The organism is Leptospira brenneri (assembly GCF_002812125.1).
In the GTDB taxonomy this organism is placed as follows: Bacteria; Spirochaetota; Leptospiria; order Leptospirales; family Leptospiraceae; genus Leptospira_A; species Leptospira_A brenneri.
On record NZ_NPDQ01000006.1, the window covers coordinates 230,687 to 288,357 of the forward strand.

Here is a 57,671-nt window from a genome sequence, read left to right on the forward strand (position 1 = left end):
TTTCCCCCTTGAACGATATGAGCGCGTGTTTGGTTGTTGCGAAGGATTTCTAATTCTTTGGCTTCATCTTTTCCACCAAATAAAAATACATTACATTCAGGAAATTCATCGAGTAAAACTTCCACAAGACGTTTGCATTTTTCAAAACTCCATTCTTTCAAAGCATGACCAGCAAAAGGAGCAAACCCAAACCACTGTCCTTCCTTTTTATCGATCCCAACTGATTTAAAAAAATCCCTAGCATATATTTTTGATTCCCCATCAACATTCAACCATGGGCCTTTTCTAACTGGGGCATCGTATCCAGCTTTGCGGAATACATTTAGGTAACGTTCTACCGTATGCGGGAGTTGGTTTAGTTTTTTATGATAACGTCTTGTTTGTTTTTGTTTTTCGCGTCGACCTTTGATGATTTTGGAATAAGGAACACCTTGGCTACGAAACAAAAAGGCAATGAAGCGAGAACGAACCGATCCATGTAAGTCGATGACATGGCCGAATGGTCCTAGTTTGGCGATGTCGCGATACATCCTAAAAAGACCTAAAATTCCTTTATACTTTTTAAGATTGATTCCTAATACATTGAGATTGGGGATATTGTAGAAAAACGGGGCAAAGTTTCCTCTTGTAACGACTGTCAGCTGAATGTTTGAATATTTAGCTGCAATGGCAATGAGGGCAGGTGTCATAAGAGCCACATCCCCCATCGCTGAAAATCGAAGTACTAAAAGGTTTGTCATTTTTGATTCTTATACAAAGACGGATTTAAATTTTGGTCATTGTACATCTTCATTTGACGATAAACTTTCACTCGTTTGATCCCTTGAGAATAATCGGAAAAAAGTTCGTCTAAACATTTTTTGAGATCTTCTCTTTGGTCGAGGAGGATATCTAACTTAGCTTGGCATTTTGCGATATGTTCTTTTGTGGCCGATGAATCTTTTCTGGAAACTTGTTCTTCCATGTGATAGATTTTGAGTTCTAAGATACTCATTCGATCCAGAAGCCAAGCAGGAGATTCTGAGTTTAGTTTTGCATCGGGTTTAGGAGTGATTTCGCGAAACATTTCGATGGCAAAGTCATCGAGTTTTTCCACCATATCTGTTCTATCTTGGTTGAGTTTATCGATTTTTCGTTTGAGAGCGACAACATCTTCCAAAGCAATGTCTGGTCTACGAATTTCATCTTCAATATGCCATTGGATGGTATCGATGTGATTTTTTTGGTAGAGAGTGGATTCAAGGCTCCCTTCCGGGTAAGGGTTGGGATGCGGGGCTTCTTTTTTATGCCAATCCAGAACGGATTCCTGGAAAATAGAGACGGCTTTTATGGCTTCCAATGCTTTCATATCGTAATGCAATTCATGATTTAATATGGTTTTTGGGGTTCAATCCAAATATTTCCCAGGTTTTTCGCTTTCTTTTGCCATCCATTACCGGCATTTGAACTGACATGTGCTTAGTTGTAATCGCTTACAGGGTTCATCCTGAATACCCACTAATCATTGTATCCAATCGAGATGAATTCTTTGAAAGACCAACAGAGTCCTTACATCTATGGAACTCAAGACCCGAAATTCTGGCGGGAAAGGATTTAAAAGCGGGTGGGACTTGGCTCGGAGTGAGTTCCTTAGGAAAGGTTGCCTTTCTCACCAACGTACGAAACCTACGGAAACCACCTCACCCCCATCCTAAATCACGGGGAAATCTCGTATTAGATTTTTTAAAATCATCAAAAGAAATGAGTTCAGACTTGTATCGGGAAGAAGTTTTAAAAACAGCTCACGAATTCGATGGATTCAATTTATTTGTTTTTGATGGCAGGGAAGCAAACTATGTAGGAGGGGATCCTCTGCAAGTTTTGAGACTGGAGCCAGGTTTTCATTCTGTGAGTAATGCCAGTTGGAATACCGTCTGGCCCAAAACAGCTAAGTTAAAATCTGGCGTTGAACAGGTGTTTGGCTCTTTTCCTGGAGACAAAAATTGGCAAAAGGAAGCGACCACTGAATTTTTTCGTTTATTATCAGATTCTGAACTAGTAAAAGAAGATTCACTCCTTCCCGATACAGGGATTGGCCTGGAACGAGAGAAGTATTTATCTTCTGTTCGGATTCGTGTTCCTGGGTATGGAACTCGGGCCTCTACAGTTTTATTTTATGGAAGGGAAGAAGTGGAAGTGATTGAACGTACCTTCTCCGATCCGCTTTCTAATGAATATTCGGAACGGAGAGAGGTTTTAAAGTTTAACGAATCTTAGTCTTCTAATCGAAAATTTGTCATTGGGAAAGCTGAGGTGATTTCTTTCACTCCTGCTTTCACTTTGGATTCCCAACTAACATCACCAAAGTGTTCTAAATAATCACAGATTAGATTTCCCACTGCTTCGATTTCTTTTTCTTTGAGTCCTCTTGTTGTAAGAGCCGGTGTTCCGAGTCGAATCCCAGAAGCCACTGCAGGTGGATTTTTATCAAATGGGATGGCATTTTTGTTTACTGTCACACCGATATGATCCAGTCCATTTGCAGCATCATTCCCAGTGAGTCCTTTCACGGAAACATCCAATAGAACTATATGATTGTCTGTTCCACCAGAGATCACACGGAAACCACGTTTTTGGAAAGTTTCCGAAAGGACTTTCGCATTTTTTACAACTTGTTTGATATACGTTTTGAAATCTGGTTGAAGTGCTTCACCAAAGGCCACAGCTTTTGCTGCGATCACATGCATGAGTGGACCACCTTGGATTCCTGGAAACACTCTTGAGTTTAAAATCTTTTCGTTTTCTGCAGAGGAAAGAATCAGTCCCCCTCTTGGTCCACGTAAAGTTTTATGAGTGGTGGTTGTGACAAAATCACATACTCCGATAGGACTTGGATGTTCACCAGCAACCACAAGACCAGAGATATGTGCAATATCGGCCATAATTTTTGCGCCAATTCCATCGGCAATTTCTCGGAACTTATTAAAATCAATGGTTCTTGGGTAAGCAGAAGCACCCACAACAATTAGTTTTGGTTTGTGTTCTTTGGCAAGTTTTGCTACTTCATCGTAATTAATAGTTTCTGTTTTTTCATCCACACCATAAGGAATTGGTTTGAAATACTTCCCGCTGATATTGACCGCACTACCATGTGTTAGGTGTCCACCATGTGCTAAATTCATCCCAAGAAAACTATCTCCTGGCTCAAGAGTTGCCAGAAATACTGCCATATTCGCCTGCGCACCGCTATGTGGTTGAACGTTTGCGTATTCGGCTCCAAACAATTTTTTTGCTCGGTCAATCGCAAGTTGTTCTACCTTGTCTGCATTTTCGCAACCGTTGTAATAACGTTTCCCAGGGTATCCTTCTGCATATTTATTAGTGAGAGTGGAGTGATAAGCTTCCAATACCGGGCGCGAAACAAAGTTTTCGCTAGCAATCATCTCTAGGGAATGTTCTTGGCGTTCGTCTTCTTTTTTTAATGCGGCGTATACTTCTGGATCTTGTTTTTCTAAATGACTCATGTGGGAATTTCTCTATGAAGTGTGTATTCTGGATTTTGGTATTTCTTCTTGCGAATAGATTCAGATTCTTGGAGCACGTGTTTCCGAAAAGTAGAAAAGTCGGGGCCAAAGAAGGAAATTTTTGAAAAATCATCAGGGCTTTCCTCACCCAAATAGGAAAAAACTTCCCGCAGAAGATCCTCCGCCCAAATACTTTCAGAGAAAAAATTAGGTAAGGATGTGAGGAAGTCCTTATGGGTTCTTTCTTTGCGATAATCCGGTTCTTCCGGTGGGTGGTGAAGGACCTCTGCCACTCTTTCGATTAAGGTTTCTTCTAAAATCAAAGTCCCATGTTGGACAATGCAGCCTCGTTTTCTAAATTGAGCATTCCCTGAAATTTTTTTAAAAATCCCATCTTTCTCTAAAACCAAATCGGATTTTCCTTTGGGAGTAGAGCGGATGTTTTGTTTTTCTAAGGATTTAGCAACAATGCCGAGGAGAATCTCGTAAGAGTCTTTGACAGGAAAAAGTTCCTTTCTTTCTTCCAAATTGAAATAGAGGGAATAATTAATATTTCCTGTTAGGGAGTGGAAAACGGTTCCTCCACCAGAGGCTCGTCTTGCAATATAACAAAAATTAGGTTTTGGTTTTTTCTGAAAACCTTCGTTGCGAGCTACGGTTTCGTATCTTGTCACCACTTCTTCTTTGATGTTTCGAAATGGGTTTTCTGAAAGTCCAAGGATGATCGAATCAGGATTTTTCCAAAGACGAACCCCTGCAGTTATCCCTTCGGAGACAAGTTTTACGGCGATTGCCTCTTCGGTCGCCAAATTATAGTAAGGTGACCTTGGAGGGATTTGTGGGAAATAAAATACTTTGGGACTCACTCGTTAAAGTATTTTTGAGAGGCTTCGTTCAAAAATTTTTTTTCGCTGCGAGAGAGTGAATCCATTCCATTTTTGGAGATCTTTTCCAAAAGTTCGTCCACTTTGGTTTTTGCATTTTCTCTTTTTGCCATTTCTTCTTGGTACCGCATGAATCTACGTTTTTGAAGGTATCGCGACAACGACCAAGTGGGAAGGGAACCCACTTTCTTTTTCCAGCCAGTGTAAACTTTCATTAAGAATAAACCGCCGATGGCTCCTCCTAAATGAGCAAAATGTGCCACTCGTTCTCCTTGGGCAAAAAGAACCATGAGCATTACAATCATCACAAAATATTTGGCACGCATCGGAAAGATCAGAAAAACTAAAAGTTCACGGTTGGGCCAGGTCATCGCGTAGGCGACGAGTAATCCGTAGATACTGGCACTGGCTCCTACCACGAGTCCCTGAGGAATGCCAGAAAAATGAGCAATTACCGTCCCTACCCCACCTAGAAAGGTAGTGAATAAATAGAATTTTAAAAAAGCACGTTCGCCCCAAATTTCAGCAAGTTCTGAACCAAACATCCAAAGGCTCAGCATATTGAATAGGATGTGGAGAAAACTTCCGTGAAGGAAGGCGTAACTGAGTAGTTGCCATACCCAACCATTCCAAACCAGGCCTGGAGTAAGGCCGAAATAAAGTTCCAGAATGGGAGAATGGAAAGCCAGTTTCGTTGCCATCTGCAGGAGGAACAAAATTCCATTGAGTATGATGAGAGTGCGTACAACGGGAACCATGGGGGGTCCAAATCGGAGTTCATATCCTGGGTAACGAGAGGCCATAAATTCAAGGTCGCAAATCTTGAGTGACAAGGAAAGTCGATTTCCTAGCATCGAGGAAGTGATTGTGCAACTCTACGGAGTCCGCGGCTCCATAGCGAGCCCCCTCCGCAACCAAGACTACCGCAAAAAAATTATCGATATTCTGGACCTCTATAGGCAAACGGGGGCTGGTGTATCGGCGGATGAATTTTGGCAAGACCTTCCTTATCATTTGAAATTTGTCACAGGATCAGACACAACTTGCGTTTCTGTCACCGATGATGAGGGTGAAGTTTACGTTTTGGACATGGGAACAGGCCTTCGGAATTTGGGGGATGAACTTGTTTCGGAATATCTGTCCGCTAAGCTAAAAAAGACAGTCTCTTTCTTTATCACTCATACCCACTGGGATCATATCCAGGGACTACCTTTTTTTAAACCGATTTATTTTCCCGACTTCCTTCTTAATTTTTATTCTCCGTATTCGGATCTGGAATCACGTCTTGAAAGACAACAAGAACCAGAATACTTTCCAGTCCCTTTGAGCGGGACCGGTTCTGCCAAAGAATTCAAACTTTTTTTTCCAGGGGATGTTCTTGAATTTCCTTCTGGAATGAAGGTAGAGTGTTACCCTTTGAAACACCCTGGTGGGTCTTTCGCGTATAAATTCACAAATCGTGCAGGTAAAATTTTTATTTTTGCAACGGACGCTGAATTTACGGGGGCCGATATGGACCTCATCCAAGAGAGCCATCCTTTTTTTGCCGATGCCGATTTGCTGATCCTAGACACCCAATATACGTTAGACGAATCATTTTCAAAGTTTGATTGGGGGCATACTGCTTACACTATGTCAGTGAACTGTGCTTCCTCTTGGAGAGTCAAAAATTTGGTTCTCACCCATCATGAGCCAAGTTACTCGGATGAAAAAATTTATGAAATTTATAACGATGCCAAACTCCACAAAGAACAGTTAGGCGAAAAAAAATTAAAAATTCATTTAGCAAGGGAAGGATTACGCTTCCATTTATAATTGTATGAACAAAGAAAAAACACTTCGAATCACTATTACTACTTTCTTTAGCATTGCACTCCTTGGGGGTTTCTTTTTTGGTTACATCCTTTCAGAGGTAAATAAAGGAAAGGAATTACAAAAGTTAGCATCTTACCAGCCGACAACTCCTACTAAACTATATGATTCGAATGGAGTTTTGTTTGCAGAACTTTACAGACACAAACAAGAATTACTAAAATACAGTGACATTCCTCCTCATGTGATCCATGCTTTTCTTTCCGTTGAGGATGATAACTTTTTCAATCACTTCGGGATTGATTTTTTAGCGATTGTTCGAGCGGCGATTAAAAACGTTTTTGCCGGACGGATTGTCCAAGGTGGATCTACGCTCACCCAGCAGTTGGCAAAAACGATTTTACAACAAAGGAAAAAAACCTTTGGTCGTAAATTCTTAGAAGCGTTATTAACCTTACAAATTGAACAAGAATACACCAAAGAAGAAATTTTAGAAATCTACTTTAATTTAATTTATTTGGGTCATGGAACTACAGGACTTTCTTCTGCGGCCAATGTTTACTTTCAAAAAGATGTAAGAGATTTAAGCATCGCAGAAGCGGCAATGCTTGCAAGACTTCCCAAAGCCCCCGTTACGTATTCACCATTCAAAAACCCGAAAGAAGCAAAACAGGCCCATATGGTGGTTCTAGGCCTTATGGCAAAAAATGGATTTATCCCTAAAGACCAAGTCCAAAAAATCCATGACGATTTTTGGGAAAGGTATTGGCCAGTTGTCATCACCCAATCCCCATCTCGTTCCACTTGGGGTGCCAAACTCAATCGAGCTCCGTATTTTACGGAGTGGGTTCGCCAAATCTTAGAAAAAGAACTTGGCGAAGAATCCTTGTATACTGGCGGGTTAAGAGTTTATACAACGATTGATGTAAGAAAACAAGAAATTGCTGAAGAAGAACTTAGAAAAGGACTGATTGAACAAGACAAATACGCTTTTGGAGCGAACTTTCGTTATGTGGGAAGGGCTGACCGTGGTCTAGTTTCTTTATACAATCTACTTGGTTCGATTTTTCCAGTAGGAGTTCCTTACGTAACTAGTTTGGATGACAGACAAGTATTTCGTCTTCATTTAGAAAAGGAAATGGCACCAGCTTTGGAGTTGTTAACTGATTTTACTCCTTCCGAAAATGAAAGTTCGGCAGTGAAAGAGTTCCAAAGATCCTCTCTTGTGTTTTCTTCCAACTTACACGTGGAAGGTGCCATTGTCACCATCGACCACCAAACAGGATATATCCAAACAATGGTTGGTGGATCTAGATTTTCTCCCAAAAATCAGTTCAATAGAGCTATGCAAGCAAGACGCCAAACTGGTTCTGCTTTCAAACCCTTTGTCTATGCTGCGGCCATCCAAAATAGGGCGGTTGGTTCCGGAACTGGGATTATGGATGCACCTCTTACAACAATCACCGAAGAAGGGGAAGGGTATTCTCCACAAGATATCTCAGGTGATTTTAGAGGGATGGTTCCACTTTCTCGTGCACTTTCTTTGTCTTTGAATATCGTATCGGTTCAGGTACTGATGAGAACGGGAACGGACGCTGTGATTGATTTTGCTTCTAAAGTGACAAAAGCTAATAAAGCTAGGTTCCCAACAGGCCCCGCTCTTGCTCTAGGTGTTGCAGAACTAACTCCTTATGAGATGGCTCTCGGTTACTCGATTTTGGCAAATAAGGGGAAAGATGTCATTCCGTTTAGTGTTCGTTATGTGCTAAATCAAAGTGGGACTGTTGTTTATAATAAGGAAAAGGAAGTCCAAGAAACCCTTGCCGAAGAGGCAAAAAATGGCACAATCCAAATCATTCCTGAAGCTACTGCATATATCATTAAACAAATGTTAATTGGCGTTGCCATGGGTGGAACACCAACACAAGCCCTTCGTGCTTCTGATAAAGGAAATTATAAGGGAGAATCTGGCGGAAAAACAGGATCCACTTCTTCTTATACAAATGTTTGGTATGCCGGATTTGATCCAAAATATACTTCCATTGTTTGGATGGGATTTGATAAATCTTCTTTGTCTTTAGGAAAAGGGGTCACTGCAGCAGGAGTTGCAGCACCGATTTGGGGAAAAATTTATTCGCGTTGGTACAATGAAGGCCCTTATCCCGTATTTTATCCCAATGGAAAAGCAGAAGAGATTCCTGCCGATGTGGTTAAGGGTGCCACTTGCGCATTTAACGGACTGAGTCCTGGACCTAATTGTCCTTTGACAGGGAATTTATTTCTAAAGCCGATTACCATCGCCGGTAGAACTCTGGCAGTTCCGGGAGGAAGGCAGTGTGACGGAGATCGCGATCACTATCGATCCATGGACCTAACGGATTTTCTCCAAAGAGAACTCGAAATCTCTGATGAGGAATTGAAGTAAGTTTTCTCTCAGTAACTCACCCACTAATGTAAGGTGCTCGCCAAAGTAAGTGGGTTATCTTTTTCCTTCGGTTTACTTAAGTAAGTAGCACACTAAAGTAAGTGAGAATCCTTTTCCTTTGGCTTACCTAAGTAAGTAGGGCACTAAAGAAAGGGACTCACCAAGGTAAGTTGGTTACCTTTTTCACCCGCTTGTAAAAGAAACTCACTCACCCCAATTTCACCATTTCTCCTAAAACCTAGACCCCTGGCCAGACCGGCCCTTCGTTTCTTTTTCTTTTTAGGCAATTTATTTCTTCTTCAACATTCTGCGTACTTTTTGGGCAGATTCCGTTTGTGCTTTTGTCCAAAAGGGCTCTCACTTGCCATTTCCCTGCCATTTTGTCTATTTTCGCTCTGGCACGATAGTTGCATCATTATGAGTGAACCGTTGGTTCGGAGGGAATATGAAAAAGGCAATTCTAACCATTCTAGTTTTGGCACTCACTGCTTCCATTTCTGCTGGAGAGTCTTCTTTAATGAATGAAGACCTTGATTCCCTGATCAACCAATACGACAAAGAAACTCTGACTGCTATTTCCAATGAACTTGTGAAACTCGCGAGTGAAGAGGAAGGAATGGGCGAATTTGATTTAGCTTCTGGACATTATTCCCGAGCGATCAAAATCAGAGAGGCGATTGGGATGAGCGAACATAAAAGTTTTGCATCCATTCAGTATCTTGCTAGTCTCGCACATTCAAAAGCTGGTAATTTTTGTGAAGCATCTCTTCACGCTAAAAAGGCGAGTGAAGGATTCCGCCAACACGGAGTGACTAAGTTCGAACAAAAAGCGACTGTTGAACAAAAAGAATACGCACGTGCTTGTGCGGTTGTCGCTTTTAGATAAACAATATGTAATGATTCTTTCTAGAGATGGTTACCCTTTTTTGATTCTTCTTCGAATCAATCCAACTTCACGTGGTTGTACACGTGGGGTTGGAATTCTTTTTTTCCGTATTTCAATTTAGCAATTTCAAACAAATTAGACTTTGTGTAGGGAAGGTCCGACTCCCAAGCAATTCCAAAGTCAGACTCTTTATAACCTGATTCATATTGTAAGGGAAAAAGAGATTTCCCATCATAAAAATATAACAATCTGTGATTTGCCGAACGATCTTTTGGTGAAGGTGTATTGGAACATGGGAATGCTTTTTTCCAGTCTTTATTGATTGTAGGATCAATGATTGCCTTTCCTTTCGATTGGCAATTAAATTCAGTAATCGAATCAGTTTTGAATAAAACCCAGTCCGTTGATTTTTCAAAACTTCCTTTTCCTTCTTTCCATTGGAATTCCGAATGATCTTCATAGACCTTCCACTCAGACCAAGTTTTTGTGAATTTAGAATTGGGTTGTAAATGGATGACTTCTTTCCAATAAAGATGATAGTCTTTGGATCCATAAGCAGATTTTTTTTCTGTTGGTCTTAGATAAAATCCAAGGGTAATTTTTTGGTCTCTCGGGAAATCGGAAGGAAGTGATCTGATCCAATCGATCTTCGGTGCACAGTTGGTATTGAGGAAGAGTAGAAAACCGGAAAGAATCAAAAGGATTCTTCCCGATCTTTCAAACGGTCTACTTTCCTGAAGTGAGGATTTAAAATTGGAAGTAGATAAAATCTTGTCCACCATCTCCAAAAATTCCGAGTAGAAGTAAGATGACTACTGCCAGGAAAGGAAGGAGGATATTTTGGTAAGGTTTGAGTTTTTCATACACAAAGTTTGAGTATTGGAACCAGTTGAACATTAGGCCAAGAGCAATAAAGGTAGGAAGTTCATCCACGCGACTTAAAGTTTCGCCGGTATTACGGAAGGTCAAAACACCTTTAAAAATTTCATAGGCTACATTCATCGATTCGTCTCCCCGTGCGGCAGCTCGGAAAAAAACGCCCGAAAAACAGAATATTACGAAAACAACTATGGTTCGTATGATCCCCACAAAAGGAAGGGTATCTGGAAGGAATTTTTTCTTTCCCCGGCCTAAATACAATGACCTTTCAATCCAAATCAAAGCACCTAAGTAAGCTCCCCAAAATACAAAGGCCCAGTTAGCGCCATGCCATAAACCACCAAGGCACATGGTAATGAATGAGTTTAAGTTGGAGCGAAAGATCGATCCTTTACTTCCACCAAGTGGGATATAAATATAATCCCTTAACCAAGAAGAAAGTGTGATATGCCATCTAGACCAAAGCTCTCGAAAGGATTGGGAAAAAAACGGTCCTTGGAAGTTTTCTGGAATTTCATAACCGAGGAGATTTGCTGAACCTCTAGCCATATCAGTGTATCCCGAAAAGTCACAATACACTTGTACGGCGAAGGCGAGAACACTAAAAAATATCGAAAAACTATCAAACTTGGCCGGATCCATAAAGATCGGAGAGATGATGGGAGAAATGTTTTCTGCAATGATTACCTTTTTAAAGAGACCACCAATGATGAGAAAAAGACCTTTTTTCATTCGGTCTGAATCGATGGTAGGGTGATCGAGTTGTGGAAGGAAATCTTGCGAACGCATGATTGGTCCCGCAATGAGTTGCGGGAAGAAAAGAATGAATAGAAAATAGTCCACTGCGGACATTCTTTTTTCTATAATTCCTCTATGAATATCCACTTGTACTGCAATGATTTGGAACGTATAAAAACTAATCGCTAAAGGTAAAAATATACTCCAAGACCCGGCTATTTCTTTAAAGGCTGGATAACCAGTGAGTGAAAATAGTGAACCCGTTACGAAGTAAAAGTATTTAAAGAAACCTAAGTTGATTAAGTTTAAAACAACAATGGCAAATAACAGATGGTTATGTGCTTCGCCTTTGTCTTTTTTTCGAAAAATCCATTCACTAAACCCATAGTTGACAAGGATAACTAAAAGGAAGTGAAACAAAAAAGGAAAACTGAAATATGCATAAAAAATTAAGGAAGAAATGACAAGTAATGGTTTTCTTCCTTTTTGTGGGATATTCCAGTAAATTAAATATGTAAAAGCAAAAAGAATTAAATAAGGAATCGAATTAAATAACATTGATTAGTTTGCCTTGAAATTATAGATCCCAAAGATAATGAAATTTAGAACTGGTTCCTGTTCCTAAAATTTTATCAGCAATTCCTAAAGAAAAAGGGTTTTTGGTGGTATCTGTTGCTTGATAGATATTCTCCACACGACCCTTTCCTCTTTGGTAAGTAATGACACGTGGATTTCCGTTACGATTGCCTTGAAATTTTGGATGTTGCATCAATTGATAAACAAAGTCATCGAAGTATCCGATAAAATCAATCATCCCTTCTTTTTTAGCTTGTTCCGCAGTGAAGATCCTTCCGTCGCAAATTTCTTTCAGTCGGCTTTCGCTTACGTTGGTTCTTCCTTTTTTGACAACTTCAAAGAAACGACCATACAAACTATCGATGATAGATTGGAGGATTTTTCTTTGTTCTGGGGTCATTTCAGTGATCGGAGAACCTAAAGCTTTGTTCGGACCAGAAGTAAAAGATTGGTCTTTTACACCGATTTTGTCTAGACCCTCTTTGACATTGAACCCAGACATGATGACTCCCACGGACCCAGTAACAGTTGTTGGGTGAGCACCAATGGCATCAGTCGCCATAGAGATGTAGTAGGCACCACTGGCAGCTGTATCCATAAATCCTGCAAATACAGGAATGGATTTTCTTGTTTTAAACTTTAAAACTTCTTGGTAAATGATATCACTCGCGGTAACGGTTCCACCAGGGGAATTGATTTTTAAAATCACACCCTTCACATCTGGATCTCTTTCTGCATACTTTAGAGATTCTTTGATCCGTGCGACCATGGACTCAGTAGGTGGTCCAAAAAAAGATTCTTTGGAATCGTCAGAAATCATTCCCTCAATGGAGATGATGACGATTTTTTCTTGATCCCTACCGGCGATCAGTTTCTCTTCGAAATCAGCCTTGCCACTTTGCGGTAACAAGTTCATACTGTTCCCAATGACACAAGATTCGGTAAAAAGAACCGAAAGCAGAACGACAAAAACGAAAAGAAAAGGCTTTCTTGAAGGCATACAAACCTTTCTAAGATGGCAAACTATGGCTTCAATCATTTTTGGGAGATAAATCTTGTACCAACTAAAAACAAAACAGTCCAGTTTTGAGACCCACCCAACAGGTGGCGGGCAATGGCTTGGTTTGCATCTCCTATCCCCGGTGGACGGAAAACCTGTTTCCGTGGTTTCGGGGCACAGGGCTCCTGACCCGTTTTTTGCTTCTGGCTCGTTTTTGATGTTTCCATGGGTGAATCGTTTGGAGCCGAATCCCTGGGCCCGAGAGCCATTTTACCCGAGTACCCACTGGCTCACAGATGGGAATGGAATCCCCTTACATGGGCTTTACCACAACCTTCCTAGGCACTTAGTAAAAGAAGAAATGAGTGATCATGAATCCTATGCCGAATTTGAAATGGAAATTCCCACAAATTGGAAGGGCAGTTTACTTTCTAAAATTCAAGTAAAAGAATGTTATCATCTTTTCCCTTCGGAGTTGAAGGTCATCTACAGATTAAAGAATGAATCTGATACAGACTTTCCTTTTGCACTAGGAATCCATCCGTACTTTCGTTGGAATGTGGATGAATCGATAGATGATTTATTTTTATTTGGTTCTGGATTTTATAAAGTGAAACTTGGAGACTACTTACTTCCAGAAAAAATTCAGAATGATGTGATTGTACTAAATTCAGAAGAAACACTTGTTGGAAAATATTTTGATGATCTTTATGCATCTATCGATGGAAAGGATTCTTATATCGGTATTTTTTCGATGAATAAAAAAGAAAAATTAATCATTCAAGGTGGTGATTTTTATCAAGTATATACACCACAAGATCGAAGGTCTATAGCGATTGAACCTATGACAGGCACTGGGAATTTTTTACATTTTCCTGGTGGTAATCCTAAAACTATAAGTGCAAAGACAGAAAAAGACATAGAATTTTCAATTCGACTGGATCGTTTTTAAAAATTTACAACTCTTTATCGAACAAACTGTCTAATGTAAGAGAGGTTAGACCAACAATGTCAGATGCACTAGTGAATACATGTAAACAAATCAGTAAAAATCTATTGGAGATCAAGTATTTCGCTGAAAAGAAAAACACTAGCAGAACCTCTGTTTACCGAGCTTTACAAGATAAAAAAATTAATGAAGTTGTTATTGGTAAAAACTCACGTTTTATCATTTTGGATGATTCTGCGAAGAAGTGGAAACCTGGTAGACAGTCCTAAATTCTAGTTCATTTGCTGAAAGATTTGGTTCTATCCATAGAGAATGGATGCCTGGATCTATTACATTCCAAATCTCATCAGGTACTTGATTTCGTAATGAATTTGGTAGGGTGAAGTTGAATCCTAAATAAGGTAATAGATATTCATCACTCTTAGTTTCTAGCAAATACCCAAGAAAACTATAATATACCTTCCCTAAGCTTTTGTCTTCGTGTTTGTCTCTTGTTTTGATGTACATTTCAGCAAACTTAGGGAAAGGAGCTTTGAATTCTTTTTTTGTGAATTGGTAGTTGATCGTTTTGAGATAACCGATGCGAAAATAGAGTTTGATTTCCCCATCATAAGTAAGAATATGCGAATTTGGTAATAATTTTGGATCTAGATCCAAATTCATGCTGATCTTTATAAATCCTAAATTCAACCAAACGATAGAAACAGGAGTTCTCCATAAACGATTCCAAAGTTTAAAAAAGAAGTTGGTATTCTTTTTTTTATTTTTAGAATCAATCTGATCCAGTAGAATTTCCGTTAGTTGGTGTTTTTTGTTTTGGTAATACCAGTTTGGCAAAAGAAATGCCACAAGTCCTTGCCAAAACGGAAGAGACAGTTTCAAATCAAGAATCAAACTAGATTTACCAAGAGGTAAAGGTGTCGATTTCCATTCCATCACGACCGCTGGACGAAAAAAAGAAAATCTTTGATCTTCCCATTCTAAACAGATTTGTTTCAACTCTGTCTCTGGCATAGGGAGATGCTCTAAAGAAATAGAGATGGGAAGTGTTTTTGGGAATTTCCGCATTTTTTATTCCAATCGGTCGATCTAAGATAACAAGATGACTGATTTAGCATTTGAGAACCAAAATTTTTTATGGGGAAATGAAGCAGGCCCCGTTCGTATCCTTTCCGAATACCTCCATCCAAAAACAGAATTCCAATCTCATGGAATCACAGACACCATTGTCGTATTTGGATCTGCAAGAATTCCTTCTCCAGAATCTCCAAAATCAAACCCACCAACACCTTTAGATGATTTGAGTTCTTATTATGCAGAGGCCACAACTTTTGCGAAATTGATTTCTGAGTGGGCAAAAACTTTAAAATCAGAACGCCCTGGCCGTAATCTCAATATATGCACTGGTGGGGGACCTGGAATTATGGAAGCGGGGAACCGCGGGGCAAGAGAAGCAGGAGCCAAGTCTGTGGCCCTCAACATTGTCCTCCCTCATGAACAACATGTGAATCCTTATGTGGATCCAGAACTTGCTTTCGAGTTTCATTATTTTTTTATGAGAAAACTTTGGTTTATGAAGGCTTGCCGCGGGATGATTGCCTTTCCCGGTGGATTTGGTACCTTTGATGAACTTTTCGAAACTCTGACTCTCGTCCAAACGGGAAAAAAATCTAAAATTCCGATTCTACTGTATGGGAAAGCGTTTTGGACTGAGGTCATCAATTTCAAAAAATTGGCAGAAATGCGACTGATTTCTGAGGGGGATTTAGATTTGTTTGGATTTGCGGACAGTCCTGAAGAAGCCCTTCGATTCTTTCAGGAAAAGATTCGTTTCGAATTGACCCAATCTACGGGTACAAAAACATAGCGAAACAAGGTAATAATTATGGCTAGAACATGTGTAGTAACCGGAAAAGGAACGACGGCAGGGAATAATGTTTCCCATTCTCATAAAAAGAACCGCCGTATCTGGAAGGTGAATGTGATCACAAAGAAAATCTTTTTGGAAGACGAGAACCGTTGGGTTCGCGTAAAGATTTCTACACGTGCTTTGCGAACTCTTCGTAAAAAAGGTTTGAAAGTGGCAATCAAAGACCACGGTGGCGATCTTGCTGCTATCACTCCTAAAAAATACGTAGGAATCACTCCAAAAGCACAACCAGCAGCTTAAATTTTTTTAAGTTCGCTTGTGGATTGAAACAATCCAAAAAAACACCCAAAGTCACCGAAGTCTACCGTCTCTTAGAGGCGGAGTTCGGTGTCGTAGAAACCCCCCTTCATTTTTCTAAACCCTACGAGCTTGCGATCGCTGTCATTTTAAGTGCACAGTGTACGGATGAACGAGTGAACACTGTCACACCTGAACTCTTTCGCACCTTTCCCACTCTCGAATCCTTTGCCAAAGCACCTCTTGCGGCCATAGAGAAAAAAATCTTCTCCACTGGGTTTTATAAAAATAAAGCCAAAAGCATCCAAGGTTTTGCTCGTATGGTTCTAGATCAGTTTGGTGGTGAGATTCCCAAAACGATGGAAGAGGCAATTAAACTTCCAGGGTTTGGAAGAAAAACCGCCAATGTTGTCCTTGCTGAAATTTATGGAGTGGTGGAAGGGTTTGTCGTCGACACTCATGTCAAACGACTCACCAAGCGTTTGGGTTTCACGAATAAAACTGATCCCGTACAAATTGAACGGGAAATGATGAAGATCACTCCTAAGGAGATTTGCCGAAACCTATCTCTGTACCTAATATTTCTCGGTCGTAAGAACTGCCAAGCCCGCCGGACATTTTGTTCGACTTGTCCTCTCGCTTCCCTATGTCCTTCGTTTTCGGAGTAGGTTTTTCTAATCCTTCTTCTGTTTCCGATTCTTTTCTTTGTTTCCAAGAACGATTACGATCTGTTAAGTTGATCGATTCTAATTTATAATCCAATCGAATTAGATTTCTTTTGCGGAAGAATAAGTTCAATGTTCCAAGCCTTCCATAATCTTTGGGGCATTCGATTTGATGGACATTGGAAAGATAACGAAATCGGCTTTGCGGTTTTCCTTCTACAAGGAGGAAGAGAGGAAGTTCTGGATGGTTTTGCCATGGAAGGAGGGGGATTTTGGTTTCATCATCGGCACTCACATAAACAATCCAACCATCATAGTCTTCTATATTTTTGACATCGATGAGTTCTTGGATGGAACCTAAACCTAGTTTCACGGGGCCATGGTTCATTTCTCTTGGTTTTCCGAGTGTGAATCCATCAAAAGGAAATTCTAATGGTTTGTCTTTCGGGGTAAAAGGATACAACATGTATCCTTTCCCTCGTTTTAAATCCAAATCCATCTTTTCTCGTTCTACAAATCCAAGAAGGGAACTTAAGCCTCCGCGGCCTTCCTCATCCATCCTTGTGAAGAGTTCTTTGTCACAATGGAAAAAAATACGAAGGGGGCGGTCTTCTAAACTGGGATGGGCTCCTGCCGTAGAGATGAGGAGAAAAATCCCGAATGTAATGCAAGATGAGAGGAATCTACCAAGAAAAGAAAGACGGATATTCATAAATTAAGACCTTGGTTCTAAGAACGGAAGAAATCGAATCAGAATGAACCAAAAAACCTTCCGTCTGTCTAATCTAAGGGTAGAAAGGATGCCATGAACTTCTTTAAAAACCTAATTCTCTACGCTAAAATGGTCAAATTTTCTCACACACTCTTTGCTCTCCCTTTTGCAGGGATTAGTTTCATCCTAGCTTACCTTGAATCCACCTTGGATACGGGAGACCTCCTTAGGATTGGGGCCCTTGTCCTTGTTTGTATGGTGAGTGCTCGAAGTGCTGCCATGGGATTCAACCGGTATGTAGATTCGGAAATTGATGAAAAGAACCCAAGAACACAAAATAGAGAGATCCCTTCTGGAAAAATCTCCAAACTTTCGGCTCTTCTTTTTATAGGACTTTCTTCCTTCATTTTTATCTTTGCCAGTTTCTTTGTTAATAAACTTGCTTTTCTGTTATCTTTCCCGGCTCTTTTTGTTTTATTTCTTTATTCACTGACCAAACGGTTTACTCTGTTTTGTCATTTGGTTTTGGGATTTGCCATTTCTCTTGCTCCCCTTGGTGCTTGGATTGCCATCACAGAAACTGTAAATTTGGTTCCCATTCTTTTTTCATTGGGTTTACTTTTTCATATTTCCGCCTTTGATGTGTTATATGCCATTCAAGATATGGACTTTGATGCGAAAGAAAACTTACATAGCATTCCTTCTCGTCTCGGTGAAACGAAGTCTCGGATGATTGCTGTGATTTTACATATTTTCTCTTTTGTATTTTTTATTTTTGCAGGGATTAGTGCAGGGCTTGGGGTGATGTATTTTCTCATCCTTTCTGTGATTGGAATTTTGGTTTTGTATGAACATAAAATTTCTTACGAGTACAAATCCAAAGATTTGCCGATGGTTTTTTACCAAATCAATTCTTGGATCAGTGTGGTTTTATTCCTTGCGATTCTTTTTGATAAGTGGAACGAATTTTTATTAAAAGTTTCTTCTGGAATTAGTTTTCGATGAAACTCGTTGTGGGTCTTGCGGGAGCTAGCGGCAGTATTTATGCAGCCAGGTTCCTTCGTGCTCTCTATGAATTAGAGGGCGAGACTTTTATTACAGCAAGTCCCGCTTCTTTACGTATTTTTTCCGAAGAGTACGAAACAAAGGTGGAGTCGGCAGAAGACATTTTATCTTTTGTAGAAACCAAATGGAAAACAAAACCCAAACACAAGTTTCATATACGTAATTTTTTTGATATTGGGTCTGACATTGCCAGTGGTTCCAACACTTGGGACGCGATGGTAGTGATTCCTTGTAGTATGAAAACTGTCGCTTCGATGTCAGCGGGTCTTACTGAAAACTTGATTGAAAGAGCGGCCGATGTCACTCTCAAAGAGAGAAGAAGACTTATCATTGTTCCCAGGGAAACACCTTACAATAGAATTCATTTAAAAAATCTTTTGGCACTAGATGAAGCGGGAGCGATCATCCTTCCCGCATCCCCAGGGTTTTACCAAATGCCAAAAACCTTAGACGATCTTGGAGATTTTATTGCTGGAAGGATCCTGAATCTAATAGGTGTGAACCAAACACTTTTTCCTAAGTGGTTGGGGTAAAATTCCGAAAGTAAGCAGTTGGTTTTCCATTTTCACCTAAGCATACGTAGGTGATGTCACTTTCAATGACAGCAGACATTTTTCCCGTTTGCGGATTGTTCGTGATGGCCAAAGTCCTCGATGTGACGGAAGATTTTCCGTATTTTACGATTTTTCCATAGATTTGAATGATGTCGCCAGCCCGGGCGGGGGAGCGAAATACCACATTGTCCATACTCATGGTGACAATATTGGTATAACGAATTTTATTCATCACATACATTGCCATCCCTTCGTCGATCCAGGAGAGCATTTTCCCCCCAAAAAGATTGTTATGGTAGTTCAAATCGTCTGGTTGCACCAGGTGTTGGGTGACCAGTTCCATATCTCGGAGTTTGTTCTGAATTGTATCGACCATAAATACCAAAAAATATGTTTTCGATTTATTCGATACCAAAAACCCTAGAGAAAAGATTTCCAACCTATGCACTCTTATTCTCACAAAAACATTCTAGACACCCTCCAATTTTCCAAAGAGGACTTAAACTTCCTCATTGAAAAAACCAAACGAATGAATGCTCTTCATGAATCAGGGAAGGCATTCGGGATTTTGAACGGAAAACTTCTCGCTTCTTTGTTTTTTGAAGCGAGTACGAGGACCAGGCTCTCTTTTGAGGCTGCCATGGAGAGATTGGGGGGTAGGCTCATCTCCACAGTAGGATTTCAGTTCTCTTCCATTTCCAAGGGAGAAACTCTTTATGATACCATGAAGATGATCGAGGCTTATGTGGACATCGCCGTCATTCGCCATCCCGTGGAAGGGTCTTCAAGGATTGCGGCAGGGGCTGTGAACATACCTGTCATCAATGCAGGGGACGGTGCCGGCCAACATCCCACCCAAGCACTTCTCGATTTATACACGATCTTTTCTGAAAAAGGAAAGATCGATGGTCTGAACATCGCTTTTATTGGTGATTTAAAATACGGAAGAACCATCCATTCACTCATCAATCTTCTGAGACATTACCCGGTGCATTTGTATCTCATCAGTCCCGATGAATTAAGACTTCCTGAAAAATACAAAAAGAATTTGGAAGGGTATCCTATGACCTGGGAAGAAACGGCCGACATCAAAGCTTTCTGGGATGCAGATGTTGCTTACGTAACAAGGATTCAAGAAGAAAGATTTCCTGATCATAGGGAATACGAAAAACTAAAAGATATTTATAAAGTAAATAAGGAGCTTGTATTAGCTTCTAAAAAAGATACTACCATCCTCCATCCACTCCCTCGCGTGAATGAGCTTTCTACAGATGTAGATGATCTTCCAAATGCAGCATACTTCCGTCAGGCGAAGTATGGAGTGGTGGTGAGAATGGCTTTACTTTGCCTGAGTCTCGGAGTGGACTTTGACTAAAAAGATTTGGACTTTAGCAGAGGCAAGGGAAGTCCTTCCTTTGGTGCGAGAGATCACAAAAGAATATTATTTAAGAGCCAGCGTTCTTGCTGATGATGTGAGAAACAAACTTCTCCCAGAAAATGTTTTGGAAGCGAAAGAAGAAGAGATTGGTGAAATTGTAAATCATTGGACAAATGAAATTTTGGCCATGCAAATTGATGTCAAAGGTTTGTGGCTCGTTGATTTTGATCATGGCAGCGGGTTCTATTGTTGGACTTGGGGCGAAGAAGATGTGTTATACGAACACGGTTATCATGAAGGATTTAGATCGAGAAAACTCATAGAGGAAAATAAAGAAGAAAATGACTCAGATAAATGAAAACTATTTAAAATTGAAAGCAGGATATTTGTTTCCTGAAATCGGAAGAAGGGTCAAAGTATATTCCGAAGCCAACCAAGCTGCTAAAATCATTCGTCTTGGAATTGGGGATGTTACTTTGCCTTTGGCACCAACGATTGTGAACGCTATGGTGGACGCGGCCAAAGAAATGGGAGTTTCCCAAGGCTTCCATGGATACGGTCCAGAACAAGGGTATTCGTTTCTCATTCAAAAGATCATTGCACATGACTACACGGCACGTGGAGTCCAAATTGCTGAGGATGAAGTTTTTGTTTCTGACGGTTCAAAATGTGACTGCGGAAACATCCAAGAGATCTTTTCTTTAGATAGTAAAATTGCCGTAGTGGATCCCGTATATCCCGTGTATGTTGATACAAACGTGATGGCGGGTCGCACGGGAGAAGTAGGGTCTGACGGCCGATATGCGAATATCATTTATATGCCTGCTACCGAAGAAAATAATTTCGAACCTGATTTTCCAAAAGAAAAACCAGATATCATTTATCTTTGTTATCCAAACAATCCAACAGGGATGGTCGCAACAAAAGCTCGTCTTACGGAGTGGGTGAACTTTGCTAAAAAAATTGGCAGTATCATTTTGTATGATTCCGCTTATGAGTCTTTCATCCAGGATCCTGAAATTCCTAAGTCCATTTATGAAATTCCGGGTGCCAAAGAAGTGGCGATGGAGTTTCGATCTTTCTCTAAAACAGCAGGATTTACAGGAACACGTTGTGCTTACCTTGTGATCCCGAAAGACTTAAAAGGAAAAACAAAAGCAGGGGAAGAAATTAGTTTTAATTCTCTTTGGAACCGCCGCCATACAACCAAGTTCAATGGAGTGTCGTATGTGACACAAAAAGGAGCGGAGGCAGTGTTCTCTCCCCAAGGCCAAGTGGAGATCAAAGAACAAATTTCCTACTATATGCAAAATGCGAAGCTCATCAGAGAAGGACTCGCAAAAGCCGGATACACCGTATTTGGTGGGACGAATGCTCCTTACATTTGGTTAAAAACTCCAAAAGGTCTGAAATCTTGGGAATTTTTTGACGAACTTCTAAACAAAGCCCAAGTGGTAGGAACCCCTGGATCCGGATTTGGACCGGCGGGAGAGGGTTATTTTCGACTTTCTGCCTTTGGAAAGCGAGAAGACGTGATTTCTGCCCTAGAACGAATCCAAAAAATGTAAAATTTAGTCCTGGTTTTTCCTGTAGCTCCGATATATAAAACAAGGTAGAGCTATGGGAAAATGGAAATTCATCCTCTTTTTTGCAATGGTTGTGGGTCATATCTCACATATCAGTGCAGTATCTCCAGAACAAACGAATCTGGGTATTTTGATCTTTGAGAACAAAGAAAACTTAAATTTTATCAATGTGGCCCTTAGTAATTTGGCCCCTTCTCAAGAAGAAACTCCTTCTGCCCAACCGGGAACTGCGGCACCTGCTGAAGATCCTTCCAAAAAGAATTTGGATTTTGATTATTTCAAACTTCTAAAAGCAGCGAACCAATCTGATTTTAGTGGAAACATGTGGTATCTACAAAGTAACTACGTGTATGGATTTCGCCAACTTCGCCAAGCACAAGGGGAACTGAAAAATATTTTTGAAATCGTGCTTCAAAAATATATCGAAGATGCCAGAGCACTTCTAGAAGCTGCGGCTCCTACCATCATTCGTTCTAATGATAATAACGCCAAAGCGTTGTTACGTTTAGGTTTTCGTGATCTTCGTTCTTCTGAAGATCTTTATACTACCGGTCTTAATTCCAGCCCACACCAATACCGATACAAACTCACTCTTTACAAAGAAGGGATTTTGACACTTCGTCGTGCGAAACGTTTTGCTATCCTCGCGATGATTTATAGCAAAACTCCAGATGAAGACAAACCGGAATACCAATATCGTTCGAACGAAGATTTGAAAGATGCTCGTAATGAAGAAAAACAACGTAACTACGAGAAAGTAAGAGATACACTTATCAACTTTGTGGAAAACAAACGTATGGAAAGAACGGTTGTCCCTCCCGGAAATCCTGATGCAAAACCATTGGATCTTATGGAACAACATGATGACAACTACGGATTCATCACTTCCAAAAAGTTAGATTTACTTTTAGAAGCGAATGCACAAATCAAAGAGACCGAAGGTGCAAGACGTGAGTCTGTTCCTCCAACTCCTAAGTTTGATGAAAACGGAAAAGCAATCTACCCAGAAGAAAAGAAAAAATAATATGAAATGGATTACCAGTGTTATCATCTTTGTGTTTGCTCTCGGGCTTGTGGCCAAAACCACAATGTCGTACAGAGAACGTAAAAAACAATTAGATGGAAAAATAACACTGGTTCTCGATATCAAAGAACAGTTGAAGTTGGAGCCAGAGATTGGCAAAACTTCCATTGAGAACATTCGCACACAAATCGAAGAAACCTATCGTGGTGGCAACCGCATAGAAATGGAAAAAGCTCTTTCGATTGCCGAAGGAGACCTTCTTGTTACCCAAAGAAAACTTTGTCTTCCGATGGAAGAATCCGCAAACCAGCTCTACCAAAAGGCTATGGGACAATGGATTCTCATCGATGGGGAAGACAAAGCCGGTACAAAATCTTTAGAATGGGAAATCAAAGAGAAAATCCAAAGATACCTTTTGATGGCAAAAAGTGAAAAGGATCATGCAAGGGAATATTTTTTATCTGGGAATTACCATCTTTCATTACACACATACAAACGTTCGCTAGTTTACAGTCTTATGTCTTTACGATCGCAAAAAGCAGAGATTCCAGAAGATTACCAAGCCGCTGATTCTGTTTGGGTCCAACCGATTTGGATGGGTCTTCATAAACAAAAGCAAACCACGATTCAAGAAAACTAAAAATTTCGATTTTCACTGATATCAAATCTCAAAAAATGACTGCTTAGTGAAGTTCGAATCACTCTATCGTCATTTTTTGCTGACAAGGGCCACCCACCTTCCCGTGATTTCGGAAGAGGGTGAGTTACTTGGCCTTCTTTCCAAAGACCGTGTACACCGCGAGTTGTCTGATTTGGGAAGAGAAAGGGAAGATCTCGACGAAATTCCCGTAGAAATTTTAGAAACAGAACTTCACGAAAATCTATTACTCTTTTTTAAAGAATCCACACAGATTCCGGTCATTGGTCTTGATGGTGAAAAAAAAGACAATTGGGACAAACCCAGGTTCCTTGCCGCATTCACTCGTTTAGACACGAGCCAAGTTCGTGACCCAAAACTGGAAGAAATCGAATCTAAACTCGAAAAGAAAAGAGAAAATGCAGATTCTGTGCAATGGTTTATGGAACTCATCCTTTCTCATTTTCCGGACGGGCTTCTCGCCACCGATGTGAATGGCGCTACAGTTTTTTATAACGAAACTTTTGAAAACGAAATTCTCACAAAACCATTGTTTCGTGATTCTTTACAACTAGCAGAAAAATACCTTCACAATCTCAATCGGGAAGTCCTCGCTGCTTATTTAAAAGAACATGATTTGAGTTTGGGAAAGGATGCGGACACGAATGTCCTTTATACGAATTTAACAGATCTAAGGCTAACTTTACGAATCATTACCTTAAAAAAAGAAAAAAAGGTTTTTGGGTTTTTGTATCATTTTTCGCCTTCTTCTTTCGCCAATCCTACGGGAAATGGAGATTCAGAATTTCCCAATTTAGGAGAAGCTTTCCGCTCCAAACTTCCCTTAGAGTCCGTTTTGGAAGAAATGGAAGCGCATTACATCCATAAGTCGCTAAAAAGAAACTCGAATAATATATCTCATACTGCCACGGAGCTAGGTGTCCCTAGAACTACCTTACAGAATCGCATTCGTTTTTTAAAACTCTCAGAACGTTTCCAAAATGAGGCAAAAACGAAAACGGTAATCCCAAGGAAACGTGCAGAAAAGGCCGAAGAGAAACAAAAAAAAGTCACTGAAAAAAGCAAAACCCTTCCCACAAAGAAGGCCAAAACCGTTAAGAAACCAGTGAAATCTTCAAAATTAGCGACGAAAGCGAAGAAACAGAGCCCAAAACCAAGACAAGCAAGTAAAAAGTCGAAAAAAAGACGTTGACGAAAACAATCAGAAAAACAACTTTTTCATTACCGTTTGAGAAAACACCTCCGCACTTCGCTGTTTCACTTGCATACTTAACTTGCACAAATGGTTTCCCGAATTTAATCAAATACTCTAACAAATCAATGTAGAACAATCTATGGCATCACGCAAACAAGAAGAAATCCAAGTTAATCCTCCCGAAGAACCAACTGAATATACCAACGGCATCATGGACCAAGAAGATGGTTCCGAACCCCCAAAACAATTTAAGAAAAAAAAGAACCGTTATGAAGGACCAGTTCCTCCTCCACTCGACCTAGTCGAACTTAAGAAAAAGAACATCAACGAACTTGCTGACCTTGCCAAAGGTTTGGGAGTGGAAAACACTCATGGTTTAAAGAAACAAAATTTGATGTTTGCCCTTCTCCAAGCACAAACAGAAAAAGATGGGCAAGTCCATGCCGCTGGGGTAATGGAAAGGCTTCCTGATGGTTATGGTTTCCTTCGTTCACCTGACTACAATTATGTGCCAGGTCCAGATGATATCTATGTTTCTCCTTCACAAATTAAATTATTTGGTCTTCGCACGGGAGACACGGTTACAGGTCTTATCCGACCACCAAAAGAAGCAGAAAGATTTTTTGCTATGTTACGTGTGGAATCAATCAATGGATTTCCTGTCGAAGTAGCTGGGAAAAGAAATTTATTTGATAACCTCACACCACTCTATCCAAACGAAAGAATCAATATGGAGTTTGATCCAAGCCATTTAGACACTCGTGTGATTGATCTTATGTGTCCGATTGGAAAAGGACAAAGGGCACTCATTGTTGCTCCTCCGAGAACTGGTAAAACAGTTTTGATGCAATCCATCGCCAACGCGATTACTAGAAACCACCCTGAGATTTTTCTCATCGTCCTACTCATTGATGAACGTCCAGAAGAAGTGACAGACATGGCTCGTCACGTAAAGGGAGAAGTGGTGAGTTCTACTTTTGATGAACCAGCACAGCGTCACGTCCAAGTGGCAGAGATGGTGATCGAAAAAGCAAAACGACTTGTGGAACATGGAAAAGATGTGGTCATCCTCCTTGATTCCATCACAAGGCTTGCCCGTGCTTATAACCAAGTGGTTCCGACCTCAGGAAAGATTCTTTCCGGTGGTGTGGACTCCAATGCCCTTCACAAACCAAAACGTTTTTTTGGAGCAGCAAGAAATATCGAAGAGGGTGGGTCACTCACCATCATCGCGACTGCCCTCATTGACACCGGTTCCCGAATGGACGAGGTGATTTTTGAGGAATTTAAGGGAACGGGAAATATGGAGATCCATTTGGACCGAAAACTCGCTGACAAACGAATTTTCCCGGCCATCGACATCAACCGCTCGGGAACAAGAAAAGAAGAACTCCTCCTACCGCAGGATACCCTCACTCGAGTCTTTATCCTCCGAAAAGTACTTTCTCCCATGAGTATCACCGAAAGTATGGAACTATTGATCGAAAAAATGCGTGGCGCGAAGACCAACGACCAATTCCTCGCCAGCATGAATACGAACTAGAGGGATCACCATGAAAACTGACATTCATCCAAAATACGTTTCTGCAAAAATCAAATGCGCTTGTGGTACTGTGATCGATACTAGATCTACTGCCGGGGATATCAGTGTGGAAATTTGTTCCAACTGCCACCCTTTCTTTACCGGAAAATCCAAACTAGTGGATACAACTGGTCGAGTAGACAAGTTCAAGAAAAAATACAAAATGAAGTAAGAGGCTTTGGCCTCACGTCCGTCTAAGTTATAAACGGGGAGAACACTCATGGCAGTAATGGACTTTGCTCGATATAAAGAAATCAACGACCAAAGGTTGAATTACCGTGAGATGGACGACGCCACTGTCGTCTCCTACTACCGCAACACAGGTTGCGGGGACGGATACCGTATTTATTTAAAGTTAAACGAAAACTCTGTTGTGGAAGACGCAAGTTACACCACAACAGGTTGTGGGTTTGGGATCGTGGCACTTGCCATGGCAACCGAATACGCAAAAGGCAAATCGTTATCTGACTTAAAAAACCTTACACCTGAAACTTTAGAAACTCTATTCGAATTTCCTGAAAGAAGAAAGAACTACCCTGAATCAGCAGTGGCTGCTCTCAAAAAAGCAGTCGAAGACTATGAGTCGGGACAAGGTGTTCCCAAAGAAAATCGAATTACAAAATCCCAAACCATGGAGCTTCTCCATAACCAAGGCCATCTACAGAACGCTAAGTTATCCAGCGTTATGTTGGAAAAAGAAAAGTTAGATGGAGTTGATTTTAGTGGGGCAGACCTTCACAATGCATTTTTACAAAACTCTAGTTTCGTGGGTGCTAACTTTCAGGGTGCTAACTTAAAGGCTTCGTTTTTTAACGGTGCCGATCTCAGAAATGCCAATTTCCGGGGTGCTGACTTACGTTTTGCAAAGCTCGCCTCTGCCAAAATTGAAGGTGCTGATTTTACCGATGCTATTTATGATATTGGAACCCGAGTGGATCATAGCCAGATGTATATCTTTGATGTTATGAAAAAAGCTGGTAAGGATCTTTATCTAAAAACAGGGGATGGGGAATGAAGCCAGGCGATAAGGCAAAACTCACAAAACAAACATTCCTACACAAAGGTATTTTCATTTTTACTGGTTCCACTGTGGAAATCAAAGAAGTTCAGTCCGACAAAGCCATAGTCGTTTATAATGATAAAGAAGGATACCCGCACGATTTAGAGATGAATCTGACGGATTTGGCCCCGCTTTCCTAAAGCCGATTTTCTTGACACAAATCCTAAGAATCGTAACGTATTGTTAATCCAACTATGTTGATTCTAAGCCACCGTCAGGAAAATCACCTGCTTTTATCGATCCAAAGAGATGTCCTGATGGAAAACTCGAGAGAATTTTACCAAGAATTCGAGAAGGCAATAGAAAGTCAGAATTTTGGAAAATTGACAATGGATTTCCATTCCGTAAAGTTTCTAGACTCAAGTGGGATTGGAGCCGTCATCAAAGCCTCATCTGCTTTGCACAATCGTGGTGTGGAAATCTTTGTGACCAATTTGAATAAAAATTTAAACTCAGTGTTTCGCCTTTCTGGACTCAACCATATCCTTTCCATTTTGACTTTAGATGAATACCTTTCTAAATTTCCAGAGTTTCAAAAAACTCTAGAGGCATAAGCGTAATGAAACTCTACCGAATTTTCTCTCTTCTCATTTTGTCTGTAACTTTAAGTTCCTGTGCCACAGGTGTTAAATCCAGATCTTTACTTTTTCGTAGTAATGAATTTGCGATTTATACGGTGAACCGAGACAAAATCAGTTTAAAATCTGAAAGTTCGGTTCCAAAAACTTTTGCACATCCGGTAGAACTCACTGAAGATAAAATTTTAGACTTACTTGGAAACATTCGGTTTCGAGAAGAAAGTTCTTATGGAGATGTAAACAAATTTGTATTTGAAGAAAAAGAAATCAAAGAATTTGCATTAGACCTTGTCGATGGTTTACAAAAATTAAAACCCAATCAAATGCTTCTTGTGATCTCAAAATACAATCCCGTTCGTTCCGTGGTTTCCCATTACTCGCGAACAGGTTTTTATATTTGGTCTTCCGATACATCGATAGAAGTTCTTTTTGGAGACCTCCAACAAGAAGTCACTTATGATGAACAAGGGAATTATTTTGACTGGTCCAATATCCCAGACATTCCTTTTGAACATTTTCCCAGGTCTACATACATTTTACAAGGTCCAGGTTTCTCTTTTAAAAAAGTATCAGGATTTCGCAATAAACATTGGTTAGTTTTTGATAAAGCTGATTTAGCAAAACTAAAGTTTGAAAAACGAAAAAAACACCTCCCAGAGGTGGCAAACTCTATTGACGCTGATTTAAAGCCGGAAAGAAAAATTACCAAGGATGAAGAAGAAGGGATTCTCAACGAGGAATAATTGATTCGTTGTTTAGTCTTCTTTTCTGATTACCAATCGTTCTGTTTGAATGCTTCCGTCGGTTCCTAGAAAAAAACGAGTTTTTCCCACCAGGGAATTGATTCCTAGTCGGTAATTTTTCCCCGCTCCAAAACTAAGATCCACTCCAGGAAATACCTCTCTTTCCACATCCACAAAGGCATCTGGATTTGGTTCATAAGATCCGAGAGCCGTTTCAAACTGTTTGGATTCCGTTTCTAAAACTTTGGTGAATTTTTCATTCGCATCCTTTAGTTTGGCGATGGTTTCTTTTTCTTCTTGGGTGAGTTCTTTTTTTTGGCTCTTTTCGACAAGTTTAGTGAGTGCAAGTTGTACTTTGTGAAGAGTGATTTCTTTGTCAGTGATTTCTTTTTTCATTCGGTTCAGTTCATCGAGTAACTCTGGGGGAGTTCCTATCGCGACTTTTGTTTTGGTTTCCACAACCGCGCCGAGTTTGGCACAGGTGAGAGAGTTACCAGCGATCACTGTTCCTCCGATCACCTCTCCCCGTCCTCCCATCACACGAATGAAATCCTTTGCAGAAATTTCCGAATGCATGACTGCTTCTTCAACAAAAATACTTCCATGAGCTGCAAGTTTTCCCTGCTCCACAAATTTAGCGTATATATTTCCTTCTGATTCTATATATCCTTCGCCACGGCCCATAAATCCGCCGGACAAAACAATATCTCCCTTGGCCTTGAGAAAGGCTTTCCCTACGGAATTACGAATGATGATACTCCCATTTGTGGTTAATGAAAATCCATCTCCGATTTTTTCTTCCACAATGATGGTTCCTGGAAAATCTATATTTCCTGTAGAATAATCGACTGCTTCCAGTTGGATCACTTCATCCACTTTGATTTCCCATGCTGCAGATAAAACTGGGCGGCCAGCAATTTTAGCGTACAGTTTGTCCTCTTTTAGCTCCACATTTGGTCCAAGATGCCAATCCACAGATTTTTCTTCTTGGTAGGGGATGATGGTCCCATTGACTGTTTTCCCAAATTCACCTTTTTTTGGTGGGATTCGTTCTGCTATGAGATCACCAGGTTTGACTGATTGGATGACACCAATATTTTTGTAATCAATCCTTCCATGTTCATCTTCTTCTAATTGTGGTTTGTTATCCGAACGAAAATGGATTTTGATTTGGCCATCTTTACCAGGTATGGGGGGATAACCTTTGGCAATTGTATAGGGAACAAAAAATGTTGGATTTTTGATTTGATTTTGAATGACAAGATCGATGATTCCTACAGAAATTCCGACCGATGCAATTTGTTCACGTAACTGGTATTCGGTGAGAAGATCTCCTCCATGTTTAGGTGGGTGGAGAACCATTTTGGCTTCCATATGATCTTCAGAGATAGTGATGTCCGCATAAGAACTGATCGGATCACCTTTGGACCAAGTTCCAATTTCAGCTGGTTTGTTCTCGGCGAGAGCTACAATTTTTTTAATTTGATCAAGGTTGTAACCTTCCACACCAAAGAGTTGCACTCTTGCGACAACATCTTTGTAATCGACTTTTTTACCTTTTGGTCCAGGTTTTGTGATTTTTAATACGGCTTTGCCGCCGGAGTTTTCGATTTGGAAATAACCATTTTCTGAGGCTTCTAAATCTTGGAGAATTCTATCTGTATACGAGTCTGGGCCTGGCATCTAATTGTATTCTAATAAATGAGAAACGACATCTTCCTCTCCATCAGTTTTTAGTTCTAACTTGGGAGTCATTCCGTCGATTGTATTAATTAGAGTCATCACTTCATTAAATTGACAAGAAATTATTCGTGGAAGATCAATATAAGCCGAACGAAAGTATAAATCCAGTGCGTTTACTAAATGAATGTATTCTATAAAATCGCCACGATCTGTATAAAGAATAGGGGTTTTTGCATAGTAACATTCCGCTAAAATTCCGTATCCGGGTTTTGTGCAAACATAATCAGCAGCCGCCACAAGATCAGGGTAATGTGATACTTCAGGAACTAAAATTCCTTCGGTTTGGATTCCTGGAACTCCATAAGCAACTAGTTTGGTTGAATTGGATAGATTTTCTGTCTGCAGTTTGGTTCCTTCTAAACCGTAAGCACCAAAAGATAAAAGGATATAAGTGGTATCGTCTCTAAATCCAAATTTTTGTCTGGCCTCTTGTTTGGAGAGTGTTGGTTTTCTTCCCACTAAACCAATCTGAGTTGATTCTAAGAATGGTGGCATGGGACAAAAAAAAGGTAAAATCAGAGCCTCGGTCGCAAAGGAATATTCAACTTCTAGTCTTTCACTTAAGTCCCCAAAATAAGAATCATCTTTTGCATAATTTTTATAAATAAAATCCCAAGTAAAGTTCCCAATAAATACACTCGGAATTCCTACTTCCAAAGCAATCGTAATAGGAAAGGAAGAACTATCCGTTACAATTAAATTTATTTTGTTTTTTTTACAGTATTCAGTTTCTTCTTTGAGGAGTTCTGTTTTCTTTTTTTCAAAGTCGATGAGTTCTGCTTTGGTTGTTTGTAAATCAATGGAGAGTGAGTTTTTTTGTGAAACTCCTACATCAAGTTTTAGATTTCTTAACTTTAGTTTGGGATGAGTGAAATCTAAAAACGAAATCCTTGTGCTGACTAAATGGATTTCTTCTATAAAATTTTCTTTGAGTAATCGTTGGATGATATTTCCCGAGCGACTGATATGGCCAAAACCATGGCCTGAGATATAAAAATAAAGTTTCATTTGTTTCTTTGCCGGATGGACTCATATAAAACAATTCCACAAGACATTGCTAAGTTGAGTGAATCTGCTTCTCCTAACATAGGTAAGTGGAGTGTATCATCGGAAAGGTTTTTTGCATCTGGACTTAGTCCATACTGCTCACTACCAAAAAGAAAAACGGACTTTTCTTTCATATTAATGGAAGAGTAAAGTGTTTTCCCTTCTGGCGTAACGGCATAACGTTTATACCCTTTGGATTGAAATTCTGTTAGGACTTCTTTTAAATCTCCAATGTATACAGGTAAGGTAAATATGGTTCCTGTACTGGCTCTCACTACATTCGGGTTAAAAAGATCAATCCTTGGATCGGTGACAATCACAAGTCCCACTCCCGCACCTTCTGCTGTTCTTAGGATGGTTCCAAGGTTTCCCGGTTTTTCTACCCCTTCGATGATCAGAATAGGGTTGGTATCGATCGATTTGATTTTTTCCCAAGGAACATTGGCATCGGGTGTTTCCGCCACTGCAATCAGACCATCTGGCCTATCGCGATAAGAAATTTTTTCGAAAATTTTACGAGGGAGTTCAAAAATAGGACAGTGAACAGACTGAATTAATTTTTCTTCATTTTCTCCTAAAAAACATTCAGGGGAAATGAATAAACTCGTAATGTTGACCGGTAAACAAGGGATAGGTGAATTAGGATTGTTCGTAACTGCTTTTTTGATTTCACGATACCCTTCGATGAAGAATTTTTTTTCTTCATCGCGGTTTCTTTTTTCTTTAAGTCCTGCTACCCATTTAACTTTTGGATTAGAAAAACTTGTGATGTATTGTCTTCTATTTGGCATGGATTTCTAAAGAATGGATTCGTTTATTTGGAGAAGAAAGTACAAAATCCAGCTGGGTATTTTTTCCCCGATTTTTCGGGAATGAATAACTCGGAGGTTTGGTAACTGCCTTTTGATTTGATTCGTGAGGATAAAATCCTTTCTAACGTTAGGGGGCTAAACCCTTGGCTATGACAACTGAGAATGACAAATTCTGGTTTGGAATCGGAAAGTTCCATCAATGCATCCATCAGCTCACTTAAATTTTCTTCAATCTTCCAAACCTCTCCCTTCGAACCACGTCCGAAACTAGGAGGATCTAAAATGAGACCCTGGTATTTTTTCCCTCGTTTGATTTCTCTACGGATGAATTTCATCACATCATCGACAATCCAACGAACTGGTTTAGAATCGAGTCCAGAAAGTTTTGCATTTTCGCGTGCCCAGTCTACCATTCCTTTCGATGCATCCACATGGCATACACTCATTCCTGCATCCAAACAGGCTAGTGTGGATCCTCCCGAGTAGGCAAATAGATTTAGAACTTCAAGGCCCTGTTTCTTTTTTCCTATTTCTCGGATTCGGTTCCAGTTAGTTTCTTGTTCGGGAAAAAGTCCAATATGACCAAAAGGAGTGAGTTTGATTTTGAAAGTTAAATTGGAAAATTCTATGGTAAAACTTTCTGGAACTTTTTTTTGAAAATTCCAGTGCCCAGAGCCGGAATCATTTTTGATGTACTGTGCATGTAGATCGTTCCAAATTTCAGGTGTTGCTTTTCCATACGCTGAGGTAGGGGAGGAACGAAGGAGTTTATACCCACCAACGATTTCTAATTTGGAGAGGTCACCTGAGTCCAAGAGTTCGTAACTTTTTGTCATACCAATTCCAGGAAAATAAAGGTTAGGTCGTCGTCCCATTCTTTTATTTCTAGTTTAGAAAAAGACTCCAAATCTTGAATGAGTTTTGTTTTGAATAGGTGGTTTGGCAGTTCCCTGTTTGTGCGTAAAAACTCAAGTAAGCCCGTTTCTCCATACATATTTCCTTCTGGATCAAAACATTCTAGAACCCCGTCACTTAGGATGAGGATTCTATCTTTTGGCTCTACGCGGTGAGTTGTCTCTTCAATTTGGATTTCTGGAAAGACACCAATGATTTTTCCTTTGGGATGGACTTTTAAAATTTCTCCACTGGCTCTTTGTAGATAAGCACTGGGGTGACCTGCCCGTCCAAACCTCCAGACTTTGGTAGATGTATTCAAATATAAATACGATGCCGTTACATACTGAGGATTACAGTTCCCATATAACACGCGATTCATGCCTTCCAATACTTGTTTGGGAGAAGAAATATTATCTTTTTGTGTGGTAAAAGCAACCTTTCCCATTGCTGAGATAAGTGAGGCCGGAATTCCATGCCCAGAAACATCACAGAGAACAATTCCTAGTTCATAAGGATTTGGTGAAAAGTATTCATAGAAATCACCACCAACATCCTTCATCGGTTGGATATAAATTTGGATTTGTAAGTTTTTTACATCCGGGATGGTTTTGGGAAGGGACTGCATCAGGATGTCCCTGGAAATTTTTCTTTCTTTTCTAAGGCTTGTGACTTGGGCAAGAGCTAAGTCTTTTTCTTGGCGGAGTAGTTGGATTCTGTCAGCCAATGCAAAAGCAAAGAGAGTAATGTCAGCAAGGGAAGCGATAGGAAATAACATTTCTTCTAGAAATGGATTTGTCGGAAGGATTCCGAATTTGAGTAATCCATAAACAATACAAGTAATTAGTAATAGAACAAAGGCCACTGCAAAATAATAAAAGGAACGAAGTCGTTTGAAAATTCCCCAAACTAAAACTCCGAGTAAACTGAAACAAATAAAAACAGATAACCAACTAACACCAATAGACGCTTCTGAAATTCCACCGAAGAGGGCGATTAATGCATTGAGTAAAGCGAATAGACCTAATACTTGATAAAACCTTGCGATTTTTGGAACTCGAACCTTTAGTTTTAGAAAATTAGATGTAAAGAGGACAAAGAAAAAAAGACAAACACTGAAAAAAACAGGAATTCCTACCCGTTTCCAAAAATAAGAATCGGGAACAAAAAAATATCCCCAGAATCCGAGTAAGGAAAGTTGTCCCAAACCAAAGAAAAGCACATAACCAATATAGTAAAAATAGTTCCGATCTCTGACAAAAAAGGCAATTGCGAGATTATATAAAATAATAATTCCTAAACTTCCAAAAAATAATCCATAAACCCATTGGTTGATATAATCTTCTCTCTGAAGGTTTCTTTGGTTGGTAAAAATAAATGAAAATTGTAATGAGATTTCCGATTTGATGGCAATGAGAATAGTTTCTTTTTCATGACCGATCCTAAAAACAAAATTTCGATGAGGGAATTCTCTTTGAAAGACAGGTTGGATATGGCCAGATTTGGAAACTACATAAGTATTTCCGTCATTTTTATGGAATAATTCCACGGAATCAATGTTATGTGCTTTGATGAGAAGGAGTGGGTATCTGGCTGGATCGGGAAGGTCTTTTGGTTCTAACTTTAACCAAACTGTACCTTCTAAAAATCCGAAATTAACAAAATCATCGGTGATCCTTTGGAAGGATCCTGTTTTTAGTATTGACTCTACGGGAACGGAAGAAGTCGGATCGATCCAAAATGTAAATTTTTTTGTATGGATGATCCGTTCTCCAGTGTCGTTTGGTGATTCTGAAAATAGTGGATGGATGAAAGAGAGGGTTGTGAAAAAAACTAGGAAAAGGAATTCGGTTGTGGTTATTTTTTTCAATTGGGGTCTCGGACAAGGGTTTTAACCCCTGTCCTTTTTGTTAGGTGTTCTTAAGCCTGTTTTTTTGCTGCTTCGTAAGAGATTTCTTGCGGACCAGTGTAAATTTGTCTTGGTCGACCAATCTTTAAACTAGGATCTTCAATCATCTCTTTCCACTGCGCAATCCAACCAGGAAGTCTTCCCATAGCAAACATCACTGTAAACATATTGGTTGGAATTCCTAGAGCGCGGTAGATGATTCCTGAATAGAAGTCTACGTTTGGATAAAGTTTTCTTTCCACAAAGTATGGATCGTTAAGAGCTGCCTCTTCCAATTCTTTTGCGATGTCAAGAAGTGGATCTTTGATTCCTAATTTGTTAAGAACTTTATCACAAGCAACTTTGATGATTTTGGCGCGTGGGTCAAAGTTTTTGTAAACTCGGTGGCCAAACCCATTCAATCGGAAACTAGAGTTTTTGTCTTTGGCTTGTTCTACGATTTTTTTAACAGAAAGCCCACTCTTTTTAATCCCTTCCAACATCTCTAATACTTCTTGGTTCGCACCACCATGACGTGGTCCCCAAAGAGCAAGAATTCCTGCAGAGATTGCACCGTAAAGGTTTGCTAGGGAAGATCCCACCAAACGTACAGTAGATGTGGAACAGTTTTGTTCGTGGTCCGCATGAAGGATGAGAAGTAAATTAAGTGCAGATACAATTTCTGGATCGATATTGTAATCTTCTGCAGGAACCGCAAACATCATGTTCATAAAATTAGAGGCGTAGTCTAATTCATTGAGTGGGTGAATGATGGGTTGCCCGATAGACTTTTTATAAGCATAAGCGGCAATCGTTGGGAATTTCGCAAGCAAACGAATGATAGAGATTTCTCTATGTTCTTCGTTCATTGGATCATAACTATCTTGGTAGTATGTTGATAAACAACCCATCATACAAGACATGATCGCCATTGGGTGTCCATCTTTTGGAAAACCATTGAACAGGCGTTTGAGATCCTCATGGATCATTGTATGGTTGGTGATGGAAGTATTCCATTCTTTGAGTTGTGTTTCGTTTGGAAGTTTGCCGTAGATGAGTAAATAAGCTACTTCAGTGAACGTAGACTTAGCGGCCAAATCATCAATAGGAATTCCGCGGTAACGCAAGATTCCCTGTTCTCCATCAAGAAAGGTGATCTCACTTGTGCAAGCACCTGTATTTAAATAACCGGAATCAATCGTAACATAACCGGACAATTGGCGGAGTTTAGTAATATCAATTGCCTTCTCGTTTTCACTTCCCACTAAAATTGGAAGTTCGAACTCCTTTCCATCCACTTTCAGAATTGCCTTTTCGGACATATCTTCTCCTGTATATCTCTGTCTATTTCAAAGGATAGACGGAGGAAAGGGTGGGGAAAAGTCATTTTTTACAACTTATGGTATTTTTTCATAATGTCATATGCGTAGAAATTCGAAACGACGATGCGACAGTAATCTCTCGACTCCTTATAGGGAAGGTCTTCTAAAAAATGGTTAAAATCGCCAGAATAAACGGACTTCTTCCACTTTCGCAAATTTCCTGGCCCCCCGTTATAAGCGATGGATGCCCATTTCAATTCGTTACTATTTGATTTCAAAAGATAAGCCAAAAATTTTGTCCCCAAACGGATCGAAGTTTCGGGTTCGTAGAGGGAATAAGTGGTAATTCCCATCCGAGAGGCGAGCTCTCTTCCTGTCGCTGGCATGATTTGCATGAGGCCCCGAGCATTGGACCGGGAGGTTGCGGTTTCTTTGAAGAAGGATTCTTGGCGCATCAGAGCGTAAACTTTGTCTTCTGAGATGTCATTTTCATTTGCATAGCGAGAGACAATACTTTGGTGTGGCCTTGGGTAAATTCTGACAGAGATCGATGTGGGTAGGAGGATGGGGTCATCGGGAATGAGATGCCTTTTGAGAAGGGAACGGGTATGAAAGGCCGTATAGTATGTGTTATAGGTTAGGTCTCCGATTCCTACTAGAATTTCGTCTTTTTCTTCTTCCGAAAGATTTTCTCTTTTTACATGAAAGTTGACAAGACTTAAACCCAAACTGTCCTCACCCACACGAAAGTATTCTTTGGCAAGATTGAGGAGTTTATGTCCTTGGATCCGTGAACTCATTCCTCCCAGTTTATTTCCTAACTCATAAGAATCTTTCGGATACACAAATCCTAAGTTTCTACCTAAGATGGCGTATGACTCTTCTGGAATTCCTGCCGTATAAGATAGATATTCAAAAAGATATTCTTTATTATAAGTGGGATTGTCTGGTTTGTTTCCTTCTTTGATAAGGGATAAAAATTCTTCACGGATCACTCTTGTATAATAAGAACCGGGACAAAGTGCGTAGTATCTCTTTAGTTCTTTTTTTAATTTCTCCGTGTCGCCATTCTCTTTAAGAGATCGTAAATACCAATAGACAAGTCTGCCTTTGACGGGAAGGTTGGGAATTTCTGCGAGGGCTCTTTCAAATTTTGCGAGAGGAGCATAGTTTGATTTTTCACCTTTACGATCTACCAGGTATTCGATGAGTCTATCTTGGTAAAAAAGATTAAAAGGATACTTTCCTAAATATAAAATTAAGTTTTCAAAGTATAATTCACGATCCCCCAAACGATCGTAAGAGGCTGCGATTACACGGTAATATCCAGCATCTTTTCCAGGGAATGTTTTTAAAAGCTCAATAGCCCCTTGGAATTTATTCTGTTGGTATAAAATATCAGCTAATGAAACAATAAAAGCTGAATCCATATCTACGAAGGTTTTGTTGGAACGCAGGACTCTGAAAAGTTCGTTTGTTTTTCCTGTTTTGGTTAAGACTGTCGATAAATGTCTGAATCCTTCATAGTAAGCAAGTCTTGTTGAGAATAATTCTGGCCTTGTTTTAAATAAGGCTTCTTTGTCGTTATTGCTAATGGCAGGAAGGAGAATGGTAAGTTCAGAAGGAGCAAGTTGTAATATACTTCCTGATCCTTTGTATTTGGACCAATCAGCTGCAATTAGATGCACCGTTGAATCGGATAGTCCATCTCTCTGCAGGCAGTTTAACCATTCTTCTATGGCCCCTTTTTCGTCACCTAATATCAGTTTTGCTTTACCATATCTGTATTGTGTATCCCCGGTGAGTAGATACCTTCTATGAGATTCTTGTGTGGAGCTAATTTTTTCGATGATCTCTTTCCACTGGTTGTTGGCAGCCATTAGGCGAACCAGTTCATCCAAGAGGCGTCTACAGATTGGATCTTCTTCCAAATTCAGTCGGTTTAAAAATTGGATTCGTTCTTGCGGCGTTAGATAATTTCTTTGTGAAATTTCTGTGTACAACTTCCAGTAACTCAGTTTGAATAGAGTGGTTTGGAAGGGCATGGTTTGTGTCAGGATTTTTCTGACTTCTTCTTCCGAGGATTCCGTGACAAAAACTCCTCGGACAAGAGAAATCAAATACCGGAATCGTTTCTCCTTGTCTCCGTTAGGTGATTTTTCATGGAATTCGATCAGGCTATACACTTCACTTTCACGAGAAGGGTTGGTATTTCTAAAATGATTTTCAATCTGTCCCCACTGGTGGGATTTGATTAAATACTGTAGGTCAGTGTCCGCAAATAGGGAGGTAGTGAAAAAGATAAGAATTCTACTTGCTAACCAAAAATGCCTCATGCATACTTCCTATGATTACGAATTTAGAGAGGGAAGGTTCCTCTCCTTATGAGCTTACAAACAGAATACAAACTGCAATGGCCGGAATACCGTATTGAATTCCACCCAAGGCCTCATACTCCGAAAAAGGCCAGTCTTTCTGATCTCTGGCCAGAACTTCGTGCCTTCTTTTCAGGCAATCAGTCTCGTTTTGCAAACTATCTATTCTATTTATCGACCGATTTTTCCGGAGGGTTCAGCCTTTGTTCTATTTTGGGCGAAAATGAAGCCGCCAATCGGTTCCGAGACCCGCAATTGGTGAGTCCATCTTCTTTTCCTCGTCAATCTTTCGACCAAATTTGGGAACTTTGCCAAAATCGTGAATTTGAAGAGATGGAAAGAGAAGATTGGGAACTGATTGGATTTGGACTTTTATACTTAGGAGAGACCGTCCAGTTTCGCAATTGGGTTTTAAAAACCAAAGAATTCTTTGGTCAGACCGACGACAACCGTAGGTTTTTATTTTTACTTGGTTGGGAGACTTCGGAGATTCCTTTTGAAAACTCCATATTGCATATGTTAGTTGAATATGCCAAAGGAAACAAAGATTTTGTTCAATTTAAAACCCTCGCAGATTCAGTGATTTTAGATTCCCATTGGCAGATTGTGGGAGTTCTTTTCCATGCGATGGAAACTGGATGGTTTGTGGGAGAGGATACTTTTCGAGTTTGGAAATTTCTCATTGGATTTTATGATGAATGGGAAGATTGGGAAAAACAAAAATTTCGATTGGTCTCTCTTGGAAAAATTCCTGCTTTTTCTGCCTTACGTTATGCCAAAAGATATTTTCCCGAAGAAACCTTTCTTCATTACCGCGAAGAATTAGAAACAAGTCTTCGTGGGGATTGGGTTCATGAAAGTGGATTTGGATATGAACTCACTCATCAAATGGATCCTTTTATTGAGACTGTAGTTAGGTTTCGAAACGAGGGTGAAGGTTATGAAAATGAATTAAAAAATGAATTACTCATTCGGCCTTATTCTTATTTCATTAACTTACAATTGGCTTCTATCTGTTTTGTGAAAAAAGAGAATCATCAGTTTTTAAACTTTTATAAAAAATCGGGGCGATTGAAGTATTTGCCACTTGCTCTCAATCTATATTGGCGAGTATTAAAAGCCACTGGAGATGAAATTCTATCACATTCAATTGAACGTTCGCTCTCTGCGATGAAGGAATCCACAAACCTTCCAGAAGGTTGGGTATAAGATGCCTCTTTCGCAAGAACAAATTATGGAGCTCTCCAAATTGCAGAAAATGCTAAAGAATTTGGAGAAAATTGAAAGGAATGCCAAAAATGATCTTCAGAAAGAACGAGTGGCTTTTGACATAGAACGGTACAGGCGTCGGATGCAAGAAGTTTCGCCGGAAGGAATTCCAGACAACTTAGAACAAACGATGCGAAATGCAAAAACCAGGGAAGAGAATCCTGAAAACCTCAAACATAAAATTATCTCTCAATATCCGGTGATGAAAGTATCTCCCAATTCGAATGATAGTGAAATCAATCAGATTGGAACACTTGTGAATATTATGGATTTGGAATACATTCCTATTTTGGGAGATGGTCATATCAAGTTTGATTATTCTCATGCCACAGAAAGGGATTCTGTTCTTAAGTATATGGAGAACCTCCGTAGAAATATGAAGATTCTTGTGGAAACAGTAGAGGAATATGCTGCTGCCGACAAACAAGAATTTCGCGAGCAGCTTTCTCGGATGAAAAACAAACAATCCAGAATTTTCATTGCTGAGTCCTTTGAAACCCTTGGTAAATTTCGTGATTTCCTCACAGCGGTAAACCGAGACATCAAAGAAGGGGTAAACGTGATTATGAACATGGAAGAGCCCATCAAATTCAATCCAAGGTTTGAAAAGGCCACCGTTTTGGAAGGTCGTTCGATCATGGAAGGACTTCGTGAATTTCAAGAATTCGCAGAAGAAGCTTGTGATTTGATTCGACTCCCGTCTTTTCGAGGGTAAAAAAACCTTTTCATTCCCGGGGGGAACGAGGACACTGTGAAAAATCACATTCACGGACTCGTAACAGCATGGCATTAGTCAAAAATCAGACCGAAGTTACCAATTCAACTATTGGTGAGAATTCTTACTTCAACGGTAAATTCTTTATCAATGGATCCTTAAAAATTGACGGTAAATTCGAGGGTAAATCCCTCCAAGCCGAACACCTCTATATTGGTGTTACCGGAAAGGTCAAAACCAATATCACTGCTGCCAGTGTCATCGTAGAGGGAATCGTTGTTGGAAACGTCACTGCTAGAAACCGCGTGATGCTCCTTCCTACATCCAAAATTCTAGGAGATATCAAAACTCCAGAACTCATCATCCAAAATGGGGTGATTCTAGAAGGACGTTGTATGATTTCCAACGACCTCAAACATAGTGCAAAAGACCTTATCGAATTGGAATACTCCAAAGATTCTTTAAGTGTTGAGAAGATTTTTGGGAAACAACCAAACGCAAAAGAATAATTGAAAACCATTCTGATTTCGGAAGGCGATCCAACAAGTATCAACTACGAACTTGTGGTTTCTGCCTTCCCGCTCTTGCAATCCTTAGGGAAACACCACCGCATCTACTTCATCCGAGGCTCCCACAACCTCACAGTTCCTAATTTACCTAATTTGACAAAACCTAGTTCCGAACCTGGATTTTATTCTTTTACTTGGTCTGATTCTAAAAAGTCTCGTTCCTTTGTGCTGGGAAAACCTTCCAAAACCTCAGGGAAGATGGCTTATGATTCCTTACTTGCGGCTATGGACTTACAAAAGGAATTGGAAGCGGATCTCATCACCCTTCCTCTTTCAAAAGAGTGGGTGGGAAAATCGGGGATACAGGGATTTCGTGGGCATACGGAAACCTTGGCTGCCTACTACAAAAGACCTACATTTATGATGATGAGTGGAGAAAAACTCAATGTCATTCCTCTCACCACCCACGTACCTCTCAAGGATGTGGTGAAGGAATTAAAGAAGTTTTCTTGGAAGGATCTTGGTTTTGCTCTTTCCCGCTCCCGATTTTTAAAAGACCCAAAAATTGCTTATTTGGGCCTCAACCCTCATGCGGGAGAAGGGGGAAAGATTGGGGATGAAGAATTGACCATTCTTGCTACAGGTGCCAAGACTTTACGAAAAGCAAAGTTTTCTGTAGAAGGCCCTCTTTCAGCAGATTCTGCTTTTTTGCCAGGAGCCAAACCGTACGATTTGTATTTGTCGGGGTATCACGACCAAGGACTCATCCCATTTAAATTGCTTGAAGGGAAGAAGGGAGTTAACATAACCTTAGGACTGGATTTTATTCGTGTGTCCCCCGATCATGGGACTGCCTTTGACATTGCAGGAAAAGGCATTGCAGATCCAACAGGACTTATTTCCTGTTTAGAACGATTAACGGAGAATTAAAAAAGAGATTTCATGACCTTACTAGAAGTCGTTGCCTTTCCGGTTCTTTTTATTTGGTTTGTGGGGCTTTTACTCACTCTCTTCCGTAGAGATTTGGAATCCCATTGGAAGTTTTTTTTCTTTCTCGTGTTTTGTTTTTATTTGGTTCAATTTTTTCCTGAATTTTGGGAAGGGGTGGCTCGTTGGAAAGAAAATCCTAAAGCGGAAGTTCTTCTTTGGATTTCTGCCATGGGAAATTCGATTTATGTATTTTTGTTTTTTCTCTGGCCTCTCGTTCTCATTCGAATTTATTATTCCGCATCCAATAACTTAAGTAAAACCTTGATCCCTGCGCTTGCTTATGGGACGGTTCTGTATTGGGCATTATTTTTTCTTTGGACCATCTATTCTAAAGAATTCAATGTTTGGCTTCATCAAATTTTCACAAATAAATAAATTACAAAGGGCATACAATGGCAGTTCCATTTATAGATATCAAACGATTTGAACCAGGGTTTTTGGACACCTGGAATGAAAAAGTAAAGTCCATGTCGCAAAACGCGCAGTTTATCGGTGGAAACGAAGTTTCTGATTTAGAAGCAGGTCTTGCTTCCTTTGCAGAAACAAAGTATGCGATTGGTTGTGCTAACGGAACGGATGCTTTGCAGCTTGCTCTTCGTGCAGTGGGAGTTGGTCGTGGGGATAAAGTTTTGTTACCTGACTCTACCTTCTGGGCAACCTTCGAAGCGGTTGTGAACGTAGGTGGAGATCCTTACACTATTGATACCAATCCAAATGACTTACAAATGGATTTCCAAGTGTTCCAGGAAGCTGTAGAAAAAGTAAAACCAAAAGCGGCACTTGTGGTGCATCTTTACGGTTGGGGAACAGCAAAGATCGAAGAACTCCGCAAATTCTGTAAAGAAAAGAATGTGGCTCTGATTGAAGATGGGGCTCAGTGTTTTGGAGTGAAGTTTGGTGGAAAGTCTATTTACAAAGATGCACTCATCTCAACGACTTCTTTTTATCCTGCAAAGGTCTTAGGTGCTGCCGGTGATGGTGGTGCTGTATTTACAAATGATGAAGAGTTATCAGTTGTGACACGTCGTCTTGTAAACCATGGAAGAACTTCTCATTACGAACATGGGCTTGTGGGTTGGAACTCAAGACTTGATTCTTTGCAAGCAGCTTTTCTCAATTTATCTTTGAAACACTTACAAGCTAGAATCGACTCTCGAAAAAAATCGCAAAACGTATACTACAAAGAACTTCCAGGTCTTGGGGTTGGAGTGATCCAACCACCAAAAGGTTATGATGAAAATGGATACTGTAACGTTACTTTGGTGGATCCAGAAGTCCGTCCTAAAATCGAAGCCGTATTAAAAGACAAAGGAATTGGATTTGGAAATATTTATCCAGGTGCTATGTCTGACCAACCGGGAGCCAAACCATATTTGATCGAACGATTTGGAAAAGATGGGAATGCGGCTAGAATCTCGAAATCGGTTCTTAACTTTCCACTATTTGCCTATATGACAGATGGTGAATTGGATGAAGTGTTCAGTGCAATCAAAGCATACAACGCAAACAAATAGATAATGGAAAAGTTTAGAGTCGGAGTTTTTCTATTCTTTCTACTCATATTAGCGGTGCTTACTTTTAGTTTGTCTAAAAGTTGGCGCCTTTATGATGATGGGTATGAAGTGACTGTAGAAACTCCCGAATCTAAAGAAAAAGATAATACTCCAGAACCATCTGATAGTTTAGATTTAGAAGATGGAAATGGTAAAATTTATTGGAAACAATACTTTATCTATCCGCACGGCCTTGTGACTGAATCCGGTGGGTTTGGTCCAGACGGGATTCTATCACATGCTAGAAATTTATATTCGATCAATTTAAAAGATGGAAAAATTCAGAAACTCTTTCCTCACGATGTGTATATTTGGGATTTTTTTGTAGGGGACTTCGTTAAAAAAACAGTTTCCAATACCATTGATGATCCGAGAGAAGATGTCTTAAGTTTAGATAAAAAAATCATTATTTTCGCGGTTACGGAAGATAGTAATTTAGATGGGGTTTTAAACTACAAAGACCATAAATTGGTTTATCTTTTTGATCCGGAAACAAGTGGTTTACAGACGGTTTTGCCTTTGGGATTTCACTTCCGGAAACTGATTTATAATTCAGCCAGAAACCATCTAACTTTGATTTTAGGGAAAAATCCCGATAAACAAATAAACAAAAGAAGAAAACTCCCTGAACCAGAAACTAAGCTTCATATTTTTGATTATGACGCTGCTTCCGCCAAGGGAGTTCTGAGTGGATCTTTAGAGTCCATGGTGGCACCTGCAGAAAAACCGTAAGTGCTGGTTCTTTGTGATGGTTTGCCTTATGGCAATTGGCTCATATTATCCAAGTTGAAAAGTACTCCAAATTGAAATCCTACTTGGTCAAATGTTTCTGAAGGGAAAGCACTTGCCTTTAACATTCGTTTGATTCCATGGACTTCTACCGTTAACCCAAATTCGGGAGTGATGTGGTAATTGATTCCTGCTGCGAATCTTCCACTATAACCTACCCCAGGTACCATGGAGCTGTATAGAAAGTTACTATTGTTATTATAAGAACGATAAGAAGTTCTAAAATTTACCAAACCTAATTCGATTCCGAAGTAGGGATCAAATTTATTTTTGGAAAGTATATGGTAGTTAACTCCTAATCCATAAATTTTATCTTCGTAGAAGGTATAGGTTGTGGGAATAGCTTCTAGATATGGACTATATCCATTGGGATTTGTCCGGTCTGGGTATATAAATTGATTCAGCCTTTTCCCATTCACAGCATTACTTGAGAGGGAAGCGGTGAGTCCAATGTGATTTGTGAGCCCATATTCAAAGGCAACTCTTTGTGTACTACCTGTGTTAAACTTACTTTCAGGCAAAGGTATCCCGTTGGGAACGTTTGCCCCACCAATTAGTTTTTTGGGAAGGATTCCCAAATCTGCCTGTGTTTTGAGGGAGTTTTGTAAGGAAGATTCTCTTTTTAATAAACTACCTCCGGTGAAAACAGTGTCTCCTCCAGCAAGGCTTAAGTAAAAACCTCCCGCATAAAAACCAGTAAAGATTTCTTTTTTAGGGGTTTGTGTTTGGGAGAAAACTGGGAATAGAAACCCAGCAATGATAAATGAAATACCGAAAAGGTAACCAATGTTAGTGACTCGTTTCATTGTGAGAAGATTTTAACGGCTGCTTAGTGGCTTGTCAAATATAAAACAACATGATTAGAATATTGGTAAGTTTTAATTAAATTGTAACTATATCAATAAAAAAGCCTTGAGTGGGTCCCAAGGCTTTTTTGTAAGTTAACTAAGTTGTGGCGATTTATCTTATTTGAATTTTAAGACAATGCATCCTTTACTAAGTCTTCTTGTTCTTTAAGGTGTGTGACCACGTGACCACAAGCAGGGCTTGGGAACTCAGATCGACCTGCATAATGCAAACGTTTGTTCTCAGGCATTACGGCTTCGATTCGGTCACGAACAAAGAACCATGCTCCTTGGTTTTTTGGTTCTTCTTGTACCCATACAAATTTTTTCAGTTTTCCGTAACTAGTGATCATTTGTTTGATATGGTTTTCTGGGAACGGGTAAAGTTGTTCGATACGAACCACAGCCACATTTTCCAGTTTTTGGGTATCAATCGCCTTACGAAGATCATAGTAAACTTTTCCGGAACAGAAAAGTAACTTCTCTACTTTTTCTGGTTTTGCTATCGGATCAGGAAGGATCTTTTTAAAAGCTCCTGTTGTGATGTCTTCCAAACTAGAAGCTGCATCTTTCAAACGAAGTAGGGACTTCGGTGTCATGATGATGAGCGGTTTTCTGAAACTTTGTAAGATTTGTCTACGTAGGATATGGAAATACTGTGCCGGTGTGGTTAAGTTTGCCACTTGGATATTGTCCAAAGCACAAAGTTGGAGGAAACGCTCGAGCCTTGCGGAAGAGTGTTCTGGGCCTTGGCCTTCATATCCATGGGGAAGCAAACAAACAAGACCGGACATCCTTTGCCATTTGATTTCCGAACTGGAAATAAACTGGTCAAAGATGACTTGAGCATTGTTTGCAAAGTCACCAAACTGTGCTTCCCACATCACGAGGCTATTCGGATCGGCAAGAGAGTATCCATATTCAAATCCGAGACATGAATATTCAGAAAGAGAAGAGTTTACGATATCGATCTTGGCTTGTTTGTCGCTGATGTGATTGAGGAGGGTGAGTTTTTTCCCATTCACAATGTCGGAAAGAGTCGCATGTCTATGGGAGAAAGTTCCCCTTTGTGCATCTTGTCCCCCAAGTCGGATTGGAAATCCATTTTCTAAAATGGAACCAAAGGAAAGTGACTCTGCAAATCCCCAGTCGATGGGAAGTTCGCCGGCTCCCATTTTTTTACGGTCTTCTAAAACTTTGATATGTTTTGGATTCGCCGTGTATCCTTCTGGAAGTGTTGTGACTGCTTTGACAATCCCACCTAACTGTTGTTGGAGAAGTTGTGTGTGAACATCAGAATCTAGTGGTTCTTTGGTGTATCTAGACCAAACGCCACCCAGAGTGTCTACTGTGATGCGAGTGTCTTTTTCTTTTGCTTGTTGGAAGGAAGTTTCAAGACCTTGTTGGATTCCGTCTTTGATGAATTGGATTTCCTCTGGTGTGATATCTCCCCGTTGTAACAATTTCTCTTCGTAGATGCTGATGGTTTTTGGATGTTTTTTGATGATATCATACATCTGTGGTTGTGTGAAAGTTGGTTCATCCGTTTCGTTATGTCCAAGCCTTCTGTAACAGATAAGGTCGATGATCACATCTTTTTTGAATTTTTGTCTGTATTCTAACGCGAGTTTTGTGACGCGGTAAGTTGCTTCCGGATCATCTCCATTTACGTGGAAAATCGGAACTTGAAATCCTTTGGCAAGGTCAGTTGCATATAAAGTCGATCTGGATTCACTTGGAAGAGTGGTAAATCCAATTTGGTTATTGATCACAATGTGGAAGGTTCCACCCACAGTATAACCATCTAAGTTCATCATGTTGAGAGTTTCTGCCACAACACCTTGTCCTGCAAAGGCAGCATCCCCATGGATGGCCACTGGCATAAACTTAGAACGGTCCATATCTTTTGCCATTTCTTGGCGAGCACGCACCGATCCAAAAATCACAGGGTCAACTGCTTCTAAGTGTGACGGGTTGAAGGCAAGGGAGAGTTTGACTTCTTTCCCGTAATGAGTCATGACATTGTTCGAATACCCAAGATGGTATTTTACGTCTGCATAACCGAGTTGGCCTGGATTCAGTTTTTCTTCAAACTCAGCAAAGATAAGTCCTGCTGGTTTACGGATGATATTTACAAGAACATTCAGCCGGCCACGGTGTGCCATTCCAATGACAAGAGCATCCATTTTATGACCACCTGCTTCTTCCACAAGGGTATCAAGCATGGGGATCATGGTTTCTCCACCTTCGAGAGAAAATCTTTTTTTCCCTACGAATTTTTTGGCGAGGAAGTTTTCAAAACTATCAGCTTGATAAAGTTTTTCAAACAAACGTAAGGCGGTCTTTTTGCTGATAGGTTCGTTATTTGCAAGTGGCTCCATACGGTTTTGTAGCCACTCACGTTCCTCATCATTGACGAGGTAGTAGTGTTCACAACCAATCGATCCACAGTAGGTTTTTTCAAACCAATCGATGACATCTTTTAGTTTGGCTTTTCCTAAATTAGCAACTCCTGAGTCTACTTCTGTTTCCAAGTCACTGGATTTGAGAGCTTTGACTTTGAGATCGATAAATTCGCGGTTGGGTTTGTTGATTCCCAGAGGATCGAGGTTGGCAGCTAAGTGGCCTTGTCTTCTGTAAGCATTGAGGAGGTTGATGATACCGAAATCGCTGAGTGAGGAACCTTTTCTATGTTCTGTGGATGCGTAATTTACATATCCATTCCCGTTGAAACCATTTCCGTTACTTGTTCCATTGCTGGAAACGGAAGTCCTTTCGAGTTCTCCGAAAAAATCAATCCAGTCTTTACTCAGACTTTGCGGATCTTCTTTGAATTGTTTGTAATACTCTTCCAATAATACGACGTTATCGCCGTATAAACTCATCATCTGGTCGGTTGTCATATACTCTCCCTAAAGCAACAAAACAACAGTTATATTAAGAATGGATGGACCATTTAGCGTCGGCATCCATGGCAGCTTCCCGAAGTACTTCGGAAAGAGTGGGGTGGGCATGTGTGGAACGAGCAATGTCTTCTGCACTAGCACCAAATTCAAAAGCAACCGCAGCTTCTGCGATCATGTCGGAAGCCCGAGGGCCTACGATAAACACTCCGAGAAGTTTGTCCGTTTTTTTGTCAGCGATGACTTTGACTTGTCCATCCGTTTCGTTCATGGCTTTTGCACGAGCGTTGGGTTTGAACATGTATTTTCCCACTTTGTATTCAATGCCTTTGGATTTTAATTCTTCTTCTCCAAGACCCACCCAAGCCACTTCTGGCCAAGTGTAAACGATGGAAGGAATGGCTTTGTAATTCACATGGCCATACTTTCCACAAATGAGTTCCGCAACCGCGATCCCTTCGTCTTCCGCTTTGTGAGCGAGCATCGGTCCGTCGACCACGTCCCCAATCGCATAGATATTGGGAATGTTGGTTTGGAATTTATTGAGTTCTACTTTCACACGACCGCGGTCTGTCATTTCGACCCCGATTTCTTTGGCACCAAGGCCATCTGTGTTCGGCCGGCGACCGATGGAAACGAGAACCTTATCTCCTTCGAGGATGGTTTTTTTCCCGTCTTTGCCTTCGATCTCTACTTCTACTTTTTTCCCTTTTACTTTGGCACCGTGCACTTTGGTTTCAAAAAGGAAGTTAATCCCTTGGGCTGTGAGAAGTCTTTCTGATAAACTGGCGATGGCTTGGTCAGTGGTTCCAAAAAGGCGTGGCATGAGTTCCACCACAGTGACTTTGGCACCAAGTCGTAACCAAACGGATCCGAGCTCAAGGCCAATGACCCCAGCACCTACAATGATCAGGTGTTCGGGAACAGAATCGAGACCAATTGCATGGTCAGAAGTGATGATGTTTTTTCCATCCACAGGTAGAGGAGGAATTTCAATCGGTGTAGATCCAGTTGCAATGATGATATTCGTTCCAGAGATGGATTCTTTTTTTCCATCTTCTGCAGTGATCGAAATTTCTGTTTTAGAAACAAAACTTGCATGGCCCAAGTAACGAGTGATTTTATTTTTTTTCATCAGGTAGTCAACACCGGACGTTACTTCACTCACCACTTTGTCTTTACGAGCCATCATCTTTGCAATGTCGATTTTGACATCTTTTACAGAAATTCCATGATCAGCTAATTTATGTTTTGTTTTATGATATTCTTCAGAAGAATCGAGAAGGGCTTTGGAAGGAATACAACCTACGTTGAGGCAAGTCCCACCGAGAGTTTTTCTTTTTTCAATGATGGCTACTTTTTTCCCGAGTTGGGCGGCACGAACGGCCGCTACATAACCACCAGGTCCTCCACCAATGACAATGATATCAAATTGTTCCATAAAACCTTATACCTCAAAGAGGAGTCTAGTTGGGTCCTCTACCATTTCTTTGATTTTGACTAGGAACTGAACTGCTTCTTTTCCATCCACAATTCTATGGTCATAAGAAAGAGCGAGATACATCATAGGGCGAATCACAATTTGGTCATTCACAACTACTGCGCGTTTGACGATATTATGCATTCCGAGGATTCCGGATTGTGGTGGGTTGAGGATTGGTGTCGACATCATCGAACCATAAACTCCTCCGTTCGAAATAGAGAAAGTTCCGCCTTCCATATCTTCGAGAGAGATTTTCCCATCTTTCACTTTGCCGGCAAGTCTTGCGATTTCTTGTTCGACTCCAGCAAAGCTGAGTAGGTCAGCATTACGTACAATCGGAACCACAAGTCCTTTCGGTCCACCGACTGCCACACCGATATCATAGAAGTTTTTGTAGACGATATCTGTTCCACGAATCTCTGCATTGATCGCAGGATAAGCTTTCAGTGCTGCCACAACGGCTTTGGTGAAAAGAGACATGAATCCAAGACCCACACCGTGAGTTTCTTTGAACTTGTCTTTGTATTTACTGCGAAGTTCCATAATCGGAGACATATCTACTTCGTTGAACGTAGTGAGAATGGCTGCCGTATGTTGTGCACTTACTAATCGATTAGCGATTGTTTGGCGAAGTTTTGTCATCGGCACAACGGTTTCTCTTGGGCCGGAGTTTGTCGAAACCACAACTGCTTTTGGAATTTCTGGACTTGCGGCCGCTTTAGGTGCTGCAGCGCTTGCAGCGTTAGCGCCACCTTTTTCCATAAAGAGGATCACATCTTCTTTTGTGATCTGGCCGTTACGACCGGTTCCTGTAATTTTCGATACGTCTAATTTATTTTCTTCGATGAGCTTTTTTGCAGCAGGAGGAAGATCTTCATTCACTTTGCCCGTGTTAGGTTGAGGGGCAGAGGTTTCTGCTTTCGGAGCCGGAGCACTAGAACTTGCTGGTGTAGAAGCCACAGCACCTTCTTCAATGGCGCCAATGATGTCACGCACATGAACCACATCCCCCACCTTTTTGGTGATGGATTTTAAAACCCCAGAAGTGGGAGCGGGAATTTCTAATGAGACTTTGTCTGTTTCTAAAATAGCGAGCACTTCGTCTACTTTTACAGCATCGCCTTCTTTTTTGGTCCAAGCACTGATGGTTGCTTCGGTTACGGATTCCCCCATCTCGGGGACTTTGATTTCTATTGCCATGAAATGTTCCTTAGCAGGTTTTTAGAGAAAAATAGCGTTGTTGAGGAGTGAGATCCCATTTGAATCTAAGACTACGGTAACTCGGCAGAAGGTTAAAACGCAAGCGGAAAAAACGAAAAGGCCTTGAGTTTCAGTTAGATTGCTTTGCCCTTGCAGGTATGATCCGTTCTTTCCAAGGCCATACACCTTCCCTCCACCCTACGGCCTGGGTGGCACCCTCTGCCGATATACTTGGAAAAGTCACAATTGGCGAAGAGTCTTCTATTTGGTTCCAATGCGTACTCCGTGGTGACGTAAATACCATCACCATTGGCAAACATGTGAACATCCAAGATATGACTTTGGTACATGTAGCAAGAGATTTGTATCCTGTGACCATCGGAGATTATGTATCCATCGGCCACCATGCAACCATTCACGGCTGTGTTTTGAAAGACCATAGTTTTGTAGGGATGGGGGCAATGCTTATGGACGATGTCGAGATCGGCGAATGGTCTTTTGTGGGAGCAGGGTCTCTCGTTCCTCCGGGAAAAAAAATTCCACCGGGAGTTCTCATCATGGGAAGCCCCGCAAAAATCATCAGAGACATCACGGAGAAAGACCGCGAAATCATCACCCGCACGGCAAGTAACTACGCTAAGTATAAAGAAAACTATCGAAATGAAGGCATCGGGGGCACATCCCTTTCCTAACAGAAAGGGACCGGGCTATCCGCTCCAATCTTTTGCATCCGCAAAAGGATTTCCGCTTCTATCCCTTGTGCGGGGTTGGGGTTTCTTCGTTCAATCCTTCTAACTCGAAGTAGAAGTGCTTCGGTTCTATACTTGGAAAATGGAATTCTTTGACCACTTCCTTGTAATTGGGGCATTTTAAATGCATTTTGTATTTCGATTCTTTGGACCAAGTTATGTTTTGATAAAATAGAACTCCATTTCTGATTCTGACTTTTGCATGAAAGATAATCTCATTGGGATCTGGAGTGAATCCGACTCCTTTGATCTCTAATAATTTGAAATCCATCTCACATTCACCATCAAATTTTGATAAATAAGATTTTGATTCGATTGTATGTTTGATAAACACATTGTTTTCAATTCGTAAGATTCCGTCACAGGAAAAAAGGAAACCAATGAAAAATAGAATCATTGGACTGGAAATGAACTTTTTTAGTAGTCGAGACTTTAGTAAAAAAATATTCACTGAGCTTACTTCCTTTTACTTTTCCTAATCTTTTTTTTCTACCAAACAAACTGTAGGTTTCTGTTTTCGATATCGATAGTCCGAGGTTCGCCCACGAGCGAAACCACAGGAATTGTCACCACAACCGTAACCAATGGCGTGGGTGGTATCATAATGGGGTTTTGTTAGGCCGACACTTTTTTCATCTTTAAAATAGATTTTTACGTAATCAAAACCCGTAGGCAGGATCAGAACTGGAATAGGGATAATCCAAATCGCGGCACCAATGAAAGTCCACTCGAATCCATCGCGGTAAGCGATATAATCGCAAACCTTGTCGGTTCCCGATTTGGATGGTTCGCCCCATTTGGCAATGATATCTGCTTTTGAATAAACAGGTGGGTTCCGAAAGTCCGTTGCATTTTTGAATTTTTTTCGTTCTTCCGTAATTTCAAAGGATTCGTCTACCCATTCGGTGGAGCCAATTCTGGCTATTCCATAAAAACAGTGAATGGATGTTAGTGAAATCGTTATGAGTGCTGTAAGTAAATGGAATTTCATAATATATTGCCTTAGAAGATTTGTTTAAATCGCAATTCCAGCATAGAAAGAAATAAACATAAATTCGCTTGTTGGTTTGTTGCGATCTCTGAAGATTAATTGGTCGTTGATATAACTGTTTGGTAACCCGTTATAGTATTGTGGATCAAAGGTATAATGTTGGTTTGTTTTTCCTGAACTCATGATTCCGTATTCAAATTCCGTTCCCAGAATGAAATATTCAAAGATTTCCCTTCGATAACCAATTCCCGCGGAAGCAAAGTGGCGATCAGAATAAATCGTACTTTTGGCATAGGGTCTTAACTCCATGTTATTTCCTTGGAATAATAAAAAGTTTTTTTCTTCAATTCTATATCCTTTTTCCAAACCAAAATTTAAACTTCCGTACACATTCCCTCCAAAAAAGTATTGAGTTTTAAAAATGAAATATTCACCTTCCCTAGTTTTTTTGTAGTCTTGAGTCCCTGACGAATTTCTTGGCGATGTATAACTAAGCATACCTTTCTCTTCAGGACTTTCTCCTCGGCTATAAGAAAGGCCCATATATAAATTATTCGTAAGTCCATAAAGTGCTGTGACCGTTTTTTTTTCAGGTCTAGTTCTGAATGGGTATTCAGTATATCTCGCTAGATAAGCTGGTGTTAGATAAATGTGAAACTTTTTTCTTTCCTGGTTTGGATCTGGACTGGCGTCCGGTTCTGCTTGGATTTCTAAAGTTGGCATTATTAGAAATAGAAATAAGATAGTGAATGTATATTTAAATTTTTTCTTCATTTTGTCCTTTGTTTGATTGGTTTTGCTCTTCATCGTTAAGAATTTCTCAAATTCAATTTGTAAAGTATTCTTTTAGATAGTTGTATATATAGATGTCACTATTGTTTACATGAAGAAATTCGCTTCTTGCATCCATTCGTTTTGAAATCACAGTTTTTCGTTTAAATTAACTTATAGGGTTTGACTCCAGAAAATAATAAAGTAGAAAATTATATTCTGTTTTTTGTATGTAATTTAAATTTTTTTAGTAAACTCTTGTTTGTGGGGGTAGTGCCAACTATTTCTCATTATACGATCTACCTTTTTCGGCAGTTGCTTGGGGTTTTTATTTTGGAGTCTTTCGGGAGTCTCATTTTGCCTTTGTTTTTTGCTTTCTGAATTGATCCATCTCGATTCCAATTTTCTCTAGCGAAATGGGCTTTGGGTTATAAAAGGTTTCCCAGGGAACGTCGTTTAGGTGATTCAGCGAGACCGGTTTGTTCTCAAGTTCTTTGCACTTATGGATTGCTTCTGTTTTATTGTATTTGCTATTTTTATTTTTGTAGTAAATGGAATTATTTTCAGTGGTCTCAAGCAAAACAGAAACATTCTTTGTTTGGGATTCTCCAACCCACTCGCCGAGAGGGTTGAACTTTCCTGATTTTAAGTTTGTAAAATGAATTTCTCTGTCATTGAAGTTTAAATTCCCAATTTCAATCACAAGGTTTGTCTGTGAATGTTCGTTACCAAGAGGTTCGTAAATCAAGTGAATGTATAAGTCTCCGATTAAATAATATGGCAAATCTTTGATGTCTTCTGTCGGTACACATTTATATTCCTCTGGATCTAGTTTTGTAAATTCGCTTCCTTGTGTTTTGTCGAAAACTAAATATTCTGCAGAAACAAAGCAGTTTTGATTCTGAACCTTAATCCAGGATTCTTTTTTTAATTCTTGAGGTGGTTTCTCCGTTTGAAAAGAAATGAGTGTTCCAAATGGGAATTTCTGAATGATTTTGGAATTGGTATTTGTATCTTCTCTGCATCGGAGAGAGGAAGCCGTGGTGATGGCATTATAATATTTTAAACCCTGAATACCTTCTTTCGGATGGATGTTACAGCTAATTAATAATAAAATGCAGCTTATATAGAATTTAGGCTTCATGGATTCCCCGGATTTTTATGTGTGTATAAGAGGGGGGAGTGAATTTGAAAGTAAACGAAAATTCTTGGTGATAAAGGGTTAAAAATGATGAAAAGATTCTTCTGATATTTTTAATCCAAGGCTGTTTTCGAAATTAGCAGTCCAACTAGAATCGCCTTTTCTGTGAGTAAACTCTGAGATTGGAAAATTTTCGTCTATTTTTCTTACCTTGGGTTTGCTTCTTTTGGCTGGGGATAAATTGTGATCATTCTCATAATCCGGTTCAAAAGAGATCACTTTGAACGCCGAGGAAAATTCATTGTTGATCGTTCTAATGAATATTTCTTCTTCAATGAAACCATTACGAAAATAAATTTTTAAAAAATATTTTTTTCCAAAATTAATGAAATCATCGCCTTCTACGGGAAGTTTTACATTCCACAAAGTTTTAGTAAAGGAAATGGGGTTGATCGTTGGGAATGTGCCGAGTTGGTATTTTGAAATTTCAAAATAATCTGATTTTTCTTCTGATATAGGGAGATTGTATTCTGTGATGAAAATAGAAACATCATAAACGGGGTACTTACCCTTAAAATTGATGATGAATTGAACCTCATTTGAGTGAATTATTTTTGTTGGTTCGATAAAGACGTAACTATCTCCTCCTGTGATTAAATTACTTAATTGTAAAATTAAGTCATCTTTTTCTCTGATGTTTTTAGAATTCTTTTGTCGTTGGGTAAAGATGGCAAAAACAGCAATTAAAATTGCGCATATACCAATCACTAAAGACCATATGCTTGTATCCAATTTCAATATTCCTTCCGGGGTATAATTTATAATTATATTATTTCTAAATTTCGTTTAACTCTTAATGGTCAGTCCAAGTATAACGCAAAGTAAATGATTGTATTCTCTTTTTTGGAGAACGCAAGGTTTTTATTGGTTATGTTTTTTTTTTGATCTGGTTTCTTGGGATACTTTCTGAATGTCTGTTAGGTGGTGAAAGTGAAGTGGTCTGTATATTTAGAATCAATCTCTTTTCTACGCTCTGTCGCTAATTGTAAATATGGTTTTTTCTAAAACCTTGAAGGTTATTCTCTTTCAGGTGATCTATTTTTTTTGAGTGGAAAATATCTGGAATGATTCTAAAAGATGGGTTATTGTTTCTAATTTAATCCTGTTGACCAGAGGATGAAAATTTTATTTCTTAAAGTCTAAGAGGCTAAATTTGTACACACTCATTCGTTTTGAAGCCGTAGAGCTTGCGCACATCCAAGTAGAAAAGGGAGGAATCAAATCCTTCCCTTGTGGATTTGATTCCTCCAAATATACAATGGAAAAATCATCACAAAGGTTAGATTTGAAAAAAATCCGAGTTGCTGTTGCCAAATCGGCGAATGCAGATTCTGATATTTGCGGAATTTGTGCCGGAGCATTGTATTCCCACTAAATTAGTGAAATTTAGTGGGTTTCCCACTGATGCATTTGTAAAAACAAAAATCATCTCTATCGATAATACTAATATTGGCAAGGAATATATTTGTTAGCCCTTGTCAGCGATAAACAAAATCAAACGCGAGCAGAGTCCAAGAAAAAATGGATGAATGACTTGTGAGTTGATTTCAAAGAAAGCAACATTCATTGATGGACTTGGTCTAAAAAAATGACCTTTTTTGTTTATGAAATATTCTTACCAGAGAGCGATTCATTGAGCAGGGAGATATTCATCTTAATTTCAAACTAAAATCTTTGGTATCTGGTTCATTATCTTAAACAAAGTTTGGTGATCATTTTTGATATACCTTCGTGATTCTCCTTAATCCCAAATTGACAAATATCAATATAGGTTGTGAATAAAAAAATGACAACCTTGTTGCTACAAATTCGTCTATATGAGTTTATAATATGTTAGTTGAGAAGCAAACACTATCGGTTTCAAAGAAAACTCTGGTGTTCTTTCTAAATAACATCCATCATTAAGATTGGGGATAAAAAATTGAAAAATGTAAAAGTGAATTCAGTGGAAAATGTTCTTACCGAATCGGATGTGATCATCTCTCGCACCGATTCCAAAGGTTTGATTACTTATGTGTCTCCAGACTTCGCACGTATTTCTGAATACAGTGCAGAGGAAATGATTGGGAAGCCCCATAACATTGTGAGACATCCCGATATGCCTAAAGTGGTATTTGAAGAGCTTTGGGACTTCATTAAAGCGGGACTTCCTTGGACGGGTGCTGTTAAAAATAGAGCTAAATCAGGAAACTACTATTGGGTGGATGCCACCATCACACCCATCTTAAACGCAGACCACAAAGTAGTGGGTTATGTTTCCGTTCGGAAAAAATTAGTGGATGAAAAAAAAGAATACTACGAACATTTGTATCAAAAAATGGGGAAACGTTCTTTCACTTTTGGTAAAAAAGGGAAGGTAATTAAAAATCTTCGAACTGTTAAGTTCGTCGATACTCTTTTTGTTTTTTTAAGTTCGTTACCGTTTCTTGCTCTATTTATCTTTCAGTCACCAGAATCACCATTGTTTTGTGGGACTTTGTTCCTATTGCAGACAGTGATTTCTTCTTCTTTTGTTTTTATTCTTTCTCGTAAAAATAAAAGGTTACAAAAAGCTACTGAGTCGGTGATCTCTGTTTCATCTGGAAGGTTCCAGTACCCGGATCATTTCAATAATGATAGTCGTGACGAAGTAAAAATCATGTTACTATCTATGAAAAGTATGAGTATTAACCTTTGGGGGATCATCTCTCAAATCCAAAAGGCAACGAATGTTTCCATTCGAATTTCAAAAGAATTGACAGACCTCACAAACCATTTCTTTACATCAACACATTCGATGGCTTCCGGTAGTGAAGAAGCGGCCGCTTGTATGGAGGAACTCACTTCCGCACTTACAAATATCAAACAAATTACGGCAAGTCATTCCGTCATCATGTCGGACATGAAAGATTATATGAATGCAGTGAACCAAAACTTAAATGGAACACAGAGTGCTTTGAAGGGATTGGGCGAATTGTCTGCTAGATCTACAGAAAAAGCTGATTTAGGAAAGAAGAAAATTGC

General features: G+C 39.8%; 59 protein-coding genes (2 of these 59 running past the window's edge). 33 read left to right on the forward strand and 26 right to left on the reverse strand.

Translation table 11 applies throughout. From position 1 onward, the window contains the following. Both CH361_RS14155 and CH361_RS14160 read right to left on the reverse strand, forming a co-directional pair. A protein-coding gene (locus CH361_RS14155) for a glycosyltransferase family 9 protein (RefSeq protein ID WP_100791456.1) crosses the window boundary here: on the reverse strand, positions 1-740 show its 5' portion. The gene continues 319 nt to the left of window position 1, outside the view; only the first 740 of its 1,059 coding nucleotides appear in the window; it begins with the start codon at positions 738-740; its stop codon lies beyond the left edge, outside the window. After that, positions 737-1,348 (reverse strand): DUF4254 domain-containing protein, encoded by a 612-nt coding sequence (locus CH361_RS14160; RefSeq protein ID WP_100791457.1) that lies wholly within the window; start codon positions 1,346-1,348, stop codon positions 737-739. The genes CH361_RS14155 and CH361_RS14160 overlap by 4 nt, the downstream gene beginning before the upstream one ends. A 104-nt stretch (positions 1,349-1,452) precedes the next feature. Here CH361_RS14160 and CH361_RS14165 point away from each other — a divergent pair, with 104 nt between their 5' ends. After that, positions 1,453-2,256 carry an NRDE family protein gene (locus CH361_RS14165; protein WP_100791458.1) on the forward strand — a complete coding sequence of 268 codons (804 nt, stop codon included), beginning with the start codon at positions 1,453-1,455 and terminating at the stop codon, positions 2,254-2,256. Here the strand turns inward: CH361_RS14165 and glyA are convergent. From glyA to CH361_RS14180, 3 genes are read right to left on the reverse strand one after another with little or no spacing between them, the layout of a single operon-like run. Beyond that, complete coding sequence (gene glyA, locus CH361_RS14170; RefSeq protein WP_100791459.1) at positions 2,253-3,503, reverse strand: serine hydroxymethyltransferase; 1,251 nt, start codon at positions 3,501-3,503, stop codon at positions 2,253-2,255. The genes CH361_RS14165 and glyA overlap by 4 nt on opposite strands. Continuing rightward, a complete protein-coding gene (locus CH361_RS14175) occupies positions 3,500-4,369 on the reverse strand; it encodes a lipoate--protein ligase family protein (RefSeq protein WP_100791460.1) in 870 nt (289 codons plus the stop codon). Before CH361_RS14175 ends, glyA begins: the two co-directional genes overlap by 4 nt. Further along, positions 4,366-5,190, reverse strand: a complete 825-nt coding sequence (locus CH361_RS14180; protein WP_100791540.1) for a rhomboid family intramembrane serine protease — start codon at positions 5,188-5,190, stop codon at positions 4,366-4,368. Before CH361_RS14180 ends, CH361_RS14175 begins: the two co-directional genes overlap by 4 nt. A 58-nt stretch (positions 5,191-5,248) precedes the next feature. On the opposite strand from CH361_RS14180, the gene CH361_RS14185 reads away from it, so the two are divergent. The 3 genes from CH361_RS14185 to CH361_RS14195 all read left to right on the forward strand — a co-directional run bounded on the left by CH361_RS14185 (position 5,249) and on the right by CH361_RS14195 (position 9,510). Further along, entirely contained in the window at positions 5,249-6,202 is a 954-nt protein-coding gene (locus tag CH361_RS14185) for an MBL fold metallo-hydrolase (RefSeq protein WP_208861447.1), read from the forward strand. 4 nt (positions 6,203-6,206) lie between these two features. Then, positions 6,207-8,624: a penicillin-binding protein 1A gene (locus CH361_RS14190; RefSeq protein WP_100791462.1), complete on the forward strand. Its 2,418-nt coding sequence runs from the start codon at positions 6,207-6,209 to the stop codon at positions 8,622-8,624. Between the two features lie 445 nt (positions 8,625-9,069). Beyond that, positions 9,070-9,510 (forward strand): hypothetical protein, encoded by a 441-nt coding sequence (locus CH361_RS14195; protein ID WP_100791463.1) that lies wholly within the window; start codon positions 9,070-9,072, stop codon positions 9,508-9,510. Between the two features lie 56 nt (positions 9,511-9,566). Here the strand turns inward: CH361_RS14195 and CH361_RS14200 are convergent, their stop codons facing one another. Genes CH361_RS14200 through sppA form a run of 3 tightly spaced genes read right to left on the reverse strand, consistent with a single transcriptional unit; the run spans position 9,567 to position 12,703 of the window. Beyond that, entirely contained in the window at positions 9,567-10,292 is a 726-nt protein-coding gene (locus CH361_RS14200; protein ID WP_208861443.1) for a hypothetical protein, read from the reverse strand. Continuing rightward, positions 10,258-11,685: an MBOAT family O-acyltransferase gene (locus tag CH361_RS14205; RefSeq protein WP_100791464.1), complete on the reverse strand. Its 1,428-nt coding sequence runs from the start codon at positions 11,683-11,685 to the stop codon at positions 10,258-10,260. The genes CH361_RS14200 and CH361_RS14205 overlap by 35 nt, the downstream gene beginning before the upstream one ends. Positions 11,686-11,704: 19 nt before the next feature. Beyond that, positions 11,705-12,703 (reverse strand): signal peptide peptidase SppA, encoded by a 999-nt coding sequence (gene sppA, locus CH361_RS14210; protein WP_165782272.1) that lies wholly within the window; start codon positions 12,701-12,703, stop codon positions 11,705-11,707. A gap of 55 nt (positions 12,704-12,758) precedes the next feature. On the opposite strand from sppA, the gene CH361_RS14215 reads away from it, so the two are divergent. After that, complete coding sequence (locus CH361_RS14215; protein WP_100791465.1) at positions 12,759-13,655, forward strand: aldose 1-epimerase; 897 nt, start codon at positions 12,759-12,761, stop codon at positions 13,653-13,655. A gap of 56 nt (positions 13,656-13,711) precedes the next feature. Then, positions 13,712-13,921 (forward strand): hypothetical protein, encoded by a 210-nt coding sequence (locus CH361_RS14220; RefSeq protein WP_004787737.1) that lies wholly within the window; start codon positions 13,712-13,714, stop codon positions 13,919-13,921. Here the strand turns inward: CH361_RS14220 and CH361_RS14225 are convergent. After that, positions 13,872-14,720, reverse strand: coding sequence for a hypothetical protein (locus CH361_RS14225; protein ID WP_100791466.1), 849 nt, complete (start codon positions 14,718-14,720; stop codon positions 13,872-13,874). The two genes, CH361_RS14220 and CH361_RS14225, sit on opposite strands and share 50 nt — an antisense overlap. Before the next feature lie 34 nt (positions 14,721-14,754). Here CH361_RS14225 and CH361_RS14230 point away from each other — a divergent pair, with 34 nt between their 5' ends. The 5 genes from CH361_RS14230 (at position 14,755) to CH361_RS14260 (ending at position 18,794) form a co-directional block, all read left to right on the forward strand. Beyond that, positions 14,755-15,519 (forward strand): LOG family protein, encoded by a 765-nt coding sequence (locus CH361_RS14230; RefSeq protein ID WP_100791467.1) that lies wholly within the window; start codon positions 14,755-14,757, stop codon positions 15,517-15,519. Positions 15,520-15,537: 18 nt separating this feature from the next. Beyond that, on the forward strand, positions 15,538-15,822 hold the full coding sequence (gene rpmB / locus CH361_RS14235; RefSeq protein WP_100791468.1) for a 50S ribosomal protein L28: 285 nt from the start codon (positions 15,538-15,540) through the stop codon (positions 15,820-15,822). A gap of 23 nt (positions 15,823-15,845) precedes the next feature. Beyond that, on the forward strand, positions 15,846-16,487 hold the full coding sequence (locus tag CH361_RS14240) for an endonuclease III domain-containing protein (protein ID WP_100791469.1): 642 nt from the start codon (positions 15,846-15,848) through the stop codon (positions 16,485-16,487). An 802-nt stretch (positions 16,488-17,289) separates the two neighbouring features. Next, positions 17,290-18,201, forward strand: a complete 912-nt coding sequence (locus CH361_RS14255; RefSeq protein ID WP_100791472.1) for a UbiA-like polyprenyltransferase — start codon at positions 17,290-17,292, stop codon at positions 18,199-18,201. After that, complete coding sequence (locus CH361_RS14260) at positions 18,198-18,794, forward strand: UbiX family flavin prenyltransferase (protein ID WP_100791473.1); 597 nt, start codon at positions 18,198-18,200, stop codon at positions 18,792-18,794. The genes CH361_RS14255 and CH361_RS14260 overlap by 4 nt, the downstream gene beginning before the upstream one ends. On the opposite strand, the gene CH361_RS14265 is transcribed toward CH361_RS14260, so the two are convergent. Then, complete coding sequence (locus CH361_RS14265) at positions 18,778-19,191, reverse strand: acyl-CoA thioesterase (protein ID WP_002973064.1); 414 nt, start codon at positions 19,189-19,191, stop codon at positions 18,778-18,780. The genes CH361_RS14260 and CH361_RS14265 overlap by 17 nt on opposite strands. Before the next feature lie 66 nt (positions 19,192-19,257). Between CH361_RS14265 and pyrB the strand changes: the two genes are divergently transcribed. From pyrB to CH361_RS14325, 12 genes are all read left to right on the forward strand, one after another. Then, positions 19,258-20,190, forward strand: coding sequence for an aspartate carbamoyltransferase (pyrB, locus tag CH361_RS14270; RefSeq protein ID WP_100791474.1), 933 nt, complete (start codon positions 19,258-19,260; stop codon positions 20,188-20,190). Beyond that, a complete protein-coding gene (locus CH361_RS14275) occupies positions 20,183-20,551 on the forward strand; it encodes a DUF2203 domain-containing protein (RefSeq protein ID WP_100791475.1) in 369 nt (122 codons plus the stop codon). The genes pyrB and CH361_RS14275 overlap by 8 nt, the downstream gene beginning before the upstream one ends. After that, the gene (locus CH361_RS14280; RefSeq protein WP_100791476.1) at positions 20,535-21,761 is read left to right on the forward strand and encodes an LL-diaminopimelate aminotransferase; all 1,227 of its coding nucleotides are present in this window, start codon (positions 20,535-20,537) and stop codon (positions 21,759-21,761) included. The genes CH361_RS14275 and CH361_RS14280 overlap by 17 nt, the downstream gene beginning before the upstream one ends. A gap of 52 nt (positions 21,762-21,813) precedes the next feature. Beyond that, the gene (locus CH361_RS14285) at positions 21,814-22,803 is read left to right on the forward strand and encodes an adhesin OmpL37 family surface protein (RefSeq protein WP_100791477.1); all 990 of its coding nucleotides are present in this window, start codon (positions 21,814-21,816) and stop codon (positions 22,801-22,803) included. Between the two features lies 1 nt (position 22,804). Further along, entirely contained in the window at positions 22,805-23,443 is a 639-nt protein-coding gene (locus CH361_RS14290; protein ID WP_100791478.1) for a hypothetical protein, read from the forward strand. Positions 23,444-23,489: 46 nt separating this feature from the next. Further along, entirely contained in the window at positions 23,490-24,653 is a 1,164-nt protein-coding gene (locus CH361_RS14295; RefSeq protein ID WP_100791479.1) for a DNA-directed RNA polymerase I subunit RPA34, read from the forward strand. 142 nt (positions 24,654-24,795) lie between these two features. After that, on the forward strand, positions 24,796-26,199 hold the full coding sequence (gene rho, locus CH361_RS14300) for a transcription termination factor Rho (protein WP_100791480.1): 1,404 nt from the start codon (positions 24,796-24,798) through the stop codon (positions 26,197-26,199). Between the two features lie 10 nt (positions 26,200-26,209). Continuing rightward, complete coding sequence (gene rpmE / locus CH361_RS14305; protein ID WP_100791481.1) at positions 26,210-26,410, forward strand: 50S ribosomal protein L31; 201 nt, start codon at positions 26,210-26,212, stop codon at positions 26,408-26,410. Positions 26,411-26,458: 48 nt separating this feature from the next. After that, positions 26,459-27,253, forward strand: a complete 795-nt coding sequence (locus tag CH361_RS14310; RefSeq protein ID WP_100791482.1) for a pentapeptide repeat-containing protein — start codon at positions 26,459-26,461, stop codon at positions 27,251-27,253. Continuing rightward, entirely contained in the window at positions 27,250-27,438 is a 189-nt protein-coding gene (locus CH361_RS14315) for a hypothetical protein (protein WP_100791483.1), read from the forward strand. The genes CH361_RS14310 and CH361_RS14315 overlap by 4 nt, the downstream gene beginning before the upstream one ends. A 117-nt stretch (positions 27,439-27,555) precedes the next feature. Next, positions 27,556-27,852 (forward strand): STAS domain-containing protein, encoded by a 297-nt coding sequence (locus CH361_RS14320; RefSeq protein ID WP_051122362.1) that lies wholly within the window; start codon positions 27,556-27,558, stop codon positions 27,850-27,852. A 5-nt stretch (positions 27,853-27,857) separates the two neighbouring features. Beyond that, complete coding sequence (locus CH361_RS14325; protein WP_100791484.1) at positions 27,858-28,619, forward strand: LA_1326/LA_4305 family lipoprotein; 762 nt, start codon at positions 27,858-27,860, stop codon at positions 28,617-28,619. A gap of 12 nt (positions 28,620-28,631) precedes the next feature. Here the strand turns inward: CH361_RS14325 and CH361_RS14330 are convergent, their stop codons facing one another. From CH361_RS14330 to CH361_RS14360, 7 genes are all read right to left on the reverse strand, one after another. Beyond that, positions 28,632-30,302: a DUF342 domain-containing protein gene (locus CH361_RS14330; protein ID WP_100791485.1), complete on the reverse strand. Its 1,671-nt coding sequence runs from the start codon at positions 30,300-30,302 to the stop codon at positions 28,632-28,634. After that, positions 30,303-31,370, reverse strand: a complete 1,068-nt coding sequence (locus CH361_RS14335; RefSeq protein WP_100791486.1) for a glycosyl transferase — start codon at positions 31,368-31,370, stop codon at positions 30,303-30,305. Next, a complete protein-coding gene (locus CH361_RS14340; protein ID WP_100791487.1) occupies positions 31,367-32,200 on the reverse strand; it encodes a TrmH family RNA methyltransferase in 834 nt (277 codons plus the stop codon). Before CH361_RS14340 ends, CH361_RS14335 begins: the two co-directional genes overlap by 4 nt. A gap of 23 nt (positions 32,201-32,223) precedes the next feature. After that, positions 32,224-33,057: a class I SAM-dependent methyltransferase gene (locus CH361_RS14345; protein WP_100791543.1), complete on the reverse strand. Its 834-nt coding sequence runs from the start codon at positions 33,055-33,057 to the stop codon at positions 32,224-32,226. Beyond that, a complete protein-coding gene (locus CH361_RS14350; protein WP_100791488.1) occupies positions 33,054-34,985 on the reverse strand; it encodes a SpoIIE family protein phosphatase in 1,932 nt (643 codons plus the stop codon). Before CH361_RS14350 ends, CH361_RS14345 begins: the two co-directional genes overlap by 4 nt. A gap of 50 nt (positions 34,986-35,035) precedes the next feature. Then, complete coding sequence (locus CH361_RS14355; RefSeq protein WP_100791489.1) at positions 35,036-36,325, reverse strand: citrate synthase; 1,290 nt, start codon at positions 36,323-36,325, stop codon at positions 35,036-35,038. Positions 36,326-36,393: 68 nt separating this feature from the next. After that, positions 36,394-38,661, reverse strand: coding sequence for a lytic transglycosylase domain-containing protein (locus tag CH361_RS14360; RefSeq protein WP_100791490.1), 2,268 nt, complete (start codon positions 38,659-38,661; stop codon positions 36,394-36,396). A 48-nt stretch (positions 38,662-38,709) separates the two neighbouring features. On the opposite strand from CH361_RS14360, the gene CH361_RS14365 reads away from it, so the two are divergent. The 7 genes from CH361_RS14365 (at position 38,710) to CH361_RS14395 (ending at position 44,468) form a co-directional block, all read left to right on the forward strand. Beyond that, positions 38,710-39,909, forward strand: a complete 1,200-nt coding sequence (locus CH361_RS14365; protein ID WP_100791491.1) for an LBF_1011 family protein — start codon at positions 38,710-38,712, stop codon at positions 39,907-39,909. Position 39,910: 1 nt separating this feature from the next. Further along, a complete protein-coding gene (locus tag CH361_RS14370) occupies positions 39,911-40,684 on the forward strand; it encodes a hypothetical protein (protein WP_100791492.1) in 774 nt (257 codons plus the stop codon). Positions 40,685-40,752: 68 nt separating this feature from the next. After that, positions 40,753-41,193 (forward strand): bactofilin family protein, encoded by a 441-nt coding sequence (locus CH361_RS14375; protein WP_002973191.1) that lies wholly within the window; start codon positions 40,753-40,755, stop codon positions 41,191-41,193. Beyond that, the gene (locus CH361_RS14380) at positions 41,194-42,123 is read left to right on the forward strand and encodes a PdxA family dehydrogenase (RefSeq protein ID WP_100791493.1); all 930 of its coding nucleotides are present in this window, start codon (positions 41,194-41,196) and stop codon (positions 42,121-42,123) included. It abuts the gene before it with no gap. A 12-nt stretch (positions 42,124-42,135) separates the two neighbouring features. After that, positions 42,136-42,558, forward strand: a complete 423-nt coding sequence (locus CH361_RS14385; RefSeq protein WP_100791494.1) for a hypothetical protein — start codon at positions 42,136-42,138, stop codon at positions 42,556-42,558. A 17-nt stretch (positions 42,559-42,575) separates the two neighbouring features. Next, positions 42,576-43,697, forward strand: a complete 1,122-nt coding sequence (locus CH361_RS14390) for a DegT/DnrJ/EryC1/StrS aminotransferase family protein (protein ID WP_100791495.1) — start codon at positions 42,576-42,578, stop codon at positions 43,695-43,697. A 3-nt stretch (positions 43,698-43,700) separates the two neighbouring features. Beyond that, positions 43,701-44,468 (forward strand): hypothetical protein, encoded by a 768-nt coding sequence (locus CH361_RS14395; RefSeq protein WP_208861444.1) that lies wholly within the window; start codon positions 43,701-43,703, stop codon positions 44,466-44,468. 26 nt (positions 44,469-44,494) lie between these two features. Here CH361_RS14395 and CH361_RS14400 read toward each other — a convergent pair whose 3' ends face one another. The 4 genes from CH361_RS14400 to odhB form a co-directional block, all read right to left on the reverse strand. Next, complete coding sequence (locus tag CH361_RS14400; protein WP_100791497.1) at positions 44,495-45,331, reverse strand: hypothetical protein; 837 nt, start codon at positions 45,329-45,331, stop codon at positions 44,495-44,497. Positions 45,332-45,501: 170 nt separating this feature from the next. Further along, positions 45,502-48,273, reverse strand: coding sequence for a 2-oxoglutarate dehydrogenase E1 component (locus tag CH361_RS14405; RefSeq protein WP_100791498.1), 2,772 nt, complete (start codon positions 48,271-48,273; stop codon positions 45,502-45,504). A gap of 34 nt (positions 48,274-48,307) precedes the next feature. Continuing rightward, positions 48,308-49,714, reverse strand: coding sequence for a dihydrolipoyl dehydrogenase (gene lpdA / locus CH361_RS14410; RefSeq protein WP_100791499.1), 1,407 nt, complete (start codon positions 49,712-49,714; stop codon positions 48,308-48,310). A gap of 6 nt (positions 49,715-49,720) precedes the next feature. After that, positions 49,721-50,956, reverse strand: coding sequence for a 2-oxoglutarate dehydrogenase complex dihydrolipoyllysine-residue succinyltransferase (odhB, locus tag CH361_RS14415; protein ID WP_100791500.1), 1,236 nt, complete (start codon positions 50,954-50,956; stop codon positions 49,721-49,723). A gap of 158 nt (positions 50,957-51,114) precedes the next feature. Here odhB and CH361_RS14420 point away from each other — a divergent pair, with 158 nt between their 5' ends. Then, positions 51,115-51,648 (forward strand): gamma carbonic anhydrase family protein, encoded by a 534-nt coding sequence (locus CH361_RS14420; protein WP_100791501.1) that lies wholly within the window; start codon positions 51,115-51,117, stop codon positions 51,646-51,648. A gap of 58 nt (positions 51,649-51,706) precedes the next feature. Here the strand turns inward: CH361_RS14420 and CH361_RS14425 are convergent, their stop codons facing one another. The 5 genes from CH361_RS14425 to CH361_RS14445 all read right to left on the reverse strand — a co-directional run bounded on the left by CH361_RS14425 (position 51,707) and on the right by CH361_RS14445 (position 55,400). Next, positions 51,707-52,102 carry a hypothetical protein gene (locus CH361_RS14425; RefSeq protein WP_125232070.1) on the reverse strand — a complete coding sequence of 132 codons (396 nt, stop codon included), beginning with the start codon at positions 52,100-52,102 and terminating at the stop codon, positions 51,707-51,709. 78 nt (positions 52,103-52,180) lie between these two features. Then, positions 52,181-52,696, reverse strand: a complete 516-nt coding sequence (locus CH361_RS14430; RefSeq protein WP_244279895.1) for a hypothetical protein — start codon at positions 52,694-52,696, stop codon at positions 52,181-52,183. Positions 52,697-52,720: 24 nt separating this feature from the next. Next, the gene (locus CH361_RS14435; protein ID WP_100791544.1) at positions 52,721-53,470 is read right to left on the reverse strand and encodes a hypothetical protein; all 750 of its coding nucleotides are present in this window, start codon (positions 53,468-53,470) and stop codon (positions 52,721-52,723) included. Positions 53,471-53,819: 349 nt separating this feature from the next. Continuing rightward, positions 53,820-54,611: a hypothetical protein gene (locus CH361_RS14440; protein WP_100791504.1), complete on the reverse strand. Its 792-nt coding sequence runs from the start codon at positions 54,609-54,611 to the stop codon at positions 53,820-53,822. A 78-nt stretch (positions 54,612-54,689) separates the two neighbouring features. Beyond that, positions 54,690-55,400, reverse strand: a complete 711-nt coding sequence (locus CH361_RS14445; RefSeq protein WP_125232071.1) for a hypothetical protein — start codon at positions 55,398-55,400, stop codon at positions 54,690-54,692. Positions 55,401-55,821: 421 nt separating this feature from the next. On the opposite strand from CH361_RS14445, the gene CH361_RS14450 reads away from it, so the two are divergent. Both CH361_RS14450 and CH361_RS14455 read left to right on the forward strand, forming a co-directional pair. Next, positions 55,822-56,043, forward strand: coding sequence for a hypothetical protein (locus CH361_RS14450; protein WP_100791506.1), 222 nt, complete (start codon positions 55,822-55,824; stop codon positions 56,041-56,043). Positions 56,044-56,589: 546 nt separating this feature from the next. Continuing rightward, positions 56,590-57,671, forward strand: the 5' portion of a protein-coding gene (locus CH361_RS14455) for a methyl-accepting chemotaxis protein (RefSeq protein ID WP_208861445.1). 634 nt of this gene lie beyond the right edge of the window; only the first 1,082 of its 1,716 coding nucleotides appear in the window; its start codon is at positions 56,590-56,592; the stop codon falls past the right edge of the window.

Coding starts and splice junctions, on each gene's coding strand:
- CH361_RS14160 (WP_100791457.1), bottom strand. CDS start 1,348: ATGAAAGCATTGGAAGCCATAAAAGCCGTCTCTATTTTCCAGGAATCC.
- CH361_RS14165 (WP_100791458.1), top strand. CDS start 1,453: ATGTGCTTAGTTGTAATCGCTTACAGGGTTCATCCTGAATACCCACTA.
- glyA (WP_100791459.1), bottom strand. CDS start 3,503: ATGAGTCATTTAGAAAAACAAGATCCAGAAGTATACGCCGCATTAAAA.
- CH361_RS14180 (WP_100791540.1), bottom strand. CDS start 5,190: ATGGCCTCTCGTTACCCAGGATATGAACTCCGATTTGGACCCCCCATG.
- CH361_RS14190 (WP_100791462.1), top strand. CDS start 6,207: ATGAACAAAGAAAAAACACTTCGAATCACTATTACTACTTTCTTTAGC.
- CH361_RS14195 (WP_100791463.1), top strand. CDS start 9,070: ATGAAAAAGGCAATTCTAACCATTCTAGTTTTGGCACTCACTGCTTCC.
- CH361_RS14200 (WP_208861443.1), bottom strand. CDS start 10,292: ATGGTGGACAAGATTTTATCTACTTCCAATTTTAAATCCTCACTTCAG.
- CH361_RS14205 (WP_100791464.1), bottom strand. CDS start 11,685: ATGTTATTTAATTCGATTCCTTATTTAATTCTTTTTGCTTTTACATAT.
- sppA (WP_165782272.1), bottom strand. CDS start 12,703: ATGCCTTCAAGAAAGCCTTTTCTTTTCGTTTTTGTCGTTCTGCTTTCG.
- CH361_RS14220 (WP_004787737.1), top strand. CDS start 13,712: ATGTCAGATGCACTAGTGAATACATGTAAACAAATCAGTAAAAATCTA.
- CH361_RS14225 (WP_100791466.1), bottom strand. CDS start 14,720: ATGCGGAAATTCCCAAAAACACTTCCCATCTCTATTTCTTTAGAGCAT.
- CH361_RS14230 (WP_100791467.1), top strand. CDS start 14,755: ATGACTGATTTAGCATTTGAGAACCAAAATTTTTTATGGGGAAATGAA.
- rpmB (WP_100791468.1), top strand. CDS start 15,538: ATGGCTAGAACATGTGTAGTAACCGGAAAAGGAACGACGGCAGGGAAT.
- CH361_RS14255 (WP_100791472.1), top strand. CDS start 17,290: ATGAACTTCTTTAAAAACCTAATTCTCTACGCTAAAATGGTCAAATTT.
- CH361_RS14260 (WP_100791473.1), top strand. CDS start 18,198: ATGAAACTCGTTGTGGGTCTTGCGGGAGCTAGCGGCAGTATTTATGCA.
- CH361_RS14265 (WP_002973064.1), bottom strand. CDS start 19,191: ATGGTCGATACAATTCAGAACAAACTCCGAGATATGGAACTGGTCACC.
- pyrB (WP_100791474.1), top strand. CDS start 19,258: ATGCACTCTTATTCTCACAAAAACATTCTAGACACCCTCCAATTTTCC.
- CH361_RS14280 (WP_100791476.1), top strand. CDS start 20,535: ATGACTCAGATAAATGAAAACTATTTAAAATTGAAAGCAGGATATTTG.
- CH361_RS14285 (WP_100791477.1), top strand. CDS start 21,814: ATGGGAAAATGGAAATTCATCCTCTTTTTTGCAATGGTTGTGGGTCAT.
- CH361_RS14290 (WP_100791478.1), top strand. CDS start 22,805: ATGAAATGGATTACCAGTGTTATCATCTTTGTGTTTGCTCTCGGGCTT.
- rho (WP_100791480.1), top strand. CDS start 24,796: ATGGCATCACGCAAACAAGAAGAAATCCAAGTTAATCCTCCCGAAGAA.
- rpmE (WP_100791481.1), top strand. CDS start 26,210: ATGAAAACTGACATTCATCCAAAATACGTTTCTGCAAAAATCAAATGC.
- CH361_RS14310 (WP_100791482.1), top strand. CDS start 26,459: ATGGCAGTAATGGACTTTGCTCGATATAAAGAAATCAACGACCAAAGG.
- CH361_RS14315 (WP_100791483.1), top strand. CDS start 27,250: ATGAAGCCAGGCGATAAGGCAAAACTCACAAAACAAACATTCCTACAC.
- CH361_RS14320 (WP_051122362.1), top strand. CDS start 27,556: ATGGAAAACTCGAGAGAATTTTACCAAGAATTCGAGAAGGCAATAGAA.
- CH361_RS14325 (WP_100791484.1), top strand. CDS start 27,858: ATGAAACTCTACCGAATTTTCTCTCTTCTCATTTTGTCTGTAACTTTA.
- CH361_RS14330 (WP_100791485.1), bottom strand. CDS start 30,302: ATGCCAGGCCCAGACTCGTATACAGATAGAATTCTCCAAGATTTAGAA.
- CH361_RS14335 (WP_100791486.1), bottom strand. CDS start 31,370: ATGAAACTTTATTTTTATATCTCAGGCCATGGTTTTGGCCATATCAGT.
- CH361_RS14340 (WP_100791487.1), bottom strand. CDS start 32,200: ATGCCAAATAGAAGACAATACATCACAAGTTTTTCTAATCCAAAAGTT.
- CH361_RS14345 (WP_100791543.1), bottom strand. CDS start 33,057: ATGACAAAAAGTTACGAACTCTTGGACTCAGGTGACCTCTCCAAATTA.
- CH361_RS14355 (WP_100791489.1), bottom strand. CDS start 36,325: ATGTCCGAAAAGGCAATTCTGAAAGTGGATGGAAAGGAGTTCGAACTT.
- CH361_RS14360 (WP_100791490.1), bottom strand. CDS start 38,661: ATGAGGCATTTTTGGTTAGCAAGTAGAATTCTTATCTTTTTCACTACC.
- CH361_RS14365 (WP_100791491.1), top strand. CDS start 38,710: ATGAGCTTACAAACAGAATACAAACTGCAATGGCCGGAATACCGTATT.
- CH361_RS14370 (WP_100791492.1), top strand. CDS start 39,911: ATGCCTCTTTCGCAAGAACAAATTATGGAGCTCTCCAAATTGCAGAAA.
- CH361_RS14375 (WP_002973191.1), top strand. CDS start 40,753: ATGGCATTAGTCAAAAATCAGACCGAAGTTACCAATTCAACTATTGGT.
- CH361_RS14385 (WP_100791494.1), top strand. CDS start 42,136: ATGACCTTACTAGAAGTCGTTGCCTTTCCGGTTCTTTTTATTTGGTTT.
- CH361_RS14390 (WP_100791495.1), top strand. CDS start 42,576: ATGGCAGTTCCATTTATAGATATCAAACGATTTGAACCAGGGTTTTTG.
- CH361_RS14395 (WP_208861444.1), top strand. CDS start 43,701: ATGGAAAAGTTTAGAGTCGGAGTTTTTCTATTCTTTCTACTCATATTA.
- CH361_RS14400 (WP_100791497.1), bottom strand. CDS start 45,331: ATGAAACGAGTCACTAACATTGGTTACCTTTTCGGTATTTCATTTATC.
- CH361_RS14405 (WP_100791498.1), bottom strand. CDS start 48,273: ATGACAACCGACCAGATGATGAGTTTATACGGCGATAACGTCGTATTA.
- lpdA (WP_100791499.1), bottom strand. CDS start 49,714: ATGGAACAATTTGATATCATTGTCATTGGTGGAGGACCTGGTGGTTAT.
- odhB (WP_100791500.1), bottom strand. CDS start 50,956: ATGGCAATAGAAATCAAAGTCCCCGAGATGGGGGAATCCGTAACCGAA.
- CH361_RS14420 (WP_100791501.1), top strand. CDS start 51,115: ATGATCCGTTCTTTCCAAGGCCATACACCTTCCCTCCACCCTACGGCC.
- CH361_RS14425 (WP_125232070.1), bottom strand. CDS start 52,102: ATGATTCTATTTTTCATTGGTTTCCTTTTTTCCTGTGACGGAATCTTA.
- CH361_RS14430 (WP_244279895.1), bottom strand. CDS start 52,696: ATGAAATTCCATTTACTTACAGCACTCATAACGATTTCACTAACATCC.
- CH361_RS14435 (WP_100791544.1), bottom strand. CDS start 53,470: ATGAAGAAAAAATTTAAATATACATTCACTATCTTATTTCTATTTCTA.
- CH361_RS14440 (WP_100791504.1), bottom strand. CDS start 54,611: ATGAAGCCTAAATTCTATATAAGCTGCATTTTATTATTAATTAGCTGT.